At 43.8% G+C, this 57671-nt stretch carries 54 protein-coding genes and 1 other RNA gene (2 of these 55 only partly in view); 32 read left to right on the plus strand and 23 right to left on the minus strand.

The window, feature by feature from the left end:
* On the minus strand, nt 1-735 hold the start of the coding sequence (locus HC026_RS02235; RefSeq protein ID WP_168924356.1) for a metallophosphoesterase family protein. The gene continues 1374 nt to the left of window position 1, outside the view; the window shows 735 of its 2109 coding nt (coding positions 1-735); its start codon is at nt 733-735; its stop codon lies beyond the left edge, outside the window.
* Between the two features lie 109 nt (nt 736-844).
* Here HC026_RS02235 and HC026_RS02240 point away from each other — a divergent pair, with 109 nt between their 5' ends.
* Entirely contained in the window at nt 845-1735 is an 891-nt protein-coding gene (locus HC026_RS02240) for a helveticin J family class III bacteriocin (RefSeq protein ID WP_168924357.1), read from the plus strand.
* Nucleotides 1736-1795: 60 nt separating this feature from the next.
* On the opposite strand, the gene HC026_RS02245 is transcribed toward HC026_RS02240, so the two are convergent.
* Complete coding sequence (locus HC026_RS02245; protein ID WP_168924358.1) at nt 1796-2605, minus strand: Cof-type HAD-IIB family hydrolase; 810 nt, start codon at nt 2603-2605, stop codon at nt 1796-1798.
* Nucleotides 2606-2782: 177 nt separating this feature from the next.
* Here HC026_RS02245 and HC026_RS02250 point away from each other — a divergent pair, with 177 nt between their 5' ends.
* Nucleotides 2783-4135, plus strand: coding sequence for an RsmB/NOP family class I SAM-dependent RNA methyltransferase (locus HC026_RS02250; protein ID WP_168924359.1), 1353 nt, complete (start codon nt 2783-2785; stop codon nt 4133-4135).
* Nucleotides 4136-4265: 130 nt separating this feature from the next.
* On the opposite strand, the gene fni is transcribed toward HC026_RS02250, so the two are convergent.
* The 4 genes from fni to mvk are packed head-to-tail and all read right to left on the minus strand — an operon-like array spanning nt 4266 to nt 8381.
* Nucleotides 4266-5306, minus strand: a complete 1041-nt coding sequence (gene fni / locus HC026_RS02255; protein WP_168924360.1) for a type 2 isopentenyl-diphosphate Delta-isomerase — start codon at nt 5304-5306, stop codon at nt 4266-4268.
* 4 nt (nt 5307-5310) lie between these two features.
* Nucleotides 5311-6384: a phosphomevalonate kinase gene (locus tag HC026_RS02260; RefSeq protein WP_168924361.1), complete on the minus strand. Its 1074-nt coding sequence runs from the start codon at nt 6382-6384 to the stop codon at nt 5311-5313.
* Nucleotides 6385-6444: 60 nt separating this feature from the next.
* A complete protein-coding gene (mvaD, locus tag HC026_RS02265) occupies nt 6445-7431 on the minus strand; it encodes a diphosphomevalonate decarboxylase (protein ID WP_211089377.1) in 987 nt (328 codons plus the stop codon).
* 2 nt (nt 7432-7433) lie between these two features.
* Nucleotides 7434-8381 (minus strand): mevalonate kinase, encoded by a 948-nt coding sequence (mvk, locus tag HC026_RS02270; RefSeq protein WP_232843568.1) that lies wholly within the window; start codon nt 8379-8381, stop codon nt 7434-7436.
* A 307-nt stretch (nt 8382-8688) separates the two neighbouring features.
* On the opposite strand from mvk, the gene HC026_RS02275 reads away from it, so the two are divergent.
* The 5 genes from HC026_RS02275 to HC026_RS02295 all read left to right on the plus strand — a co-directional run bounded on the left by HC026_RS02275 (nt 8689) and on the right by HC026_RS02295 (nt 15425).
* The gene (locus HC026_RS02275; RefSeq protein ID WP_168924362.1) at nt 8689-11517 is read left to right on the plus strand and encodes a helicase C-terminal domain-containing protein; all 2829 of its coding nucleotides are present in this window, start codon (nt 8689-8691) and stop codon (nt 11515-11517) included.
* A gap of 53 nt (nt 11518-11570) precedes the next feature.
* Nucleotides 11571-12077: a cell wall elongation regulator TseB-like domain-containing protein gene (locus HC026_RS02280; protein WP_168924363.1), complete on the plus strand. Its 507-nt coding sequence runs from the start codon at nt 11571-11573 to the stop codon at nt 12075-12077.
* Nucleotides 12078-12098: 21 nt separating this feature from the next.
* On the plus strand, nt 12099-13286 hold the full coding sequence (locus HC026_RS02285; protein WP_168924364.1) for a pyridoxal phosphate-dependent aminotransferase: 1188 nt from the start codon (nt 12099-12101) through the stop codon (nt 13284-13286).
* A 21-nt stretch (nt 13287-13307) separates the two neighbouring features.
* Nucleotides 13308-14603 carry an asparagine--tRNA ligase gene (gene asnS / locus HC026_RS02290; RefSeq protein ID WP_168924365.1) on the plus strand — a complete coding sequence of 432 codons (1296 nt, stop codon included), beginning with the start codon at nt 13308-13310 and terminating at the stop codon, nt 14601-14603.
* 105 nt (nt 14604-14708) lie between these two features.
* Nucleotides 14709-15425, plus strand: coding sequence for a DnaD domain protein (locus tag HC026_RS02295; protein ID WP_168924366.1), 717 nt, complete (start codon nt 14709-14711; stop codon nt 15423-15425).
* Between the two features lie 76 nt (nt 15426-15501).
* Here HC026_RS02295 and HC026_RS02300 read toward each other — a convergent pair whose 3' ends face one another.
* On the minus strand, nt 15502-17799 hold the full coding sequence (locus tag HC026_RS02300) for a transglycosylase domain-containing protein (RefSeq protein ID WP_168924367.1): 2298 nt from the start codon (nt 17797-17799) through the stop codon (nt 15502-15504).
* A gap of 24 nt (nt 17800-17823) precedes the next feature.
* Nucleotides 17824-18429, minus strand: coding sequence for a Holliday junction resolvase RecU (gene recU / locus HC026_RS02305; RefSeq protein ID WP_240890965.1), 606 nt, complete (start codon nt 18427-18429; stop codon nt 17824-17826).
* 187 nt (nt 18430-18616) lie between these two features.
* Here recU and HC026_RS02310 point away from each other — a divergent pair, with 187 nt between their 5' ends.
* The 6 genes from HC026_RS02310 to HC026_RS02335 all read left to right on the plus strand — a co-directional run bounded on the left by HC026_RS02310 (nt 18617) and on the right by HC026_RS02335 (nt 23328).
* Entirely contained in the window at nt 18617-19186 is a 570-nt protein-coding gene (locus HC026_RS02310) for a DUF1273 domain-containing protein (protein WP_168924369.1), read from the plus strand.
* 53 nt (nt 19187-19239) lie between these two features.
* Nucleotides 19240-19587, plus strand: a complete 348-nt coding sequence (gpsB, locus tag HC026_RS02315) for a cell division regulator GpsB (RefSeq protein ID WP_168924370.1) — start codon at nt 19240-19242, stop codon at nt 19585-19587.
* A gap of 20 nt (nt 19588-19607) precedes the next feature.
* Nucleotides 19608-19986, plus strand: an RNA gene (gene rnpB, locus HC026_RS02320) — RNase P RNA component class B.
* 86 nt (nt 19987-20072) lie between these two features.
* Nucleotides 20073-21209, plus strand: a complete 1137-nt coding sequence (locus HC026_RS02325; RefSeq protein WP_168924371.1) for a THUMP domain-containing class I SAM-dependent RNA methyltransferase — start codon at nt 20073-20075, stop codon at nt 21207-21209.
* 273 nt (nt 21210-21482) lie between these two features.
* Nucleotides 21483-22796, plus strand: coding sequence for an ammonium transporter (locus HC026_RS02330; protein WP_168924372.1), 1314 nt, complete (start codon nt 21483-21485; stop codon nt 22794-22796).
* Between the two features lie 46 nt (nt 22797-22842).
* Entirely contained in the window at nt 22843-23328 is a 486-nt protein-coding gene (locus tag HC026_RS02335; protein ID WP_168924373.1) for an 8-oxo-dGTP diphosphatase, read from the plus strand.
* Here HC026_RS02335 and HC026_RS02340 read toward each other — a convergent pair.
* Entirely contained in the window at nt 23299-23967 is a 669-nt protein-coding gene (locus HC026_RS02340) for a CPBP family intramembrane glutamic endopeptidase (protein ID WP_168924374.1), read from the minus strand. The genes HC026_RS02335 and HC026_RS02340 overlap by 30 nt on opposite strands.
* Before the next feature lie 176 nt (nt 23968-24143).
* On the opposite strand from HC026_RS02340, the gene HC026_RS02345 reads away from it, so the two are divergent.
* Nucleotides 24144-24746, plus strand: a complete 603-nt coding sequence (locus HC026_RS02345; RefSeq protein ID WP_168924375.1) for a nitroreductase family protein — start codon at nt 24144-24146, stop codon at nt 24744-24746.
* 175 nt (nt 24747-24921) lie between these two features.
* On the plus strand, nt 24922-26034 hold the full coding sequence (locus tag HC026_RS02350; protein ID WP_168924376.1) for an NAD(P)/FAD-dependent oxidoreductase: 1113 nt from the start codon (nt 24922-24924) through the stop codon (nt 26032-26034).
* Here the strand turns inward: HC026_RS02350 and HC026_RS02355 are convergent.
* Nucleotides 26031-26429, minus strand: a complete 399-nt coding sequence (locus HC026_RS02355; RefSeq protein WP_168924377.1) for a ribonuclease HI family protein — start codon at nt 26427-26429, stop codon at nt 26031-26033. The two genes, HC026_RS02350 and HC026_RS02355, sit on opposite strands and share 4 nt — an antisense overlap.
* Nucleotides 26430-26463: 34 nt before the next feature.
* Between HC026_RS02355 and HC026_RS02360 the strand changes: the two genes are divergently transcribed.
* The 7 genes from HC026_RS02360 to HC026_RS02390 all read left to right on the plus strand — a co-directional run bounded on the left by HC026_RS02360 (nt 26464) and on the right by HC026_RS02390 (nt 34281).
* On the plus strand, nt 26464-26868 hold the full coding sequence (locus tag HC026_RS02360) for an EbsA family protein (protein ID WP_332871170.1): 405 nt from the start codon (nt 26464-26466) through the stop codon (nt 26866-26868).
* Nucleotides 26869-26884: 16 nt separating this feature from the next.
* The gene (locus tag HC026_RS02365) at nt 26885-28543 is read left to right on the plus strand and encodes a formate--tetrahydrofolate ligase (RefSeq protein WP_168924378.1); all 1659 of its coding nucleotides are present in this window, start codon (nt 26885-26887) and stop codon (nt 28541-28543) included.
* Between the two features lie 136 nt (nt 28544-28679).
* Nucleotides 28680-29138 carry a signal peptidase II gene (lspA, locus tag HC026_RS02370; protein ID WP_408640971.1) on the plus strand — a complete coding sequence of 153 codons (459 nt, stop codon included), beginning with the start codon at nt 28680-28682 and terminating at the stop codon, nt 29136-29138.
* Entirely contained in the window at nt 29131-30048 is a 918-nt protein-coding gene (locus tag HC026_RS02375; protein ID WP_168924380.1) for an RluA family pseudouridine synthase, read from the plus strand. Before lspA ends, HC026_RS02375 begins: the two co-directional genes overlap by 8 nt.
* An 88-nt stretch (nt 30049-30136) precedes the next feature.
* Nucleotides 30137-30673, plus strand: a complete 537-nt coding sequence (gene pyrR, locus HC026_RS02380) for a bifunctional pyr operon transcriptional regulator/uracil phosphoribosyltransferase PyrR (RefSeq protein ID WP_168924381.1) — start codon at nt 30137-30139, stop codon at nt 30671-30673.
* A 28-nt stretch (nt 30674-30701) separates the two neighbouring features.
* Complete coding sequence (locus HC026_RS02385) at nt 30702-31772, plus strand: carbamoyl phosphate synthase small subunit (RefSeq protein WP_168924382.1); 1071 nt, start codon at nt 30702-30704, stop codon at nt 31770-31772.
* Between the two features lie 4 nt (nt 31773-31776).
* A complete protein-coding gene (locus HC026_RS02390; RefSeq protein WP_168924383.1) occupies nt 31777-34281 on the plus strand; it encodes a carbamoyl phosphate synthase preATP-grasp domain-containing protein in 2505 nt (834 codons plus the stop codon).
* Between the two features lie 59 nt (nt 34282-34340).
* Here the strand turns inward: HC026_RS02390 and HC026_RS02395 are convergent, their stop codons facing one another.
* A complete protein-coding gene (locus HC026_RS02395) occupies nt 34341-36059 on the minus strand; it encodes an NFACT RNA binding domain-containing protein (RefSeq protein ID WP_168924384.1) in 1719 nt (572 codons plus the stop codon).
* Nucleotides 36060-36219: 160 nt separating this feature from the next.
* Between HC026_RS02395 and HC026_RS02400 the strand changes: the two genes are divergently transcribed.
* The 5 genes from HC026_RS02400 (at nt 36220) to HC026_RS02420 (ending at nt 41456) form a co-directional block, all read left to right on the plus strand.
* The gene (locus HC026_RS02400) at nt 36220-36660 is read left to right on the plus strand and encodes a MarR family winged helix-turn-helix transcriptional regulator (RefSeq protein ID WP_168924385.1); all 441 of its coding nucleotides are present in this window, start codon (nt 36220-36222) and stop codon (nt 36658-36660) included.
* Between the two features lie 140 nt (nt 36661-36800).
* Nucleotides 36801-37667 carry a DegV family protein gene (locus HC026_RS02405; protein ID WP_168924386.1) on the plus strand — a complete coding sequence of 289 codons (867 nt, stop codon included), beginning with the start codon at nt 36801-36803 and terminating at the stop codon, nt 37665-37667.
* Nucleotides 37668-37806: 139 nt separating this feature from the next.
* A complete protein-coding gene (locus tag HC026_RS02410) occupies nt 37807-39501 on the plus strand; it encodes an oleate hydratase (RefSeq protein ID WP_168924387.1) in 1695 nt (564 codons plus the stop codon).
* Between the two features lie 110 nt (nt 39502-39611).
* Nucleotides 39612-40337, plus strand: coding sequence for an SDR family NAD(P)-dependent oxidoreductase (locus HC026_RS02415; RefSeq protein WP_168924388.1), 726 nt, complete (start codon nt 39612-39614; stop codon nt 40335-40337).
* An 18-nt stretch (nt 40338-40355) separates the two neighbouring features.
* The gene (locus HC026_RS02420) at nt 40356-41456 is read left to right on the plus strand and encodes an NADH-dependent flavin oxidoreductase (protein ID WP_168924389.1); all 1101 of its coding nucleotides are present in this window, start codon (nt 40356-40358) and stop codon (nt 41454-41456) included.
* A gap of 90 nt (nt 41457-41546) precedes the next feature.
* Here the strand turns inward: HC026_RS02420 and HC026_RS02425 are convergent, their stop codons facing one another.
* Nucleotides 41547-42068 carry a helix-turn-helix domain-containing protein gene (locus HC026_RS02425; protein ID WP_168924390.1) on the minus strand — a complete coding sequence of 174 codons (522 nt, stop codon included), beginning with the start codon at nt 42066-42068 and terminating at the stop codon, nt 41547-41549.
* Nucleotides 42069-42300: 232 nt separating this feature from the next.
* Here HC026_RS02425 and HC026_RS02430 point away from each other — a divergent pair, with 232 nt between their 5' ends.
* Nucleotides 42301-42975 (plus strand): CpaB family protein, encoded by a 675-nt coding sequence (locus tag HC026_RS02430; RefSeq protein ID WP_168924391.1) that lies wholly within the window; start codon nt 42301-42303, stop codon nt 42973-42975.
* Between the two features lie 87 nt (nt 42976-43062).
* Here HC026_RS02430 and HC026_RS02435 read toward each other — a convergent pair whose 3' ends face one another.
* Nucleotides 43063-43287 (minus strand): hypothetical protein, encoded by a 225-nt coding sequence (locus tag HC026_RS02435; RefSeq protein WP_168924392.1) that lies wholly within the window; start codon nt 43285-43287, stop codon nt 43063-43065.
* Nucleotides 43288-43612: 325 nt separating this feature from the next.
* Here HC026_RS02435 and HC026_RS02440 point away from each other — a divergent pair, with 325 nt between their 5' ends.
* Both HC026_RS02440 and HC026_RS02445 read left to right on the plus strand, forming a co-directional pair.
* Complete coding sequence (locus HC026_RS02440) at nt 43613-44377, plus strand: hypothetical protein (protein WP_168924393.1); 765 nt, start codon at nt 43613-43615, stop codon at nt 44375-44377.
* Between the two features lie 261 nt (nt 44378-44638).
* Nucleotides 44639-45841: an ATP-binding protein gene (locus HC026_RS02445; protein WP_168924394.1), complete on the plus strand. Its 1203-nt coding sequence runs from the start codon at nt 44639-44641 to the stop codon at nt 45839-45841.
* A gap of 98 nt (nt 45842-45939) precedes the next feature.
* On the opposite strand, the gene HC026_RS02450 is transcribed toward HC026_RS02445, so the two are convergent.
* The 4 genes from HC026_RS02450 to HC026_RS12860 form a co-directional block, all read right to left on the minus strand.
* A complete protein-coding gene (locus HC026_RS02450; RefSeq protein WP_168924395.1) occupies nt 45940-46224 on the minus strand; it encodes a helix-turn-helix domain-containing protein in 285 nt (94 codons plus the stop codon).
* A gap of 294 nt (nt 46225-46518) precedes the next feature.
* Nucleotides 46519-47604, minus strand: a complete 1086-nt coding sequence (gene xerS / locus HC026_RS02455) for a tyrosine recombinase XerS (RefSeq protein ID WP_168924396.1) — start codon at nt 47602-47604, stop codon at nt 46519-46521.
* Nucleotides 47605-47668: 64 nt separating this feature from the next.
* On the minus strand, nt 47669-49639 hold the full coding sequence (locus HC026_RS02460; protein ID WP_168924397.1) for a glycosyltransferase family protein: 1971 nt from the start codon (nt 49637-49639) through the stop codon (nt 47669-47671).
* A gap of 24 nt (nt 49640-49663) precedes the next feature.
* Nucleotides 49664-50308, minus strand: a complete 645-nt coding sequence (locus HC026_RS12860) for a phosphatase PAP2 family protein (RefSeq protein ID WP_168924398.1) — start codon at nt 50306-50308, stop codon at nt 49664-49666.
* Nucleotides 50309-50646: 338 nt separating this feature from the next.
* Between HC026_RS12860 and HC026_RS02470 the strand changes: the two genes are divergently transcribed.
* Together HC026_RS02470 and cls are read left to right on the plus strand one after the other, a co-directional pair.
* Entirely contained in the window at nt 50647-51516 is an 870-nt protein-coding gene (locus HC026_RS02470; RefSeq protein WP_269814099.1) for a bifunctional 5,10-methylenetetrahydrofolate dehydrogenase/5,10-methenyltetrahydrofolate cyclohydrolase, read from the plus strand.
* Nucleotides 51517-51632: 116 nt separating this feature from the next.
* On the plus strand, nt 51633-53087 hold the full coding sequence (gene cls / locus HC026_RS02475) for a cardiolipin synthase (RefSeq protein WP_168924399.1): 1455 nt from the start codon (nt 51633-51635) through the stop codon (nt 53085-53087).
* 865 nt (nt 53088-53952) lie between these two features.
* Here the strand turns inward: cls and msrA are convergent.
* From msrA to parC, 6 genes are all read right to left on the minus strand, one after another.
* The gene (msrA, locus tag HC026_RS02480; protein WP_168924400.1) at nt 53953-54471 is read right to left on the minus strand and encodes a peptide-methionine (S)-S-oxide reductase MsrA; all 519 of its coding nucleotides are present in this window, start codon (nt 54469-54471) and stop codon (nt 53953-53955) included.
* Nucleotides 54472-54509: 38 nt separating this feature from the next.
* The gene (locus tag HC026_RS02485) at nt 54510-54875 is read right to left on the minus strand and encodes a hypothetical protein (RefSeq protein ID WP_168924401.1); all 366 of its coding nucleotides are present in this window, start codon (nt 54873-54875) and stop codon (nt 54510-54512) included.
* Between the two features lie 67 nt (nt 54876-54942).
* Nucleotides 54943-55380 carry a peptide-methionine (R)-S-oxide reductase MsrB gene (gene msrB, locus HC026_RS02490; RefSeq protein ID WP_168924402.1) on the minus strand — a complete coding sequence of 146 codons (438 nt, stop codon included), beginning with the start codon at nt 55378-55380 and terminating at the stop codon, nt 54943-54945.
* 199 nt (nt 55381-55579) lie between these two features.
* On the minus strand, nt 55580-56509 hold the full coding sequence (locus tag HC026_RS02495) for a manganese-dependent inorganic pyrophosphatase (protein WP_168924403.1): 930 nt from the start codon (nt 56507-56509) through the stop codon (nt 55580-55582).
* A gap of 50 nt (nt 56510-56559) precedes the next feature.
* Nucleotides 56560-57519 carry a LysR family transcriptional regulator gene (locus tag HC026_RS02500; RefSeq protein ID WP_168924404.1) on the minus strand — a complete coding sequence of 320 codons (960 nt, stop codon included), beginning with the start codon at nt 57517-57519 and terminating at the stop codon, nt 56560-56562.
* Nucleotides 57520-57633: 114 nt separating this feature from the next.
* Nucleotides 57634-57671 carry the end of a DNA topoisomerase IV subunit A gene (parC, locus tag HC026_RS02505; protein WP_168924405.1) on the minus strand. The gene runs 2407 nt beyond the window's last position, so only the last 38 of its 2445 coding nucleotides appear in the window; its start codon lies beyond the right edge, outside the window — the gene reads right to left on this strand; its stop codon occupies nt 57634-57636.

Genomic DNA, 57671 nt, shown 5'->3' on the forward strand with positions numbered 1-57671 from the left:
GCCACGATGACGATCAGCCAGCTTGCCAGTATAGCTAACCTCTGAATATCGATCGAGGTGACCAATGATGGGTGAGTTCAGATCGGGTAGCTGATAAATATCAACATCGCGACGGTTAAAGCGAAAACTACCGTGCATTTTGAATAAGGTGGGTTGTGCCGCAAGAGATGACTGATGCAGATCAAGCCTAGGACTGACGATGACGCCATATTGTTTGCCCGTTTTGGAGTTGTAATAAGGCAAAAATCCCCGTGAAGTTTCAAGAAACAAAAATGACTGTTTTCTCAGCTTATTGCTATATACAATTGCCTCACCTGTATCTAGCAATTGGGTGGTCTCCGTCGCTTCCAAACTAGGCATCGTGTAAAAATGGAGCGGTTCTGCCGCCACGAAATAGGGGGCTTGGGTTTCAAAATGTTTTGTAGGTCTAATTGATCCCTTTGCTGGCTCTTCAGTGGCATTCCAACTTGGATTTGAATCATGTCCACGCAACACCTGATTGCCAATGGCCACACAAAGATAACCGTCTTCAAGGACCAACCAATACCAGCCATCACTCTTTAACTTGGCTAGATATGGCACTGGTTGGTGAGCGTGATAGATTGTTAACCGCGGGCTTAGTCGGTTGGGTGTCTGGCGACTGACTAGGAATTGCTTCGGTGTAAAAGTCCCTGATTGACTGATCACCTGTCCGTCAATCAAGTTATCCAAAAATCGATTATGTAGCTGTTTCAATATTGTCACCACCATTTGAGTTTAAAGTCTTATGTTATAATCAACTTAATAACAAAACAGTTGTTGCCAGTACTTGGCAGACAATTGATACGAAAAAGGAGTTGTTTAAATGCAGTCAACTTTAGCCTATGAGTTTAAGGGTTTAACCCAGCAGGTGCCCGTTACTGCTTTTTGTCTTAGTGCTCAAACCTGTTATGCCGTGCAAACGATAAAACAGGATACCGTCATCACGAAGTGTCAATTAGAGGATTCCAACGCGGTTGCTACGACTGATCAAATTACGCTTCAAAAGTTTGTTAACGTGCATAGTTTATCATTGATTTCGCAAGCACCACAACTTAGTTTATTGGTGTGCGGGCAGCCGGTCGATGATAGCGGTCAAGCTGGTGCACCTGAATTATGGTTTATCACAATTAATTCAGATAAGCCAGACCAAACGTCGCAGATTTTTAAAGTCACACACTTAGAAAGCGCCAATATTACGGGTACGCCGTTACCAGAACCCGTTATTGGCGCAGTCTCGGCATTATCCAGCGATCACAGCGAATTAACAGTAATGGTGCTGGACAAAGCTCAGCACCTTCAATGCAGCGTTTATAACGTCAAGCAAATTACTAAGTTACTCTGGCAGTTGACCGAGAGTGGTGAGACCACCATTGAGGCTGGCAGTTTAAAATTTTTGGCAGCAGTTTACCAATCATTTAAACCCACGGAAAAGCAGCTGGATCCCCAAACGATCGGCAGCATTCAAAGCATCGCTTTTTCTAATGGCCGCGCTATTTATGCCACTAAGAGTTACGGTGAACAGCATGCAGTCAGCAAAGGATTCTGGCTATTAAAAAATGGTTTTCATGATCAACCGGTAACTGATTTACCGGCTGATACCGAATTAACTGGTATTGCCTTGTTAGGGAAATACGTCTATTTTGGCATGACACAAAAAAATAATGATCACATGCTCAATACGGTCCACCGAGTGGAAAAAGCACTGTGGAGCTAAATATTGTGACTAGAAAATGGCCTAGCAATGCCTTATTCAGCTTGCGAGGCCATCGATTCGTTAAGCTAGTTTGAGTGCTTTTGAAAGGTACTTTGCCATGCCGTCTTGATCGTTATTAAGTTCCGTCACGTCGTCAGCAATTGCTTTTAACTGGTTGGTGGCATTGTTCATCGCCACACCCTGACCAGCGTAATCGATCATTTCCATATCGTTATGTTCGTCTCCGAAAGCAATCACGTTTTGTCGATCAATATGATAATAGTTGGCTAGACGTTCAACGCCTACTGCCTTTTGCACGCCCTTAGCGCCGATTTCTAGAACGCTATTAGGACCGCCCCAGGGTGCAACGTCCACGAAGTTACCAAAGCGGTCTTCAATATAACTTTGAAGCTGTTTTTGTAATGGCCGATCGACTGCAATCGTCATACTGGTGGGGTTCTTTTTTAAGGTAACGGCATTCAGTTGCTGGTCGTGGCTGAGAACAGCAGGGAAGAAGCCCACTTGAGTTGTTTCATTTTGATGAGCTAAGAAAAGGTGTTTGCCTTCAGCAGCAATCATCTGAATGTTAAATTCTTGCTGGTGTTGCAACAAATCCAAGACAATTCCACGATCGAAGGTGTACTGATATTCATACTGCCAATGTTGATGTGGCATGTGACCCAAACTACCGTTAAAATTTATCATGGGTGAAGTTAATCCTAACTGATCATAGTAGGCTTGTGAGAGTCGATTGGGGCGGCCAGTCACAATACTGACCACATGGCCAGCTTGGATTGCCTTTTTGAGAGTGGCAATCGTCGTTTTAGATAGCTTTGCTTCATTATTGAGCGTCGTTCCGTCGAGATCAAGCGCAATTAACTTTTGATTCAAAATTACACATCCGTTCTTGTAGATTAATAGATTAAATCTAACACACTCTACGTAATCAGGGCAAGATGACTTCTGTTCTGTCAGCCATATGAACGACAAAATAGTTGCCGATTGACCGCTCCCCTCTGAAAAGGTATACTGTTTCAGAGAATTTTCGAGGAATGAAAGGGATAGATAATGGAATTACCTGCAGCATTTAAAACCAAGTATCAACAGTTATTGGGCACCGAAGCTGAGGCTTTCTTTGCTAGTTTTGACCAGCCAGAAAACAGTGGCTTCCGGGTTAATCCAATGCGGCCAACTCCCACGGATCTGGATTTAAGCGACCCAGTACCCTATACCCATTGGGGGTATTATGGAAAAGTATCCGGTCATAGTTTGGATCACCAAAGCGGCGCAGTTTACAGCCAAGAACCAAGCGCAATGTTCGTGGGTGAAGTGGCACATCCTCAAGCGGGTATGCGGGTACTTGATTTATCCGCTGCACCTGGTGGTAAAACAACTCACCTCAGCAGTTTTTTGCAGCAGACGGGTTTGCTGGTGAGCAACGAAATCATGCCTAAACGAGCCAAAGTATTGGCTGAGAACACGGAACGTTTCGGCTTAAGTAACACTTTGGTCCTTAACGAAGACCCGGCGACCATTGCCAAAGCATTTCCAGTATTTTTTGATCAGGTCTTAGTGGATGCACCCTGTTCAGGTGAAGGCATGTTCCGCAAAGATCCTGACGCAATCAGCTATTGGTCAACTGATTATCCAGCAACCTGTGCTAAGCGTCAGCGCGAAATTCTGACAGAAGCCGTAAAAGTACTCAAGCCAGGTGGTGAACTGGTTTATTCAACTTGTACTTTCGCACCTGAGGAAGATGAGCAAATCATTTCGTGGCTATTAGAAACCTATCCGCAGTTTGAAGTAGTCCCCATCAAAAAAACAGCTGGCATTATTGATGCTAAATCAGAATGGGGGAACGGCGATCCAAGTTTAAAGGGGGCCGCTCGGTTATTTCCACACCTCATGCGGGGTGAAGGACACTTTGTTGCCAAACTACGACTGAACGAAGCCATTGGTAACAGCAGTAAATACCATCGGCAACCGTCAAATGTGTCTCGTGATCAATCTCATCTCTTTGAGGAATTTGCGGCTGAATATTTAAATTTCAAAGCGGACTCACATCAGTTGCTGGCGTTCGGCGATCAGCTTTACCTGATGCCTGAAGGCACACCTTCGCTTAGAAACCTCAAGGTGGTACGACCGGGCCTTCATCTAGGGACGTTTAAGAAGAACCGTTTTGAGCCAAGCTACGCAATGGCGTTAGCCTTACGCCCTGGTCAATTTAAGTACGAATCAGCCATCTCTGAGGATGATTGGAAGCAGGTCGTTCACGGCGACACGTTTACGAAGGATGATTTGCCAATCAAAAAGGGGTGGGTACGACTATTTTGTAATGGTCAGCCCGTTGCGTTTAGTAAAGTCGTTAACCAAACGGTGAAAAACTTTTTTCCTAAGGGCTTACGGTTTAAGGCACTATAACCTGACACAACGCAGTATGTTCCAGAATATAACACTTAATGGCGCCATCCCAATGTTTTTATCGGGATGGCGCCATTTAGTGTTATATGGCCGGAATCTAAGTTGTAAATTAGGTTTCAGCTAAATTAAATTATTCTAATGAAATAAACCTTTGCCGAGCAAACGACTCTAGCTCCGGTGAGAAGACCATGGATTGTTTTCGCAGGTCCCTAACGGTTTTGCTACCCGTTAGTAACATGAGCCGTTTAAAATCTTGAAGCCAGTGAATCAGCCATTGTTCAGTGGCGTTGTAGTCGGTGGCAATCAGATGATGCAACACTTCGCCAGCCATGCCAGCAATATCGGCACCTAATGCTAAAGCTTTTATAGCATCCAGTGGTGTTTTAATGCCACCGCTAGCGATGATTAATGGTCGAGTTGACAGCTTACGCATTTCCAACAGTGATTCAGTAGTGGTTAGACCCCAGTCGTTCAGGTAGGTCATTTCTTTTTCGGGACGCCGGAAATTCTCAATTTGAGCAAAACTGGTGCCGCCACGGCCACTTAAGTCCACAGCAGTAACGCCAATCGCCATTAACTTTTGAACCGTTTTGGCTGTCATACCGAAGCCGACTTCTTTTACAATCACAGGGACGTTAAGTTTTGCAACGATGGCCGCTAACTGATCCAACCAATAAAATTCCCGGTCGCCTTCAGGCATGATCAGTTCCTGCGCCACATTGATATGAACTTGTAAAGCGTCTGCTGAGACCATTTCCACAACAGCCCGGGCATCATCAACACTGTGACCGGCACCAAGGTTAGCAATAACCATTCCGTCGTGGTTATAATTTCGTACAACCGTGAACGTACTGCTCAAAGCGGGTTCCTTCAAGGCAACACTTTGTGAACCAACAGCCATTGGTAAATGGGCGGTGGCCGCTAACTGCGCCAGTTGTGCATTCAATTTGCCAGTTCGCTCACTACCACCAGTCATGGCTTCAATCAAAATAGGGTAGTCAATCCGCCGTTGTTCAAACAGCGTTGTCGTATCAATATCCGATAATGCTAACTCAGGTAAACTCTGATGAAGTATCCGGACCTGATCAAAACTACTGAATTCAGCAGGCCGGTGGAATTTTTCAGCCAGTGAGACGTGTTCATCTTTGCGATGGGATTGCTGTGAAGTCATGTCGTCACTCCTCTACGTGGTGAACGTTGAAACTTAAGGGAATAATTTGGTTAGACGCCCATTTTGACACTAAATCTTTTAACTGCTTACGAGAATCAATAATGGCGATGCCGCAATCTCCGCCACCAGCGCCAGAGGTTTTGGCAATACCGCCAAATTCTTCAGCAATGTCACACAATTTTGTTAGCAGCGGCGTTTCGATGTGCGCGTGAGTAAATTGATCTAATTCGTTTAACAGTTTACGGTTGATTGCAATTTCTGCTTGAATGGCATGCAGATCTTGATTCCGAAACCCAGCAATCATCCGTTTCAGACAGGCTTTACTATTTGCTAGAAAATCCAGATAGGCTTGCTGACGCTTGGCCTTATTTAGGGCTACTCGGTCAACCAAATGAGAGGTGGAAGCTGGTGAACCCGTCCAACCAACTAATAATTTCAAATTCCTAGGCGGGGTTAGTAATTCAATGTCCAAACCAGGCCAATCCATTGATAACATCTCGGCAAAATTGTAGTTTTTTTCTGCTAACTTGAGCCAGTCGCGATCAAAGGAACGGTAGGCAATCCAGCCACCATAAACACTGGCGGCAATATCACCTAGTGAGCCGTTGCCTTGAACGTGGAAATGGGCAATTGCAGCTAATTTAAATAATTTATCGTGGTTAACTGGTAAATCATAGAACTTGCAAAGTGCTTTAATCGTGGCAACGGTGACGGCTGCTGATGAACCTAAGCCATACTTTCGGCCGTCCTTGCTATCAAGATCACTTTCAACGGTGAGGTGGTAAATGCCAAGTTCCTTGCCCACAGTTTTGGCGTAATCTTCAGTCACCTTGATGGCAGACAGAATATAGTGGAAAGGGTTATCCCGATTATCGAAAACCATTTCACCATCTTCACGGCGCCAATAGATCGAATTTTCTTGGTACTGACTGGAAACGATACTGCCAATTTGGTCGGCGGATTGAATTGTCACCGTTACAAATTGATCCAATGCAACGATGATCGCAGGGAAGCCGGTCTCAACGACAGCGTACTCACCTGCAATATAAAGTTTGCCTGGGGCTTTCACGGAAATCAAAACATCATGTCCTTTCATTAGCAGGTTAAAAAAACACCGCTAATAGTACTAATACAATTATTAATTTGAAATTGAAATGCCCGTTCCTGATCGGGTAACGAGTACTTGATCTTGACCAAATGATGACTGAAAATAGCAACGGATACGCTCTGCATCAGCACCTTGGCAGATAATTTTAACGTTCGGTCCAGCATCCATTGTAAAGTAACAGGATATCCCTTGCAAACGTAACTCTTTAACCATATTCATTGCTTGAATACTATCGGCATTGAAATAGGTGAAATTTGGGTCCGAACTCAAGGTCAGGGCGTGCATCCGCATGGCATTTTGTTCAGAAGTATGGCCAAGTAATTCAAAATCCTCATTTTGAATGGCCGTTTTAACCGTCTCAAAATCCGCTTGGCTAGCCTTGATCCACGCTGAATAAAAGGGACTGGTTTCAACGGCTAGCCGCATGCCAACGCGACTGGAAATTTTCTTTTGCTTTGCGTTCAACACCAATGCCACAACCGCGATATCCCAAGTGGGTTGTTCATCGATAGGATACGCATAAGAAGTGGCATCATCTTGACCTTGTTGCCAAGCTGCAAAACCACCAAAAATGGAACGGGTTGCGGAGCCGGATCCACGGCGAGCTAGCCTTGATAGGTCACGACGGTTTAAATTCAGTCCAGCCGCGCGACTTGCAGCACCTGCTAAGGCAGCAAAGCCAGAAGCAGAAGAAGCTAAACCTGCAGCGGTGGGCACAAAATTCTTGGTTATTACCCTGGCGTGAAAGTTGATTCCAGCTAGCTGCCGAACGTGATCCAAAAATGTTCGTACGCGCTTGCTAGCACTTTCTGATAAGCGTTCATTATCGAAAATAACTTCATCCGCCGATAATTCCGGTAGAAATTGAACGGTCGTTTGTGTATAAAATTCGTCTAGGGTAAGCGACAAACTGTCATTTTGTGGAATGATCAATTGATTATCTAACTTACCCCAGTATTTGACCAAGGCAATATTAGTATGTGCCTTGGCTGTAATTGGATGATCTGCAATGACCATGATTAATGTTCCTCACTTTTTAAGGGTTGAAGCCAGGTTTGCGCCACACCGGATTTGGCTAGAGCTAAACGGATTTGAGTTGCCGTGGCTTCATTCGCTGCCAAACAAATCATGCAGCCACCCATGCCACCGCCAGTTAACTTCGCTCCCAAAGCACCATTTTGCTTGGCAATGCCAATCATTTCATCTAAACGAACATGACTGACACCCAGTCGCTGCAAAAAGACTTGAGATTGATCAAAGACCTTGCCCAAGTCAGCCAGGCGATCATTAGCAAGTGCTGATTTGGCAGTGTAGGCCAATCGGCCAAGACCTTTAATGGCCTGATCCGCTAAAAACGGATCAGTTTCACGAAGCTGAGCAACTGCTCTGACAGCCTTGCCCGTTTGACCATGGATGCCGCTATCGGCTATTACCAAGTACCCATGAAGGTGGAAGGGAATGCTAACGGGCTGAGTGCCAGCCATAAACCAGATTGGATTTTCTGCGCTGGCGGTTGCCACATCAATACCACTGGGATTACCATGAATGATTTTTTCTGAAATATTAGCATCCACTAGCAGTTGTTCGTGTGACAACGGTTGGTCGAAGAAACGGTAAAGTGCCCGAATAATGGCCACTGCGGTAGCGGCTGAAGATCCCATACCGCGTTCAGCAGGAAGGTGACTGTTAATTGTCAGGTCAAACCCAGCGTCAGCAGCGTTAAAGCGCACTAACAGCTCGTCAACCAGCTGATTGATACCTTGTAATTGTTGGGGGCCGTCATGCCTGGCACCTGTGTAATATCGGCTGATCAATTGCTGAACGTTATCCGAACGCAGCGTCAGCGTCACACTTTCCCGCACGGCAGGCAATGGCAGCGCGATGGCGGGCTGATGATAAACCACACTGTGCTCACCGATTAATATAATTTTTGCGTGACTACTGCCACTAGCCGGTGTGTTCAACAAAATTGCTCCCCTCAATTAACATGAATATTATCATTCGAAAGATTACAAACACATGGTATCATACGACAAATAGGCCACTGTTACAAGATACAGCGGGTCAGCAACTCGACAAATCATATAAATTTAATCCTTTGTTAAGATTGAATGACGCAAATATCTGACCCCTGACTTGGAATTTATGTTTCTTTGCGTCAATTTATTATTCGGACAGCCAGTTAATTGTCTCTTCTATAAAGGTCTGCTTCCGCCTACGAACCAAGTGTAGTATGATATACGGAGAAAGATAATAGAGAATTTGGTGAAATTAATGGATGCAAATACAATTTATGCCGTCGTTGATATTGAAACGACTGGCACCAACGTTGCTGAAGGCAACCGCATGATTCAATTTGGATGCGTGCTGGTGCAAAATGGTAAAATCATTAACCATTTCAATACCGACGTCAATCCACAAACTTCAATTCCACAATCTATCCAGGCACTTACTGGCATCTCCGAAGCTCAGGTCAAACGGGCGCCACTGTTTGATGATGTAGCCGGAACTATCTACAGTTTGCTGTCGGATACGGTCTTTGTGGCACATAATGTTAACTTTGACTTTCCATTTGTCAATGCTGAACTAGAACGGGTGGGCTATCCCCATCTGGACATTCAAGCCATTGATACGGTGACTTTAAGTCAGATATTGCTGCCCACGGTACCCAGTTACCGGCTGCACGATCTGACCCAGTACCTTGATATTGAACACGATCATCCCCACACCGCTAACGATGACGCGTTGGTCACCGGTGAATTACTGATTGTCCTCTTTAAGCGAATGCTCGCACTGCCAATTGTGACGCTGCAGCAGATAGTAGCCGAGGATGCTGATTTACCGCAAAACACCGCTGAGGTATTTAAATGGGGTTTGGCAGAAGTTCGCAAAAATCCGGGCAGTCTGCCCGATTATTTGTACGTTTCTCATGGTCTGGCTCTACGCAAAACACCGGTATTAACGGCTAGCGACGATCGCGAGTATACATATCCGCGAACAAAGAAGAACAAATTAAAACGATTCCCCAAAAATTTCGAATGGCGCGCTGACCAGGCCAAAATGATGAACCTCGTTTACCGCCAGTACACCGACACGGAAACGGCCAATCAACCACTGATTGTCGAAGCGCCAACGGGGACGGGGAAAACCTTGGGCTACGCTTTGCCAATGGCTTACCTGGCACAAAAGTTTGATAAACAAGTGGTGATTGCAACTGACACGGTGCTGCTTCAAAACCAGCTGGTCAACCAAACCATGCCATTGCTAGAACGCATGTTACCCTTTGAAACGCACGCTGAAGTGGTCAAGGGTAATGCGCACTACCTGGATCTGTCACGTTTTAAGGTCTCTTTGAGTCAGGCAGATCATTCAAAACAGACCCAACTCATTAAACTCAGGCTCCTAGTTTGGTTGACGCAAACGATAACTGGCGATCTTGACGAGCTGCACTTTAAAAACGAACCGCCGTATTTAGACAGTGTCTACCATCATGGCATGACGGATCTATCCGATACTGACCCGTTCTATGATGACGATTTTCTGAGACGACTCTATAAGCGCTTAAACTATACTCGCTTCATCATCGTCAACCATGCGTTTTTGATTCAGCACGCGGATTTGTTAGGCTACAACTTCCATCAGCCATACTTGGTAGTGGATGAAGCCCAACACTTAGCAGATTATGCCTTAAAAACTCAGCGGCAAAAATTTGACTTCCAAGTATCATTATCAACCAATCGCCGGTTAATGGAATTGTTAGATTCGGAGAATGAGTATGGTTTAACCGCTGCAACGGAGGGATTGACTCTTAACAGCGAGCTGAATGCGTTTTATCGTTGGCTGATTGAATTTAGTCGGCAACTCCACGCGCTCGGTGATTATTTAACCAACCATTTCAAACCACAATTTGGTGGCAAATTCACGAAGCCATACAAGGAAATCGTGATTTCTGAGACTGACTGGGTGGGCTTTCTCAAACAGCGTGAAGGCTTATTCGAACAGCTCGATATTCTCGTAGCTAAGTTTCAAGACCAGCTGGCCAAAATCACCGATTCATTTTATCAGCAGTCTAATCGGTGGCTCAAAAGCGACGAAGAATTATTCATGCGATTTAGTCACGCTGTTAACGCGTTAACGGATGCTTGGAACACATTGTCAGCCATTCGTCAGGCGCCACAGCGGGAAGATGACGGCAAAGGCAGTTACCTTTACTGGTTGACGGTCAGCAATGATCTCAGTCATATCATGGTGGCCTCAAATCTGATGACCGTTGAAGGCTTTTTATCTCAGCAGATCTACTCGCATTTTCAAGCACCGACATTTACTGGGGCAACACTCTTTTCTTCCAATCGTTCTCAATACCTTTACGATCAGTTGGACTTGGATCGTAGTACCGTTAAAATGCGGCGGCTTAAATCCGATTTCAACTTTGAAACTCAGGCCAAAATGTACATTAGTAATGATGCGCCGGATATTAAAGATGAAGAAACGTACAACCAATACGTTTCACAAACCCTGATCAAGGCACTGGTCAAAACGAATCGACCAACATTGGTTCTCTTCAATTCGTTAGCAACCATCGAGTCAGTTTATGATAAGTTGACTCATGCAATCCACCCTAAAGAACGCTTGATTTTAGCGCAAGGAATTTCGGGTTCAAAACAAAAATTGATCAAGCGGTTCATGGACGAAGATAATGCTGTTTTACTTGGTGCTGCCAGTTTTTGGGAAGGCATTGATCTTCCCCAGGATAAACTGCAGCTGCTAGTGATTGCCCGGTTGCCTTTTGACTCACCAGAGCAATTAGAAACTAAGGTCCAATATGAACGCATGAAAGCCAAGGGCAAAAACCCGTTTTATAACCTCTCGTTACCGAAAGCAACCTTGCGACTTCGACAGGGAGTGGGCCGGTTAATCAGGACTCGGCAAGACTATGGGGCGGTCATTGTCCTGGATAGTCGGTTAGTCACGCGGCACTACGGTCAAACAATGCTGAAAACTTTACCCGCTTCCTTGCCGATCATGACTGGCACTGTACCAGAATTGCTCGGTGATATGACTAAATTTTTTAAAAAACACAAAAGTATCGGCCATGTTGACTGACATTTTGATATAATTATTGGCAGTGCAAACTGAAAGAAGGCGTTTTAAAACAAATGAGAAGGGAACATGCAAGCAGGCGAGGGCTCAGTAACCGCGTTTGGCTCACCATACTTGGCATTGTTGTGGTTTTGCTGCTTGTCATTTTTGGTGGCATTCACCATGCAACATCCCCGGTGACAAAAGCCAAAGCACAATCAGTTCAAATCGCAAAAAAGTATGCCGGTTTGAAAACGACCAATGGCTTTTACTGGACCAATCTTAACCAGACCTATTACACGGTTGCTGGTAAGAACAATCAAAACCAATCCGTGTACATCATTGTTCCTCAAAAGGGTGGCAACGTGAGAGTTTTGCAGCAAAGCAATGGCTTAACTCGCAACCAAGCGCTTAGCCGAATTTGGTCAAAACACAATCCCAAAAAGGTATTGTCTGCAGCGCTCAGCGTGTTTAACGGCAAACCCGCTTGGGTGATTAGCTACATGAATCAAAAGGGACAGCTATGTTACGAAACGTTAAACTTTAAATCAGGTCGTGTTCTACAGGCCATCGAAAATATCTAGTTATTCAGGGAGGTCAATCTTTTGAAGATTTCACAGCGTGCACAACAGCTTCAGCCATCTGCGACCATGAAAGTATCTGCTCAAGCCAAAAAGATGATTGCTTCGGGTATTGATGTTATCAATCTGGGCATTGGTGAACCAGATTTTGAAACGCCTAAGAACATTGAAGAGGCCGCAATCAATGCCATAAAAGCTGGTAAGGCTAGCTTTTACACACCGGCGGCAGGAATTCCACAACTCCGGACAGCCGTTGCTGACCGAACAGCCAGCGATTATCATTTGCAAGGATTGACCGCGCAAAATGTCGCGATTACGACTGGTGCTAAAATGGCATTGTTTAGTGCTTTTCAAACCATTCTTGATCCCGGTGATGAAGTTTTGCTGCCAGAACCCTATTGGGTCAGCTACTCTGAACAAATCAAGTTAGCGGGTGGCGTGCCCGTTGCTGTGCCCGTTGGTGACAGCTTTAAAGCAACTCCGGCCGATTTAGAAAGTAAGCTGACTGACAAAACAGTCGCTTTCGTGTTGAATAGTCCCGAAAACCCAACTGGTGTGATCTATGATCAGTCAGATTTGACCGCGCTTAACGACTGGACTAAAAAACACGACATCATGGTGATTACGGATGACATTTATGGTCAATTGGTTTATAACGGGGCTGGCTTTACCTCTATCGCTCAATTAAGCGACCATTTAGACCCTCGGATCATTATTATTTCTGGTGGGAGTAAAACCTACTCAATGACCGGCTGGCGGATGGGTTACGTCGTTGCGGATGATCAGTTAATTAGCAAAATTTCAGCGTTTCTGTCCCATGCTACCGGTAATCCAACCGCAGTAAGCCAGTATGCATTGCTGGAGGCCTTTACGGGTGATCAAAGTCAAACTGAAGTGATGCGTAAAGCGTTCGAAGACCGGTTGAACACTATTTATCCGCTTTTGAATGATATCCCTGGATTCAAACTGCAAATCAAGCCACAAGGGGCTTTCTATTTGTTCCCAGACGTGAGTGATGCGCTAAAGTTGAGTGGCATTGCCACCGCAGGAGAACTCGTTAGCCGACTATTGACTGAAGCCCACGTGGCATTAGTTGATGGGTCAGCATTTGGTGTGGCCAATCACGTCCGGATCAGTTACGCAACGGATCTTGAATCGCTCAAAACAGCTATGGCTAGAATCAAAGCTTTCATGGTACAATTTAAAAACTAATTATTCATTGGAGGTTACATCGTGCAACAGATTAACATCATTAACGCAAAAGACCACGTTGACGAAAAAGTCAAAATTGGTGTGTGGCTGACTAATAAACGTTCCAGCGGGAAAATTACTTTCTTACAATTACGAGATGGGACTGCCTTTTTCCAAGGAGTTGTCCTAAAAAATAACGTTTCCGAAGAAGTTTTTGAACTTGCAAAAGAGCTTCGGCAAGAAACGAGTATGTGGATTACTGGTGTGATTCATGAAGATAGCCGGTCTAAATTTGGCTACGAGATTGCGGTAGAAGACATCGAGGTCATCGGTGAAAGTGAAGATTACCCCATTACACCAAAGGATCACGGGGTTGATTTTTTGATGGACCATCGGCATTTATGGTTACGTTCATCCCGTCCTCATGCAACTATGGTCATTCGTAACGAAGTCATCCGTGCGACTTATGAGTTCTTCAATAAAGAAGGGTTCACTAAAATTGACGCACCTATCTTAACTGGTAGTGCGCCTGAAGGTACGACTGATCTGTTCCATACGGAATACTTCGACCGGGATGCCTATTTATCACAATCTGGTCAATTATACGAAGAAGCCGGCGCCATGGCGTTTGATAAGGTCTTTTCGTTTGGACCAACTTTCCGGGCTGAAAAATCCAAGACCCGCCGTCATTTAATCGAGTTTTGGATGATTGAACCTGAGATGGCATTCATGCATCAGGAACAAAGCTTGGAAATTCAGGAGCAGTACATTGCTTTCTTAGTTCAAAATGTGATTGATCACTGTAAGGATGCACTGGATGTTTTAGGACGTGACATTGATACGCTGAAACAGTATACTCAGCTGCCATATCCGCGAATTAGTTATGATGAAGCGGTAGAAATGCTGAAACAAAACGGTTTTGACGTTGACTGGGGCGTTGATTTTGGCTCTCCAGAAGAGACCTTCTTGGCGGATCAGTTCAAGCAACCAGTCTTTGTTTTGAATTATCCAAAAGCCATCAAAGCTTTCTACATGTTGGAACACCCAACGCGTAAGGACGTTGTAATCTGTGCTGATTTACTAGCACCTGAAGGTTATGGCGAAATTATTGGCGGTTCTGAACGGGCCACCGATTATGACTACCTTTACAATCAAATCGTGAAATCTGGTTTAGATCCTAAAGAATACAGTTGGTATTTAGATCTTCGAAAGTACGGCAGTGTGCCTCACTCAGGATTCGGTCTTGGCCTGGAAAGAGCCATTACGTGGATCACAGGTGAAGATCACGTTCGGGAAGCTATTCCATTCCCACGTCTGCTTAACCGGATTTATCCATAAACTCACTTGTTGAAACCAAAACTTCTCCAGAGCCTGATTGAATGACGGCAAGATGGGGAAGTTTCTTCATCTTGAAAGTAAATTAAAAGGATTGGAGGAGACGCTATGGATGCATTTTCAAATGCCTTGATTAAGTCAGGGCAGACGAACGTTGCCACGTTATTGCTGGAACACTATCGTGAGCTTGGCATGAGCAATACCGAATTCTTAATCTATTTGCAAATTAAAAGTTATAACGACCGCGGCATCAGCTTTCCACAGACTGAGACGATTGCGAAGTCTGTTGGTCTAACTGATAATCAAATCTTTCAGGAGTTACACACCATGATTGGGAAGCGATTGATGCAAATTGATACGGTACAACAGCCCGGCCAACTCGCGCGAGATTCCTATGATTTTACGCTCCTATACGAAAAACTGGCACAGTATGTCAAAAAACTACAGACTGAGACTGTCACTAGCCAGGTAAATAACGATCGCGAGACCATCTTTAATCAGATTGAAACTGAATTCGGTAGACCGTTATCGCCAATTGAACTGGAAATGATTTCTCAGTGGTTGGATAAAGACCACTACCAAGTGGGGGTCATTCGATTGGCACTAAAGGAGGCTGTCCTCAATCAGGTTTATAACTTAAAGTACATGGATCGGATCCTTCTTAGCTGGCAAAAAAAGCACCTGACGACTCCTGAACAGGTTCAGCAAGAACGAGAGCACCGTCAACAAAATCAGGCACCTACAAGCACTAATAAGAGCCTTAAAAAGCAAAACAACTTACCAGATATTCCCATCTTCAAAATTGGTGAAAAGCCAAAGCAGTAAGCCTAAGCAGAAGACCACAAAAAAATGCTCGATATCACAATAGATATCAAGCATTTTTATTTAGACTTGAAGCGATTTAGCTGTTCGCATTCTTTGATGCATTGGAATTAGTTTTGCCAGAATCAGCATTTGTATTAGGCGTGCTTTCCGTTGATGCTGAATTGGTATCCTTGGTGTCATTACCGTTGCCACTGCCACCATTACCACCAGTAGGACGTTGTTCAGTAGAAGTGGATGAACTCTCGCTAGAACTAGAAGTTCTCGATGAAGTATTGGTATTGGCCTGATTATTGCCAGTTGTGTCATTGGTATTGGTGTTGCTGCTAGTACCATCATTCGTAGCGGTAGAAGCATCACCTGGATAACCAGCAACATAGTACTCAGTCGTTCCGTTTCGACGGGTAGCAACAACGTCCGATGGGGCAGTCCAGTCAGTGTTGCTTGCATTCTGTTGGACATAACTCATTTCTGAACGGTAAATCTCTTGGGCAATCCTGGTTTGTGCCTCAGGGATGTAATGACCCGTCTGGAACTGTTTATCATATCCAGTCCAAACGGAAAGTGAATAATTCTTGGTATAGCCAGTAAACCAAGAATCCATGGCTGCATCAGCTGGTACCTGTGAAGCGTAATTATCAGGATAAGCCGTTGTTCCGGTTTTACCAGCTTGGTACAGGCCGGAAATATTGGCAGCAGTACCAGACCCGTTCGAACTAGTCATGACGCCCTTCAACATATCAGTAATCATAAACGCGGTAGCCGGCGACATCGCTCGGGTCCCTTTGACGCCATAAGAATGCGATTTACCATCAGCCGTCACAACTCGGTTAAGCATATGAGGCTTGTAGTAAGTCCCACCGTTAGCGAAGGCTGCATATGCGGCGGCTTCTTGTTCGGTAGAAATGTAGAGGCCAATCCCGTTTTGCAAGGTCAGCTTGTCGTTGAACGTCATTCCCAGCTTACCAAGGAAGTTCGTCGCACGGTTAATGCCAACAGCATCCAAAGTTCTCACTGCCGGGATGTTCCGGGATTCAACCAAGGCTTTACGCATGGTGATCGTTCCTTCATGCCGATTATCAAAATCATTCAGTTCTCGAGTTGAACCTGGGTAATAATACTGGGTATCTTGAACGGGTTGATAGGTAGGGTACTTCAAATATTGGATTGCTGGACCATAATCAGCGATTGGCTTAGCTGTCGAACCACTGGAACGATCAGTCTGAACGGCCCGGTTTAGACCGAAAGTGACGTTACCAGTCTTTCGACCACCCAGCATAGCAACTACTTTACCGTTTTTCGGATTAACCATGGTAGCACCCAATTGAAATTTACTGCTTGGATAGGCAACGTAATTGTTGCTGTTGGCAATACTGTACAAGTGTTTTTGAGCTGACATGTTCAAGTTGGTGTAGACTCTCAAGCCATCCGTATTGGTATTGTACCCATCACTCTTCAATTCGGCATAAACTTGTTTCAGATATGAATCAATGTATTTTTGGTTGGTTAAGTTAATTGTGCTAACGGGGTGGGTTTTCGCTAAGCCGCTTTGAACACTAGTGGCTTTTGCGGCCGCTGCTTGACCAGCCGTGATCTGCTTGTTGGACACCATGGCATCCAGCACCTGATTCCGACGATACTTGGCGTATTGTGGATGGTGAATAGGATCATAATTGGTTGGGCTCTGAGGCATCCCAGCAACCATTGCCATTTCCTGCAAATTTAACTTTGAAAGGGACTTGCCATAGTAATATTTGGCCGCTGTTTCCATCCCATAAACGCCGTTACCCATGTAAACTTTATTGATGTAGAACTCCAGAATCTGCTGTTTACTGTAGGTTTGATCAACCTTTACAGCTAACCAAGCTTCTTGCGCCTTCCGTTTTAAGGTTTGGTCAGACTTGGCTGTAGAAAAGACTGACAGTTTTACCAGTTGCTGTGTCAGTGTACTACCACCCTGAAGGCCAAGCGAAGATCCCGTGACATTATGCACGGCAGCACTAACGATACGGAGTGGATCAACACCATGGTTTTTATAGAACCGACGATCTTCAATGGAAACCACTGCTGATTTTAACTGTGCAGGGATGTTCTTGGATTTGACGTAATCACGGTTCTGCGCACCAGCTCTTGAAATCACATCGTTATTCGAATCGTACACTTTGGTAGACGTATCACTCTCCAAAGCTGATTGTGAAATATTCGGGGCACCTTGAGCGTAGTAAAAGAACACCACTGCGCCTAATAAGATAAATGCTAGAAACAGAACAATCAACCATTTGATGATTGTCCATAAAGTATGATGCCCCTTAGGACCGCGACCACGTTCAGAACGCAACTCTGAACGTGTCTGAGGATTGGATTGATTACTTGACATAAATAGACTCCTTTGGTTAAGGCGTTAAATGATTTGGTCAACCGCATCAAGGTAAGCGATGGTAGGGTTGAGTGAATACTTAATTGGAACGGCACGTGATTCAAAGACGGCAAGTGGAATCGATTTTCGGCCCTTTGCCTGTTCCTGTGCATCCCAGTATGTGATTAAATCAGTTGCCTTCAATAAATATAGCTGATCTAGGGTAACAAACTTGATCAAGCCAAAACAAATGCCACCCTGTTTTAAACAACTACGCATATGCTCAACTTGATGCTGATGGAAATTATCCAGTGGAAACCGGGTAGTTTCCTTGGTTTCCTTTGCATCAAAATCGATATACCGGCCACGATAAACTCCGTTATAATCAGTAGTAGAGGCTTGTCGGAAATAGGCTTCCCGAATAACTGCCGCACTACGCTTGGGATAATCTACCTTGACGATTTGAACAGGAGTCGGTTTTTTATGGATAACTGCAATATCATGACTAAGATAGTATTGATTGCTCTCGTTAATTTCCTGTTCTAATGTCATACCACGGCCACCATGCTTAATCAATGAGGGTTTAACGTGTCCTGAATGATTGTCCGACTGTGGTTGGAATTTTACCCCATTAGGATAATGGATTGTCACTGGCTGGATCATCTCTTTTCTATAGTAAAATGTTGAAAAAAAGTGCATACCCAGTTACGGTTATTATACCAAGTTGCTTCACGAATAAAAACTGGAATATGAAACTATTAACTTAAGTATTATGTAAGAAATTAGTTTTCGCACAACACTCATGCTTGAAATGATACCACAAAAAGGAGGGATACGAATGCAACGGGTTTGGATAACTGGCTATCGAGCCTATGAATTAGGCGTTTTCTCGGAAAAAGAACCTAAATTTTTAGTTTTGCAGTACGCCTTAAAGAAGCTCATTACTCAAGCAATCGATGACGGGACAACTTGGGTGATTACTGGCGGGCAAATGGGAATTGAACAGTGGGCTGCGCAAGTTGGCATTGATTTGAAAAAAGACTATCCGGAGTTGCAAGTGGCCATGATGACACCCTTTACGCACTTTGGCAGTCAGTGGAAGCCGGATAATCAAGCCAAATTAGCAACTTTACTCTCACAAGTCGATTTTCAGGCAAGTGTCAGTACTCATGACTATACTTCACCACAACAGTTAAGAAATTACCAAGAATTTATGCTGAGTCACACTGACGGCGCAATTTTAGTGTACGATGTAGACAATGAAGGCAAATCGAGGTACGATTATAATGCAATTGTGAAGTGGCAGGATAAACATGATTATCCGTTACAAATGATAGATTTCGACCAATTGCAGGAATTTTCGTATGAATTTGCAGAAAATTCAAATAAAGGTTTCAATTCTAACTAAAATTTGATAACATCTTAAATGTTGGTGTTGAATAAATGATGAGGTGTATTTAAATGGCAACCATTAATTATAATCCTAAAGACATCCTTCAAAAAGAATTTCGACAGAAGATGCGGGGCTATGATCCTGCTGACGTTGATAGCTTTTTAGATAATGTGATCAAGGACTATGAAACATTTACAAAAGATAATCAGCACCTCCAAGACGAGAACGAACGTCTGCGTGCAAAAGTTGATGAATTGACGAAACAATTATCCGTTGGTGGCACCGCTACGGCGCAACCAAGTCAGCCAGCAGCTAACGTGACTAACATGGATATTTTGAAGCGTCTCTCTAACTTGGAACGTCACGTCTTCGGTTCTCAAGTAGACAGTGGTGCTAACGCATCTCACCGTCTTTAACAATTTGATAGTAACTTGTAAATCTCGGGTAATCGCGGTCGGCTTATGTCGGCTGAGGAAAGTCCATGCTCGCACAAGCTGAGATGCTTGTAGTGTTCGTGCTCGGTGAAAAAATAAGCCGGGGGACTTCGCAAGAAGTTACGGCGGGAAAACGCGCTAAGGTTTCGGCTATGCGTTAATATCCCTGAAAAGTGCCACAGCGACGATGACGTATTCGGAAACGGGTACGGTGGAACGTTGGTAAACCCCTCGAGCGGGCAACCCAAACTATGGTAGGGGAGCTTCACATCTGGAAATGAACTAAATGTGGGGGAAGAGTTTTTACTCTTGAGATAGATGATTACCGCTTTATTAGACTGTCCCTGACATCTAATAAAGTACGGAACATGGCTTACAGAGATTTACAGTTCAGGATTGGTGAGAGGTGACTCTCACCTTTTTTTATGCATTTAACTGGCCACTCACCATACAGAAAGAGGCAAAACATGGCAGAACAAAAATTTCAATTATACGCAGCAACCGCTAGCGGCTTGGAAGCACTAGCAGGTCAAGAATTACGGGATCTTGGTTATGAGGTTCGTGTCGACAACGGTCGAATCTACTTCGAAGGTGATATGCACGATATTTTGCGGGCCAATATTTGGCTGCGAACTGCAGATCGAATCAAAATTATTTTAAACACGTTTAAGGCCACTACCTTTGACGATATCTTCGACACGGTTACCGCGATGCCTTGGGATCAATGGCTGCCCATGGATGCCAAATTTCCTGTGAATGGTCGTTCTAAAAATTCTAAACTGTTTAGTGTTCCTGATATCCAAGCCGTCACCAAAAAAGCAATTGTTAATCAAATGGCTGGCGCTTACCACCGAAGAACCCGTTTTCCTGAAACGGGAGCGCTTTTTACCCTTGAAATAGCTTTAAATAAGGATGAGGCAACCCTGACGTTGGATACAACTGGTGATAGCTTATTCAAGCGAGGCTACCGTCAAGAAAAGGGTGAAGCGCCGCTGAAGGAAAACTTTGCGGCTGCCTTAATTATGCTGACAAATTGGCACACCGATATGCCATTCGTTGACCCGATGTGCGGTTCTGGTACATTGCCAATCGAAGCAGCATTGATGGCTCGAAACATTGCGCCAGGTCTTAATCGTCATTTCTCATGTGAGAACTGGCACCCTGACAATCTTAAGATTTCAAACGAACTGAAAGAAGAAGCCAAAACCAAGCAAAACGATGATGTGGTTGATATCACTGGCTGCGATATTGATGGCTCTATGATTGATATTGCAAAGTTAAACGCGAATGGTGCCGATGTATTACACGATATTACGTTTAAGCAGGTAGCGGTTAAAGACTTCAAGACTGACAAAGAAGACGGTGTCATCATCGCCAACCCACCATATGGTAAGCGAATGGGTGACCAAAAGAGCGTTCGTAAGCTCTACGAACAAATGGGACAAGTATTCAAACCATTAACAACTTGGTCCAAGTACATTTTGACTGCCGATCTTGAATTTGAAACGTTCTATGGTCAAAAGGCCACTAAACGCCGTAAGCTTTACAACGGTGCATTGAGAACGGATTATTTCCAGTATTGGGCACAACGCTCACATAAATAAATAACTTCGCGCAAAAACAGGTGATACGACTAATCTAAGAATTAGTCATATCACCTTTTTTTACGCTTAAATCCATTTCCACCATTGTGATGTACCGAAACCTAACATGTTTGCGACAATCCTTAAAATATTTTAATCTCTTTCTCATATAGAACCCACGCCGTTTACAAGTAAACCTCTTGATTTTCTGAGGTAACATCTGATAAATAGCGCTGGAATAGTGTTTTAAACCATGTTAGAATTTATGACATAATAAAAGAGAGAAGTGATTTTATGAATCTTGCTAACGTTGCATTCATGATTCTATCCAGTATTCTAGTCTTGTTCATGACACCAGGTTTAGCCTTTTTCTATGGTGGCTTGGTATCAAAGCGCAACGTTGTCAATACGATGCTGTCAGTATTTATTATGACTGGTGTAGCCATTATTTTATGGATCTTAATTGGATACTCATTATCATTCGTTGGCGATCATGGTGGGTTATTTGGTAGTTGGGCGCATCCGTTTATGCGTGGTTTAAACTTAAACACGCTGACCAGCACCCATATTCCAACCAGTTTGTATTCACTATTTCAAATGATGTTTGCTATCATCACACCAGCATTATTCGTTGGGGCGGTCGTTGGCCGAATCCGGTTTAAATTTCTACTTTCCTTCCTAGTGGTTTGGTCAATTTTTATTTACTACCCAATGGTGCACATGGTGTGGAGTCCTTCTGGCATCCTCGCAAAACTTGGTACCCTAGATTTCGCGGGTGGGACGGTTGTTCACATTAACGCAGGGGTCACGGCTTTCGTACTATCAGCCTTCCTGGGTAAGCGAATTAAGTTTGGCGACATTCCGCACACCCATTACAACTTACCTTGGGTACTGCTTGGTGCCACGATTCTTTGGATCGGCTGGTACGGTTTTAACGCTGGGTCAGCCCTTGGTGTTAATAACGTGGCGGTTCAAGCGACGATAACGACCACGGTGGCAACCGCAACGGCAATGGTTGCTTGGATGTTTCTGGATATTTTTGTGAAGGGTAAGCCAACGTTGGTCGGTGTTTGTACAGGAACGCTGTGTGGCTTAGTTGGTATTACACCTGGCGCTGGTTTTGTTACGATTGCGGGTTCCTTCTGGATCGGTCTGATTGCCACTTGCGGCAGCTACTTCTTCGTGAACGTCTTGAAGGACCGAATCGGTGTTGATGATGCGTTGGACGCGTTCGGCTGTCATGGTGTCAGCGGTATTATTGGCAGTATTGCCACTGGTTTGTTTGCCACTAAATCAGTTAACAGCTTCGTCACAACTAACGGTGTCTTTTACGGTGGTGGTGCCCACCTGTTTCTCGTGCAATTAGCAGCTACGGCAATTACCATTGTGTTTGTGACGATCATGGGCATTATCCTCATCAAGGCACTTCAGCTTGTGATGCCAATGCGGGTTGACCGCGATGAAGAAGCACTTGGATTGGACATCGGTGAACATGGTGAAGAAGCTGATTATACCGTTGATTTGAGTGATGATGTTGCTAAAGCTCAAAGCGATATGAAAATTTACGCCAACGAGTTTAAGGGACAAACTGCCCGTTTACGGGAATGAGTTGCTTCCCTTATAATGGAACCATCAAAGTAAATGGGGTGGTTTCATGGGAGTCAATCGCACTGAAAGAGTCGAACTTGTCAATATGTGTATGATTTATGACAGAGCAACCAAGCAAGTGCTAGTGGAGGATAAAACGGACGTTGACTGGAAATTTGGTCACACCTTCCCTGGTGGTCACGTTGAACCTGGTGAGCCAGTAGCCGATGCCATGATTAGGGAAGTGTTCGAAGAAACCGGCCTGCACATTACCCAGCTTGAAGCTTGTGGCTGTGTTGAATGGTTCGATCAGCAAGCGGGATACCGTAAAATAGGGTTTTTGTACCGGACCAGCCACTTTTCTGGCCAGTTGAAACAGAGTAGCGAAGGCCGGATCTTTTGGCTACCGTTAGCTGATTTGAGCGAAAAAAATACGGCTGAAAGTTTCATGGAAATGTTAGCCATTTTCACGGAACCGACAACCGTATCGGCAGTTTCTTCAGTTATGAACGGCCAGTTGCATCTAACCGCCAATCAAAAGCACGATCAATAGATCCCAGACCGAGTGAACAATAATTCCTGGCCACAGGGAACGGCTTCTAAGAAAGAGCCAGCCGAATAGGTAGCCAAGAATCGCCACCGTGACCAATTGACCCAGAATCGTCAATACTGAAGGTACTGGGTAAGTCGTAAGGTATTTGGGTAAATGAACCAACGCAAACAAGATTGCTTGGATGATCAAGGCGGATTGCTCAGAGTCAACGATTTTCCGCAACCGATTTAACAAGTAGCCGCGGAAGACCGTTTCTTCACAAATTCCCACAACCAGAAAATCCTGTAGCAGCATAGTTGGATTAAAAGTTGCGACGATACCAATACTATGTCGCTGAATAAACGCTGAAACCAGCATGTAAATCACAATTGCCGCAAGGGTAATATACAGCGGTTTAAACTTTAAATTCACCTGGAAGGGCCGTTCAACTTCGAACTGGTTCTTTTTGGTACGATGGATCATGAATAGGCCAATCCCAAGCCAGATTAGTATCTTAACGCCATCCGTCAGTAACTCCTGAGTCCACCCTCGACTCAAATTAATAATTGGTACATTCACAAAGACTTGTATAACAAACCATAAAACTAAAAAGTAGCCGTACTGACTTAGCAGCTGACGGCCAGCTCGTTGATGAAGCATAACGTCACGTCCTTCATTGGCATTCAATGGTTATAAGTGTAGCATGCAGCCCTGCCGAGAACAAATTGAAACAAATATATTAACTAAAAGTGAAATTATACTTTACTAACAAAAAGTAAGCTGTTATACTAATTTTTGTAAATTAATTAATGAAACCTATCGGAGGATTTTATCACATGAAAGAACAACTTTTAAACTTAGCAAAACAACGCCGCTCAATCTACGCTCTAGGCCGTAATGTCAACGCCAGTGAAGATGAATTGGCTAGCTTGATCAAGGAAACGATCAAGTGGGCACCAACCTCATTCAACAACCAAACTACCCGTGCCGTAATTTTGTTCGGTGATAGCCACGAAAAGCTTTGGGACATTGTTGCTAAGCGACTAAAGTCTGAAGTACCAACTGAAGAAGCTTACCAAAAGACGCTCCAAAAAATCAACGCCTTTAAGTCAGCGTTTGGGACAGTGATGTTCTATACCGACATGGATATCGTTCACCGCTTTGAAAGTGACTTCGCGCTTTATGCAGATAACTTCAAAGACTGGGCAGAACAAGGTCAAGGCTATGCACAATTTGCAGTTTGGACTGCTTTAGCTGAAAATGGCTTGGGTGCCAACCTGCAACATTACAATCCTCTGATTGATGAAGAAGTAAAAGCAGCTTTCAACATTCCTGATAGCTGGCAATTGCGCGCCGAAATGGACTTCGGTTCAATCGAAGCACCAGCTGGCGAAAAGGAATTCATGGCTGATGACGACCGGTTCAAAGTACTTAAATAATTAAATTTATTGTTTGACAAGAAAACCCTTTACGTGTGTCAGCGTAAGGGGATTTTTTGCGTCAAAAATTACTTTTTCAATAAACTTTCAAGATAGTCTAGTCTAATCTTGAAAGCGATAGTATGCTAGAATTACGCTATGAAACAAAACTGTATTCAGGAGTGTGGTTAGCATAATGAATAAGAAAGTTGCAATTATTGGCGGCGGTATCGTTGGTGCCAGTGCTGCTTATTACCTCAGTAGTTTACCTGGCGGCGACCAGATCAATGTCACTTTATTTGACGATGGTGCTGGTCAGGCAACTAAGGCAGCAGCTGGAATCATTTCACCCTGGCTGTCAAAGAGAAGAAATCAGCGTTGGTATCAGTTAGCTAAAGATGGCGCCACCACGTTAATGACCTTGGCCAGGCGTGCAAACCTTTCGACTGATATTTATCAACAAACAGGAACGATCATCACCCGAACCAACGAAAAGGACCTTCACGATTTATACGTATTAGCTCAGGAGCGACATGAAGAAGCCCCCGATATGGGCGAGATTGAGTTACTCTCCGCTAACGATGTCAAGGAGCGACTGCCGCTGCTGACCAACCCGCAACCGGGAGTTTACGTTAGTGGTGGCGCCAGAATTGACGGTGAAGCCCTGGTTGAGTCATTACTAGAACAGGCTCAACAAGTCAACTTAACGGTGAAGCACCAACGCGTCTCTCTGGATAACCGCGGCAACATTGTGGCAGCAAACGGCTTACAACGCTTCGATGACATCATTATCGCTGCCGGTCCTTGGCTAACCGACTTGGTTGCACCCCTAGGGATCAAAGTCGCAGTGCGTCCACAAAAGGGGCAATTAATTGAATTGTCAGTGCCCGCTTATGAATCACAAGAAAACATGCCGGTACTTATGCCAGAGGGTGAACGAGACTTTATTCCGTTTGGGCACGGCAAACTCATTGTGGGAGCGACTCACGATGATGAAGCTGGCTTTAATTTGACAGCGACACCAGAGGCTACCGAAGATTTACTGAGTAGTGCCAAACAGTTTGCTGACTATTTAACTGAAGATAATATTACCCGAACTAAAGTCGGCACACGAGCTTACACACCCGATTTTGCACCGTTCTTTGGTCGGCTAAAGAACTACCCGAAGCTCTTGGTCGCTAGCGGTCTGGGTGCTTCTGGGTTAACAACGGGACCATTGATTGGTCGGCTACTAGCTGGAACGCTCATTTATGGCGGAACCCCTGACTGGTCAAACTACGAAAAACCACTAGCGACTTATTTAAGTTAATCATGTTCATGTAAGGCCTGCTGGGCGAGATGATGGGCGCCTTGGTTCTGTTTTTCCGGCACCCATTGTGTGATCACTAAGTTAAATTGAGCTTGTTTAGCTAGTAATTGGTCAACCAACTCTTGATAATGTTTCGCATAGCGCTTTTCAACGCTATCTGCAACAATTTTAGAATCGGTAAAATACTGGACAGTAAGCGATTGTGCCGTTCCGTTCACTAATTGTAGCAGCGCATCAAAGCCTGCCAATGCAGCGTGGAATTCGGCAAGGTGATTATCGCTATCTGGTAAACCCGCACGTAATTGCTGCTGGACACCATTGTGAACAATCAAGATGCCTGCAGCACTGTGGTTGGTCACATTATTGGTTGCTGCATCTGTGTATAATGTATACATGGAATCAAGCCTTTCGAAATGAGGTATTTCTATCATAAATCAAAAACGAAAATTTTTATATCAGCCGGCCCCGTTAAGCAGCATCATTTTGTGGAGCTGGACGCTGTGCATCCTTTTTCTGGCGCTGATCATCGGGCTAGAAGTCTCGGCAAAATTTCAATGGATCGCCTATAGTTTTGGGGCCCTGTTTGTCATTTTGACTTGGGCACAAATCCACTATCGTCATATCTATCTCGATAACGGCATTATTCGGGTCAGCCGAGTCATCAATCATAATTGGGTCAAAATCAGGTTAAAGGACGTTCAAGAGTTAAACGTGTCAAAATACCGACTAGGTTTCATTTACGGCGGAAAAATTTATCAGTTCATCATGCCTGTCAATTCAACCATTGAACTGAATAATATTATTGGCGAAACTAAGGAACAAGCACTGAAATAAAACGGAGGTTGTAAAATTGAACGATATTGAGATCTCACAAGCTGCAAAGGAAGAACCCATCACAAAAATTGCCGCCCAATTAGGCCTTTCAGCTGATGAAATTGAACCCTATGGCGCCGACAAAGCAAAAATCAAATTGCCAGTTCAAGGCGATACTAAAAATTCTAAGCTCATCCTGGTCACTTCAATTAACCCGACGCCAGCTGGGGAAGGAAAATCAACGGTAACAGTTGGTTTAGGTGATGCACTTAAGCGGCAGGGTAAAAAAGTGGCGATTGCGTTAAGAGAACCTTCCTTAGGCCCCGTAATGGGCATGAAGGGTGGTGCCACAGGTGGCGGTTACGCTCAAGTCATCCCCATGGAAGACATTAACCTCCATTTTACTGGTGACATGCACGCACTCACGGAAGCTCACGATACATTAGCAGCGCTCATCGATAATCATATTCAGCAAGGTAATGAACTTAATATTGACCCTCGCCAGGTGATCTGGAAACGGGTCTTAGACATTAACGACCGGGCGTTGCGCCAAACTGTTATTGGCCTCGGTGGCAGAACTTCAGGTGTGCCTCGTCAGGATGGCTTTGATATCACCGTGGCAAGTGAATTAATGGCGATTTTATGTCTCAGCAAGGATCTGGCTGATTTAAAGACGCGCATTAATCGCATCGTGATTGGCTACACCTACGATAAAGAACCAGTGACAGTAGCTGACTTAAAAGTCGCTGGTGCCATTACTTTATTGTTGAAGGATGCCATTAAACCTAATCTAGTACAAACTTTGGAACACACGCCGGCAATCATTCACGGTGGTCCCTTTGCCAACATCGCTCACGGCTGCAACTCAGTTCTGGCAACGCAAACCGCCCTTAAGCTAGCTGATTATGTGGTTACTGAAGCTGGTTTTGGTGCCGATCTTGGCGGCGAAAAGTTTATGGATATCAAGACGCCCGTACTAGGTAAAACTCCAGATGCAGTTGTGATCGTCGCCACCGTTCGTGCTTTGAAATACAACGGCGGTGTCAATAAGAATGAGCTTGAAACTGAAAACTTGGACGCACTAGCTGCTGGGTCCGTTAACTTGAAACGTCACGTGGACAGCATGCAACAGTACGGTGTGCCCGTAGTCGTGGCAGTCAACCGATTCACTTCGGATACGGATGCTGAGATTGCTCAGTTACTGGACTACATTAAGACTGAACTCCACGTCCCAGCTTATGACACGACGGTTTGGGCAAATGGCGGTGGTGGGGCATTAGACCTGGCAGATGCCGTGGTTAATGCTAGTGATCAAACCAGTCATTTTAAGTCGCTCTATCAGCCGGACGACGACGTAGTAGCTAAGATGACCACCATTGTTCAAAAAATCTATGGCGGCAAAGACGTTGTGCTGGAACCTAAAGCTAAACGGCAATTACGGCAATATGCCAAGTACGGCTGGGATAAGTTGCCAGTTTGCATGGCTAAAACGCAATACTCATTATCCGACAACGCCAAAGCCCTTGGTGCACCAACCAACTTTACCATCCATGTTCGGGAATTCGTTCCCAAATTAGGGGCTGGATTCCTCGTTGCAATGACCGGCAACGTCTTAACCATGCCGGGATTACCCAAACATCCAGCGGCTTTAAACATGGATATTGATGCAGATGGCACAATTACGGGTCTCTTTTAACAATTAACTTAAGCGGATCGATAACATTTTAGTTTGTCGGCCGCTTTTTTGATATAATGGAAGTTACTTAAATGAACAGCTGCCATTTTCGGCTAGGCAGACAAACTTAAACACAAAGGAAGTTGCGAACGTGTTAATTGGGCTCACTACAGCATTTATCATCTTACTATTCTTCATTGATCAATGGATCAAACACTTCGTTGTGGCAACGATTGCCTTAGGTGGGACCCACACAGTCATCCCAGGAGTGTTTTCCCTGACTTACATTCGCAATGACGGGGCAGCCTGGAGTATGTTAGCTGGGCAGCAGTGGTTCTTTCTGGTGATTTCAGTGGTTGCTCTCGCGGTGATGGTCTGGTTTTTAATCCGTTATCGTACCAGCTGGCCGTATGAAATTGGGCTGGCATTCATGATTGCGGGTACGCTGGGAAATTTTTACGACCGGGTCGTTAATGGTTTTGTCGTGGATATGTTCCAGCTAGATTTCATCAATTTTCCCATCTTCAATTTTGCGGATAGTTGTTTAACCGTTGGCGTCATCTGGATCATGGTGGTGCTATTTATGGAAGACAAAGCGGGTGGACCACATGCCTAGGTCGGAAGAATTAACCATTACGAATCAATCTGGCCGTTTGGACAAGGTTCTCAGCGATATGATGCCCGATGAAAGCCGGTCACAGCTTAAGCAAGCGATTGATGAAAACCGCGTATTGGTCAATCAGAAGGTGGAAAAGCCAAAGTATCAGGTGCAACCAGGCGATCATATTGAAGTCACCATTCCTGATCCCGTGGCCCTTGATTTAGAGCCCGAAAATATCCCGTTGGACATCGTTTACGAAGATGATGACGTGATTGTGGTCAACAAGCCAGCTGGGATGGTCGTTCATCCTTCACCGGGACACCCTGACCATACGTTGGTGAATGCATTACTCTATCATTCACCACTTTCGACCATCAACGGCACGTACCGACCGGGCATCGTGCACCGAATCGATAAAGACACCTCGGGTTTATTGATGGTTGCCAAAAACGATAACGCCCACCGCTCCTTGGCTAAACAACTCAAGGACAAGACTAATTTGCGGGAATACATTGCTCTGGTTCACGGGGTGATCAAGCAAGATACTGGTGTCATTGATGCGCCGATTGGTCGCTCACCAAGGGATCGCAAGCGGCAGGCCATCGTAGCAGACGGGCGCCATGCCGTGACGCATTTTAAGGTGATAGAACGGTATTTAAACTACACGTTGATCTCATGCTGGCTGGAAACGGGTCGCACCCATCAGATTCGGGTGCACATGAAGTCAATTGGTCATCCTTTAGCAGGCGACCCACTCTACGGACCGCGCAAAACGATTGCCGGTTCTGGCCAATTTCTTCATGCTAAAAAGTTAGGCTTTCGACATCCAGTAACTGGTAAGCAATTAGTTTTTGAAGCCCCTTTACCTTCGGATTTTCAACGCGTGATCAATCGGCTCAGGGAACAGACGCCCGGCTTACAATAATATGACTTGCAAGTGGCTACGTTCCAGCATATTGTAAGGTTATAGCAGTCTTTTGAGGCAATCAGAATTAAAAAACAGGAGGCCACTTATGGCAAAAGTAGTTGTAGATGCAATGGCAATGCAGCGTGCACTGACACGGATTACTTACGAAATAATTGAACACAACAAAGGCATTGACGGTTTAGTGATTCTTGGTATTAAAACCCGGGGTGTGTACTTGGCCCAACGAATCGCCAGCCGATTAAAACAGTTAGAGAATGCCGATGTTCCAGTAGGTGAATTGGACGTCACTCAATACCGTGATGATATTGAACATGACAGTCAGGATACGGACCCGCAAGTAACTGTTTCCAAAATTGATTTCCCAGTCACCGACAAGAAAGTGATCTTAATCGATGATGTCTTGTACACCGGACGGACCATTCGGGCTGCAATGAGTGCCATTATGGATCTTGGCCGACCAAAACAAATCAATTTGGCCGTCTTAGTTGACCGTGGGCACCGTGAATTGCCAATTCGTGCCGATTTTGTCGGTAAAAACATTCCAAGTTCACAACAGGAACGTATTAAGGTATCAGTCAGTGAAATCGACGGTCATGACAGTGTCGAAATCATTGAACGGTAGTACAGTAATCAGGATTGGAATGATATAAATGGCACAACGTTTTTTAATATTGGAAGATGGTTCAATCTACCCAGGCCAAGGCTTTGGTGCGGGTGCAACCACCACCGGCGAGATTGTCTTTAACACCAGTATGTTGGGCTATCAAGAAATCGTAACGAACCAAATTTACCACAATCAGATTATTGTCTTTTCTCAACCGATTGTTGGTAGCATTGGTATCGCTCATGACGCATACGAATCCATTTTGCCAACTGCCAAGGGAATGGTTGTGCGCGATGTCACTGACATTTCCAAAAACCGCCAGCGGTCACTATCACTGGACCAATTTTTAAAACAGCATAATATTCCTGGTATTAGTGGTATTGATACCAGACATTTAATTCGCCAAATTAATCAGACGGGAACGATTAAGGGGAGTATTGTTGACGTCGCTGACGATCACGCCTTTGATCAGTTACATGCCACTGTTCTGACCAATCAGCAAGTTGCGCAAGTCGCAACGCCACGACCATATCCGAATCCCAATCAGGGTTATAACGTGGTGGTCATTGATTTTGGTCTGAAACATGGTATTTTACGCCAGTTGTCTAAGCGCGACTGTAACGTCACTGTGCTGCCTTGGGATGCGAGTGCCCAAGACGTGATCAATCTGGATCCGGATGGTGTTTTACTGTCAACTGGTCCCGGTTCACCCCTGGATTTGCCGGAGAGTGTCCTGGACATGATTCGAACCATTCAGGAACGCATCCCATTATTTGCCATTGGCCTGGGTCATGAACTTTTTGCCTTAGCCAATGGATCCGAAATCACTAAGCTCAAATTATCTCATCAGGGTGCCAATCACCCGATTCGCAAAATTATTACGAACGAGATTATTTACGCGATGGAGAGTGAAGAGTACGTGGTTGATCCCGATACGATCAATCGTGATCGGTTAATAACGACTTATCTTGATTTGATTGATGGATCAATTCAGGGATTACGACACCGGGACTACCCAGCGTTTTCTGTCCAATTTTTCCCGGATGGCGCACCGGGTCCTAACGATTCGGTTGACATTTTTGATGAGTTTATTGAAATTATGGGGACACGGGAGTGATCAGATGGCTACTGAAATTCAAAAAATACTCATAATCGGTGGCGGGCCTACTGAAATTGGTCATGAAACTGAGCTGGATGCTGCTTGTGTTCAGATCATCCAGGCCTTAAAAAAGTATGGTATTCGCTCACTGTTGATTGATAATAATCCGTTTTCAGCTGCTCTAGAGGACGTTCAGCCCGCAAACATGTTCATTCAAGCAGTTACCGCTGACAACGTCCAGCGCATCATCGAAAAGGAACATCCAGATGCCATCCTCGCTACGGTTGGTGGTGTCACTGCCATTAGTGTGATTCAAGAATTACAGGAGAATGGTGTGCTGGCCGATAATGAGGTGCAGACCTTGGGGATTCCTGCTGATGCCATGATGGATATCAATAATCCGGATCGGCTGAATGATGTGATGCGAAACGTTGGTATGCCGGTGATTGCTTCTGAAACTGTCGGGACGCTGGATGAGGCCATCAACGTGGCCAATAAAATTGGCTACCCGGTAATCGTCAAACCAATTGCACCAAGAATCGATACAAACCGGATGCTGTGTGAAACTGAAGCTGATATGATCAGCGCGGTTTCGCGAGGATTATCTTGGTCTCGATTTAAACAGTGTGTCATCGAACAAAGTATTGTGGGTTACAAAGAAATCGAATTAGTCTCGATGCGTGACACGATGGGGACTCAGGTACTAGTTGCTGGGTTGGAAAATATCGATCCAATTGGGATTCACTCTGGGGACTCGATGGTCGTGACACCCACATTGACCTTAAGTAACGCAGAATACGAGGCACTCCGAGATACCGCTTTTGCCATTAATAATCAGTTCAGATTTACAGGAGTGGTTCACACCCATTTTGCTCTACGCGCAGACGGCGAAAGCTTTTACGTCACTAAAGTTACCCCTTACAATGATCGGGGAACCTCTTTGGCAGCCACTGCTACGGGCTATCCGATTGCCTACGTCGCGGCCAGTTTGTATTTGAATCAGAAACTGACCGACGTCCATCTTCCAGATATTTATCATTTTAAACAAACTGCGCTATTAGAACCCAGCTTAGATCACGTGGTGGTCCGAATTCCGCTGTGGCCATTTGAGGATGTTACCAATGCTGATCAGCATCTGGGCACGGTCATGAAATCAGTGGGGTCAACGATTGGTGTTGGCCGAAGTGCTGAGGAGGCAATTCTGAAGGCGCTACGATCCTCTCAGTTCAGTCCGCAAGATGAATTGCCATCTATGAGCAATTTGACTGACACGCAAATTATTTCCCAGTTAATTCATCCGTTATCCAACCGTATTTTGGTCCTTTTGGAAGCTTTGCGCCGCGGCTATCAAGTTGACGAGTTGAACGAATTAACTAAAATTGATCCGTTTTATTTTGTTAAATTTAAACACATTCTCGATATTGAAGAAGACATTCGCATGCATCCGATGACCATTGATGCATTACACGAAGGCCGCTATTATGGTTTCGGTGATGGCATGATCGCAAGAATGTGGCAAACAGATATTGATCAGGTTCGCCAACTCGGTCGCAATAATCAGATTTCACCGACGTATAAGGGCATTGAACCCTCAGCCGGTGAACTGCAGGACTTGCCAACCGCTTATTACAGTACCTTTGAGCTGGAAAATGAAAGTGAGCAGCTTTCGGATAAAACCATTCTGGTATTAGGTCGCGGGGGCAATCAGCTGGGGCCAAATGCTTCAGCGGATTATTTCACGACGGAAATGCTTAAACAGCTGAGAAAATCTGGCTATCAAACCGTGATCATGAATACTAATCCCAATGCTGGCTCATTAACCGCAACCTTGTCCGACAAACAGATTATTGATCCCGTGCAACTAGGTGACATCATGAACGTGATTGGGATTGAGCATCCCGTTAAAATCTTTGTGCCAGGTAACCGGCACTATCTGACCCGAGAATTACGACGCCGTGATTACTCAATTTCAATCTTGCCGCCTGATCAAGAAAAGCGCAGTGAATTGCTAAATGACCACGCCAATATCGGTCTCGATTTATTTGTTGCGGAAGATCACATTGTGCCGATTCTAGCCAGCGATTTGCGTTCGGATCAGGGAATTGCAACCACTTTGGATCAAATCACACTGATGCGGACGCCGGCAACGCTGACAGACCAGCAGTTGGACAAGATCCTTGCACATGCCAAGGAATACTTAGGTGCGCATAAACGGACCGGAATGGTTCAAATGTTATATACAACTAATGGTAAACAAGCGCCGCAATTTGCTGGTGTTCGACCAACTCGATTGACAACCATTGCCTATCTCAACAAGGTAACGGGCATTAACTGGGTGCGGATGCTAGTTCGGCAAGCGTTAGGGGAACTCGACGAAGACCTCATCGCGAAGTGGGCGGTGGACATCTATTCAGATCGTCGTTCACAGGTTCGGGGAACATTTCCATTCAAGCAGTTACAGTTACCAGACCAATTGGGACTGACAACTCAAGAAGTCGGTGCCAGAATTAGTTTCGAAACTTTCTAATAGATAAGTAAAAGCCATGATTCCAGTAATTACTGAAATCATGGCTTTTGTTAATGGTGTTATTCTTGCGCACTCAATCGTGCAACGAATTCTCTATCCGGGGTAACAAAAAGGGTTTTTTGACCTTCATAAATCACGTAACCCGGTTTAGTACCGTTTGGTTTACGTATTTTTTTCACCTGAACGTAGTCAACTGGAACTGAACTAGACTGGCGTGCCTTAGAATAGTAGGCCGCAATCGTCGCCGCTTCCACCAAGGTTTGCTCAGAAGGATCAGCATCGTGAATAATCACGTGAGACCCCGGCATGTTTTTAACGTGCAACCAAATATCGGTTTTGGCCGCGCTATGCAAGGTTAACTTTTCGTTTTGCAAGTTATTCTTACCGACCTCAATCTTGGTGCCATCACTGGCGGTAAAAATTTCCGGTTTGGAAACTTGTCGCCGTTTCTTCTTACCGCTACGCTGGTTATGTTCGTGGTCTCGTAAATAACCGCCTTGCTGCAACTCAGCCTTAATATCGGCTAGATCTTTAGGTGCGGCCAGTTCAATTTGTGAACTGATATTGTCAAGGTAATCAATTTCAGCGTTAGTTTTGGCCATCTGGTCATTCACATAGCTTACCGACGCCTTTAACTTATTGTACTTTTTGAAGTATTTTTGAGCGTTTTGTGACGGGCTGATTTGATTCGATAAGCTGATTGTTAAAGGCTTTTCGTCATCATAGAAATTCGGCAGGGTGATACTGGTCATTCCGCGCGTCACTTGAGCCAAGTAGGTCGTGAGAAGTTCACCTTTGACCCGGTACTCGTCGGCATCATCCGCAGACTTAAGTGTAGCCTGCAATTTCTTTAACTTCGTGCGGTTCTTTTTAAGCTCATTGCGAACCACGTGAATCAGCGTGCTGCCTTGTTGCTGTACACGGTCACGTTCTGCGCGATCCTGATAGTAAAAATCCAGCATGGCACTTAAACTGTCAAACGACTTACTGGTAACGTGCTCTTGGCCATAGGGGAAAGCGTTGAAACCGGTCTTACCCTTATCAGTAGTCACCAAGACTGGCTCAGGAGTATTGAACCGTTGGAAGAAGGTTTTAAAATTATCAGTCGGATCACCAGGTTGATGTAACGCCTTGGCGAGTCCCAACGCCGTATCTTGGCCTAATCCTTGATAAGTATGGCGTAGCTTTTGCGCTAACACGTCCTCGTTAGGATAATCGCGTACCAGCGCGCTTACGACCTGACTGGCATCCGGCTCAAACGGATTAATGAGATCCTGTGCCGGTGGATTAATATAATGCCCACCAGGTAACAGGGTTCGATAACGGTTTTGGTCAGAGCCAACGTGCTTGATCGTATCCAGGATGGTACTAGAAGCAAGGTCAATCAAAATGACGTTACTGTGTCTCGCCATAATTTCGATAATCAAGCGTAATGTGACTTGGTCACCCAGTTCGTTGCGACTGGTGAAATCTAGGTGAACTACCCGGTCATTTTCAGCTTGACTAACACCAGTTAAAATGGCACCACTCAGATATTTTCTCATCATCATGGTAAAGTTGGTGGGCGTCACTGGATTGACATACGGGATAGCCGTAATTTGAATTCGGGCAAAGGTCGGGTTGGCCGACAGTAATAACGGTAAGCTTTTGCGGTTTGCTCGAATGGTTAAAATGACTTCATTATTATACGGTTGGTTGATCTTTGAGACGCGACCGCCAACCAGTTGCTGGCTTAACTCGCCAACCATTGCGTGGGTGAATGCACCATCAAATGACATGGTCTCACTTCCTTCGTTCGTTTTTTCGCACGGCTACTAGTATAACGGTGTTCACAGGCTTAGTAAAGCAGATTGAAACTTATTTAAGGGTAAAATTAGAGGCATTTCAACCAAAAAGATGTATAATACAAGTAAATACTCATGAAAGGGGACGTGCGCCTTGGAGGGAATCTTAGATAATTTAAGTCTTGCTGCCAAATCATTGCAGACGCAAACCACTAAAATTACGAAACATTATCACGTCACGATTGCTGAATGGCGACTATTGCGCCAAATTGAAAATCAAGTCATCACGCAAGATGCCATGGCAGATGCGCTGCAGTTGGATACCTCGACGTTAAGCCGCCAATTAAAAAGCCTCACTACAAAGGAGCTCGTCTCAAAGACCGCGGTAGGTAAGGATCGCCGTCAGTTGGAATACGCTCTGACAACCACGGGCCAGGATACGTTGAAGCACATCAATACTGACTATGACGCGCTAATCGATGCCGTCTTCCATTATTGGCCGGAAGACGAGCAGCAGATGATGAAAATCATGCTGAATCGACTCAGTCGTAGCCTTGATCGCGCTGACAGTATCTTGGAGGAAAACAAACAGTAGTACTAACGTAGCGATTACCTAAAATTTAAGCAATCGTTACGTTTTTGTATGTGCTTGCTTTCATGCTGGCTATTAGTTACAATTAATCCCAGACTAAAACAGTAGGTTACTTAAATCGAAGAAAGAAACGGGTGTTTACAATGAAAATAGCTGTCGTCACTGATAGTACCAGCTATTTGTCCCAAGAAGACATTGAGCGCTATCACATTCACGTCGTTCCGATCCCAGTGATCATTGACGGCCGTTCCTACAATGAAGGTGTGGATATCAGCACCGAAGAATTTTGGGATAAATTGCGATCCTCAAAATCATTTCCAAGTACCTCTCAGCCACCGCTGGGGGAAATGATTCAATTGTATCAACAGTTAGGTGATGAAGGCTACGACACCATCATAAGTATTCACTTAGCCAGTACGATTTCCGGTTTCGTGAATTCGCTGGCACAGGCCAATGATGAGTTAACCAATACGCACGTGGTGGTCTACGATTCACAGATTACCGTGAAACTCATGGGCTACTTAGCTATTGAAGCGTCTAAAATGGCCGCGGCTGGTAAGGACGTGGATGAAATCATCTCACGTTTAAATGCCGTGCGAGCAACTATTGACGAAGTCTTTGTTGTTGACGATTTACAAAACTTAGTTCGTGGCGGCCGGTTATCCAATGCTTCCGGATTTGTGGGCAGCTTATTAAAAATCAAGCCACTCTTAACTTTTGATGACCAAAGTCACGAGATCGTCGCCTTTGAAAAAGTTCGCTCTCGTAAAAAGGCGTTACTGCGGGTAGAAGATATTTTTGCTGAAGCAATTGAAAGTGCTGATTACCCAATCCGAGCCATCATTATTGATGGTAATGACCCTGAAGGCGGGGATAACTGGCAAAAACAAATTAACAATAAGTTTCCAGAAATTCCCGTGGAACGCAGCTATTTCGGCCCCGTTATTGGGACTCATTTAGGCGAGAAATCACTGGCGTTAGCTTGGCTCATGGATACAGATAAGGCTTAATTTTCTGCAATTATAATTTCATATTTTGGGGGTGTCGCACATTGTTGCGTCATCCCTTTTCTTTTGCAGAAAGGTTTAGTATTTGATGGAAGCGCTTTATAATGGATTTGTAAGTATTAAAGCTCAAGGAGGGTTTCGCATGGTAAAAACAAAGGCAATCATGATCGGCGCCGGCTTAGCCAATATGGCAAGTGCCGTGTATCTCATTCAAGAAGCACACTGGTCTGGCAATCAGATCACGTTTTATTCAATTGATGACCATGGCTCAAACGATGGTGATGAGGCCAAGTATGCTAAAGACGATTACTGGAATAAGAATCATCCCACCGAAAATCATGAGGGCTACATTGCTCGTGGTGGGCGGATGCTGAATTATCGAACCTACGTTGATTTAATGGATCTGTTAGGCCGAATTCCTTCGGGGACGGAAACTGGGATGACCGCCGCCGCTGACACCCGGGAGTTCGACGCTCGGCACCGCACCTTTGATAGAGCTAGGCTGCTTCAGGGCGGCAAAGGGATTATCAATGGCGGCAAATTGGGGCTGAATAATCGGGACCGCGCGCTACTAACCAAGCTGATCCTCATGCCTGACGACCAAGAACAACGGTTGGATAACGTTACCATTGCGGACTACTTTAAGGATGATCCGCACATGTTTCAGACCAATTTCTGGTACATGTGGGAAACCACCTTTGCCTTTCGGATTCAAAGCTCGGCGCAAGAACTCCGTCGTTACATGCACCAAATGATTTATGAATTTACGCAGATTGAACATTTAGTTGGGGTTAACCGAACCCGCTATAATCAATACGAAAGTATCATGTTGCCACTGATCAATTATCTGAAAGACCAGGGCTGCAAGATTGTTTTGAATCGGCGAGTTACCGACTGGCGCTTCAAGGAAACGCCATTGCAAGACGAAATCACCGTTACTGGCCTAGTGATGACTAACACAGAGACCGGTGAAGAAGAAACCGTCGATGTTGATGAACAGACCGCCGTTATTTTCACCAATGGTTCAATCACGGATTCAGCAACCATGGGCGACTTCAACACTCCAGCTGCTGAGAATATGGATTACGGCGCAGCTTCAAGCCTCTGGAAAAAGGCTACGGAACACTTCTATAACCTTGGCAATCCTGATAAGTTTTTTGCGGATCGAAACGCCAGTGAGTGGAGTAGTTTCACGCTAACGACTAAAAATCATCTACTATTAAATGAAATCACGCGAATCACAACGCAAGTACCTGGCAATGCGCTGAATTCATTTCTTTCAACAACACCGATTACTGACCTCGGACAAAATGACGTCAACATGTCCATCGTGGTTCACCATCAACCGCATTTCACCACTCAAAAGCCGAACGAATCAGTCATTTGGGGCTACTTCCTGTATCCTCGACGTCACGGTGAATTCGTGGATAAACCCTACATTAAAATGACCGGTAAAGAAATGGCTGAGGAACTTATTGGTCAGTTGTCAAAAGTTGACCCCGGTCCCGGCAATATTATGGATAAAAAGGCTGACATCATGGAGAGTATCATCAATTGCATCCCAGTTTACATGCCGTATGCCTCAGCACTCTTTAATAACCGGGCCAAAACTGATCGGCCAAAGGTCATTCCAGATCACAGTACTAATTTGGCATTTACCGGTGAATTTGCGGAACAACCTTATCAAATGGTCTTCACCGAACAAAGTGCCGTTCGCTCAGGTGAAATCGCGGCTTATCATTTTGCGGGCATTCCAATGAGTAAACTCGTTCATAATCCACGTTATGATAAGGATTTGAAGACATTGGCTAAAGCCACTAAGAAACTGTTTTCTTAGTTATCATAAACCGTAAAAAGTATCTAATGGTCTGACTTCCAATGACAAGTGGTGATCAGGCCATTTTGTTGATGATACATTAAAATATTTTTCAATAAAGAGGTCTTTAAATGTCAGAAACAGTATTGATCACCGGTGCTAACAAGGGAATCGGCTTTGAAATTGCCCGGCAATTAGGACAAAAGGGCTGGACGATCCTGTTAGGTGCCCGGAACAAAGAACGGGGATTAGCGGCGGTTAAAAAATTACAGACGCAAGGTGTAGAAGTTGAATGGGTGCCAATTGATCTCAACGACTTAGCAACCATTCACACTGCAGCCGATAAAATTGCTACGGTTCACCCCGAAATAAAGGTACTTGTCAATAATGCCGGTATTGCCGGTGATATGGATGCCGAACCACTGGCTACCAAGACGGCGGATCTAAAAGCGACACTGGATGTTAATGTTATCGGTAACTTTGAACTGATCAAGACGTTTACCCCGATTTTGGAACGTCATCATGGCCGCATCGTTAACATGACAATTCCAGCGGCTGGTAACCGATTCTTTCATCCATTTGCCTACTGTACCAGTAAATCAGCTTTAAACCAGATGACGAAAATGTTTGGTGAAAGTTTCAAGTCACAGCACATTCCAGTGGAGATCTTCGGTGCGGTTCCAGGTGGCGTCACCACCGACTTGAATAACCACATGGATAACCGCTTTATGCGTTCCGTTGAGGATGGTGCCGGTTCCGTGGTTAAGTTGATCCTCGATAAGCATCACCATCAGGGTAAAATTGTCACGCGATTTGGCGGTTTAAAATTGGTTAAGAAAGTCATTACTGGGCATTAATTTGTGGAGGGGGAAAACATGACAACTTATCAAGACTCATTTACATTTCAATCCGGCGTCACCGTTAAGAATCGCTTAATGATGCCGCCCATGACGACGTTACAAAGTTTCTACGATGGCACGATTACCACCGACGAAATCAATTACTATGCAGAACGCTCTAAAGGCGTTGGCGCCGTGATCACTGGAGCAGCCAACGTCACCGATTTAGGTAAGGGATGGCCAGGTGAACTGAGTATTGCTCATGACGCGGATCTACCTGGACTAACTGAGCTAGCAAGTGGGATAAAAGCGCAGGGAGCCAAGGCGTTCGTTCAAATTTTCCATGGCGGACGGATGAGTGATCCGAAAGCGTTAAACGGGAAACAGCCCGTTTCTGCCAGCGCAATAGCAGCAGAACATAGTGATGGCTCACCAAAGACCGGCATCCCTCGTGAAATGACCACTGAAGAAATTCACGAAACCATTGCTGGCTTTGGTAACGCTACAAGGCGCGCTATTGAAGCTGGTTTTGATGGCGTTGAAATTCACGGTGCGAACCTGTATCTGATCCAGCAGTTCTACTCACCGCAATCCAATCGACGAACGGATAAATACGGTGGTGACCGGACAGGCCGATATACGTTCATTAAAGAAGTGCTCGACAGTGTCTTCACAGCAGTGAAACAATACGCTGACCGGCCATTTGTGGTGGGGTACCGGTTTTCTCCAGAGGAGTTCACCAATCCTGGCATTATATTGGAAGATACATTTTACCTAGTTGACCAGCTTGTGCAGACGCCATTAGATTATCTGCACGTTTCGTTGGATAACTTTGCCCGAGTTCCTCAAGCTAAGGCATACCAGGATCAGTCGATCCTTGCTTATTTGCACGAACGAATCGACGGCCGTAAACCACTAGTGGGCGTTGGTGGTGTGCGAACCCGGCAAGATGTGACAGACCTCCTGAAGCATGCTGAATTTGCAGCAGTGGGGCAGCAGCTCTTGATCGATCCAACTTGGGTTCAAAAGCTAGAAAATAAACAAGATGACGATATGATCACCGGTAAATTTGCTGATGCGATTCAATGTACGCCGTTTACGCATCCGTTGTATCAATTCTTGGTGCGAAGATATTAAGCATTAGGCAACAACCAAGCTGAACGATTTAATATTTGAAAACATCAAGCGCCCAAGCAGACGTGACTGCTTGGGCGCTTTTTTCATTATTCACTTCTTTAAGAAATCCTGTGCCCACCAGCCGAAGATAGGGCTAAAACCGAGGCTGATAAAAACGATAAACAGTTCAGAAAGGTAATTAATAGACAGATCATGGTCAAAGATATAGCTGATAGCAAGCTGCAAAACGAGCAACATGAGATTCATGTATACTGCAAACGTAATGGTGAACAGCCAAAAGATATAATTACCTTTTCCCCATTTGGGATGATTGCCAAAGTGAACAAATAGGTAAGCGCCTATAATGCCAAACCGATACCGTATCCGTCTTAAATAGTGTAAATCCTGCGAATCCGTCTGAAATTTTGTCATGAGTTCTTGATCCCCCTTTAATAGCGTATCCAGTGAAATTTGGTAGAGATCACTGATTTTAATGAGGGTTGGTATGTCAGGATAATTATTGCCATTTTCCCAGTTTGAAATGGCTTGCCGGGTGACGTTCAGTAATTCAGCCGCTTGCTGCTGAGTTAATCCCAATGATTTGCGTTGTGCCTTTAACTTATCCTTTAACATCCTAATCCTCATCTCTATTATTAATTCATTGATGCTATTATACTAGCAAGTAGTCGTTACAGCACGACAGGTTTTCTTGCATCCGCGTTAGATGGGGGATTCTGGTTGTTGCGGATGGTATTGAAATCTTCAAATTCATTTAAACCATATTCTGCGTGAACAGCATTTAGAATCAGTCATCTTGTAAAATAATGGAGGGGCTATATACTAACTTTGAAGGGGGTAAATCGAAATGAAATTAAAAAATTTAATCGTTACAGTGGCTGGACTAGTCTTAGGATTAGCGGGCTTTGTCGGCACCGCTAATGCGGCAACTAAAACGCCGATTATGAGTGGCCCTCAAGTAATCACAAAGACGGTGAAAGTCGGTAAAGTAACCATTCCTGCCAATACGCGAGTATTCGTCTCTCGTTTTACTAAAAAGGGGAACAAGCAATATGTATCGGTTGCTTTGGATAATTTAACCTATCAGCTTAGACACGTCACGAAGGCAACCAGTATTACTGTTCGCGTTAACCATAACTTTAAGTCATCCAAGTACACCGCAATGGATCAATTATCAAGAATGACTAAGGGCAAAACGTTTAGTAGTGACGCGAGTTATCATCAAGCTCCAACCATCATGTTTACGGCCAACCAGTACGTGGAATACTTTAGTTCAGGCAATGTTAACAAGAAGCCGCTTTCTTCAACGAAAATCACCAAGGTGAGAAAAAGCGGCAATACCACATACTTATACGCTAAGAAAAACATGCTGAAACTTCCTGACAAACGCGTTAGTAAGAAGGGCAATTATCAGTATCGTCTAACAATCCACTATAACGGTGCTAAAGAAGATGGGATTTTCCCTTACGCTAGCTACTCGGTGGGCTCGACTTATTTCTACACACCAACGGGCAAGGCCTAAGCACCATTCATAAGATAAATCAAATAGCGTTTGTTTCAGCGTTAACGTCCTAATCATAGCGATTGGGGCGTTTTTCTTCAGCTAAAACTAGCTTTTCTTTTGGTGTTTTAAAGCCAGAGATATGCCTTCTAAAATTGCGAAAAATATAACCGTGCCAAGCATTTCGTGAATGAGAGAAAGGGTGTATTTCCAAAGGTAAAGGTGTCCACTAGAAAATAAATCATAAGCACCTTTTCCAATCGTAGCCACGATTAGCAGCACTAATATGATTGAAGAATCGAACAGAACTTCATTTATATACTTTCGCCACATCAATGAATCCTCCAGTTATTAATGATTTAGTCTGGTTAAGACAGTTATCCTCTACAACCATGCCGGTTTTGAGTGCTTCCATAATTAACATATCATACAAAATTGTTTGGAGGAAGACGGATGCGTCACTAAGATTCATCTTTTAAACAAATGACCAGAGAGATGCATATCTATTTCGGTCTAAACTAAGAAGGCAGGTAATCTTAATAATGCATTAAACTTGTCTTGAGGTAATTATTACTGAAAATAGCGGTGTTAAAATATGAATGAATAATCAGGGGGATTAGCATTAGGCTTCGGCCAAATAAAGGAGTGTATTTCGATAATGAAATCTAATTTGAAAAAATCTTTATATATTGGTTTAGCTGCAGCATCAATGGTTGGTGCAGCTGATTTAACACCGCAAACAGCAAATGCGAGTGCCGCTTATCGGACGATTCAGACGAAAACCTACTATGGTAATGTCTATCACGCTGTAAGTAAAACTAAATCCGTTTACATGTGGAATAGCACTCACACTAAGAAGTTGCATAATTTAAAGAATTATCCCAAGACTACTTGGTATGTGCAGAAGAGTGTTAAGCTGACCAATGGTAAAACAACAGCGGTTTATTACTACGTTCAAAATCATAATAAAACCGTTAGTGGCTACGTTTGGCACGGTTATTTAACTAAAGGTTTTAACTCAGCTAACCCTAATACTAAGCCAACCGCTCAAAGTCTCGCTCAGGATGCAGCTTTCACTCATCAGATTGCAACCCTGTTTCCACAAGCCCGTGAGTCTACAGCTTTAAATACTTACGCCAAGAACGTCAATACCCATGATATTAATGCTTATCAGGCTACTGTTGGGATTCAGAAGGATCTCAATGTTAAAGACGTCTATATTCTAAATGTGAAAGGTGTAAGCCGACCAGCAACACTTTCAAAGATTAAGACTCAGTTTGGTAAAGACACTCAGGTTTGGAAGAATGATAAGCTTGTGACCTATAATGCCGCTGATCACTTAAATGATTTTAAGGGTGGTTATGTTGGATCATATATACTTTCTAGCACCGGCGTTTATCTGACAATTATCCTAGCAAAGTAAGATTGAATGATACTAAATTTGTGAGCCTTTAGATTACCAGCCCGGTGACATTATTCGCTATTGCCGGAAGAAAATGACAATTAACGTGCAAAAGTCGACAAAAGCCAGATTCCCTTTTCTAAGGAAACCTGGCTTTTGTCATTACATTGCAATATGAAGTATAGTTCATATTTTGAATTATTTTTGCGGAATATGAAGTATACTTCATATTTTATGGAAAATCTTAATAATGTGAAGTATACTTCATATTGAGGTGATACCATGATTGAACGACCGGAATATTTAGAACAGTTAATTAGGTTGAAAGATAACGATATGATTAAAGTGATCACCGGTGTCAGAAGGTCTGGCAAGTCTGTATTACTCATGTTGTATCGTGATTATTTGTTAGCCCAGGGAATTATAGACGAAAACATTATCTATTATAATTTTGAAAGTTTAGAAGTTCTCAATGTTAGGGACGCAGATCAGTTGAGAGATTTGCTATTGAGTAAATTAAAAAAAGGCGTCCATCAATATGTGATGTTAGATGAAATTCAAATGGTTGCGGAATGGCAACAAATCGTGAACGCTATTAGGGTGAGTTATGATTGTGATATTGTCATTACTGGCTCAAACGCCAAAATGCTATCTGGCGAATTGGCTACTTTACTTAGCGGTAGGTATGTTGAAATTAGAATCTATCCGTTTTCGTTTAAAGAATATCTTGCTGCAATTGGTGTTGATAAGGACTCTAATCAAATTTCCAAGGCTTTTGACAACTTTGAACGATTTGGGGGGTTCCCAGCAGTAGTATTGAGTGGTCAAACAATAAAAGATACCATGCTTCAAGGAATATCAGATTCCATTATTTTGAACGATGTGGCCACACGAGCGAATATTCGAGATGTGGAAACTCTGAAAGCGCTAGTCAGCTTTCTAACTGATAATATCGGCCAGCTTGTTAATCTGACGAAGATTGCAAACACCTTGAAGAGTGAAGGTATCAACACCAACGTTCATACGTTAGAAAATTATTTGACTGCACTTGAGAACGCGTTTCTGTTCTACCGAGTTCGACAATATAATATTAGGGGCAGAGCGTACTTAAAGACCTCTGGCAAGTACTTTATAGTGGATCCTGGCTTGAGACGCATTGGTATCAGTAGGCGTCCCGGAAATTTTGCGGGGCAATTAGAAAATATTGTGTATATCGAACTGTTACGGCGTGGTTATGCTGTAGATGTGGGAAAGATTGATCAGCAAGAAATCGATTTTGTTGCGAGAAAAAGTGAAGATCTCAGATATATTCAAGTTACCTACGAATTACCGCAGAATACTCATGAAACAGATAACTTGCTGAAAATTACTGATAACTACAAGAAAACGCTGATTACACAGCAATACTATCCTGATATTAAGCTGATTGATGGGGTTGAGGTTGTTAATGTAATGGACTGGTTGTTAGACGATGAGCGCTATTGAATCGCGTATGGACAAGCAGAAAGTATCTAGAATGGTGCAAAAAACCAGACTTCCCTTTCTAATAGGGAAATCTGGTTTTTTTGAATTTCACATTGTTCTTAAGAAACCGGACTAAATTGAATAGTTAATCGTTGATTAGTTGCCTGGGCAATCTCAGATAACAGCCTAGTCGAAGCATTCATTGAGCCATTTTCAATTCTAGCAATAGTCGATTGAGGTTTACCAACTAGACTAGCAAAATCACGTTGACTCATCCCCATATTTTCTCGTAGCTCACGTACTTTAACCGCAACCTCTAGGTTAATATTTTCCTGCTCAACGAGTTTTGCAAACTCAGGATTGTTTTTACTTCTTTCAGCTACATACTCATCAATTTTACTCATTGCTTATTCTCCTTATTAAAATACTGGCTGCGCCGATTTCGAGCAATCCGCTTTTCGCTTTCCGGGGTTCTATATCCATATGATAGCCTATTTGCTATCAAGAAAACAAAATTTCTGCCTCCCGTTTCTTTTCCACAAGGGAGGGATCAAACAAACATACTTCACTAAAATAATACCGGAATTTTGTTTAGCCCTAAAATATAAAAGTATTCAAAATAGGGATAATAAAAATTCAATTTGTCTTTATTTTTACCCCGAAAATTTTTTTTACTTATTCTCATTATTTTACTTATTTTACTTATACCGGTGCAACTGATTCAACGCCTCACGCTGTTGCGTATCAATAATATGCGTATAGAGTCCAGTAGCTGACGTTGAGCTTTGGCCCAATTGCGTGGCTACCAAATGTTCATTTTTTGTCTCCAGATACAATTTAGATGCTAGGGTATGCCGCAACTTATGCGGCGTGATCCGCACATGGTTGAAGGCAGTTGAATACTTAGCTACTAACAATTCAACCGTCGCTGGTGTAATTCGGCGGGGCTCAGCCGTACTCTTGGTTAGAAACAGTGCCGGTGTTGCGGCAGTGGCGTGGTAACGTGACTGGCGGATGCGCACGTAGCTCGCAATATAGGGCAGCACCCATCGAGCAATTGGCACCGAATCCCACTTACCGCCTTTACGTCGAACGGTCACATTGGCCGTTTTCAGACTGAGGTGGCCAACATCCATGTTCGTCAGCTCAGAAACCCGAATACCCGTTCCCAGCATCAGCGCGTTAATGGCCACGTCCCGCTCTCGGTCACGCTGATAATAGCGCAACCGCTTGGCATCCAGCTGCTGACCATACTCATCCTGAATGAAGTTCAAGTAAGCCTTATCCTGATCACCTAACATCAACTGATCTTTAATGTGGCTGGCACGGGTAGCGTAGGTTTCATTATCTTGTACCAGCGAAATTTTTTTCATCACGTTGCGGTAAAAATAGGGTTCGCCGTCACTATTTTCCGATTCAGCGGTTAGGAAGCGAAACAGTGCTGATAGGGCGTTTAACGACCGGTTAACTGTGCGGTGGGATAACGCGCCTTGCGGATGTTGAGCCGTCTGCTTACCCCGGTTCAACAAGTAGGATTTGTAGAGTTCAACATCTTGCTTTTTCAGATGTTCAAGCTCCTTTAAGCCAACTTGTTTAATCGACTTAGCAGGGGACACGCCAGCTTCAATCAGCCATTCAAAGAACCGTTTAAATTCGTTTAGATACTGATACAAGGTGGCCGGTGATAAGGGCACAGCAGATTTAGCTAAATAGTAGTCACCAACGTAATCTGGCAGCTGGGCGACTAGTTTTTCATTGTGGGCAACATAGGTGGCTTGATCCACGTTACAATCCTCCTTTAAAGTTAAAGAACATATGTTCTAATTGTACCATGAATGCCATCAAGAATCACTTAGCACGGGAAAAGGTATAAACGAACGACCAGTATGGATACTTGTGCTGATCGATTTCCAGCGGATAAGGGGCCAAGCGGTATGACATTGTCTTCGTAATCAAGACAGACTGTGACCGCTGCAAATCATTTCTGAGCTGAATCCGGTACATGCCTTCTGGCAAAGTCCTTTTCAGCATGAGAGCGTCTTCTGTCCGCTTTAATTCGTAGTGCTGATGAGTCTGTTCGTTAATTAAAGTACCACTGAATTCAGCGGCGGGGTTCAAAGAAACGTCGAAGTGCCGTGCGGTGTGATTCAGTTTAACTTGTTGACTCAACGTGTCATAGGGGCGAATCTTAGTTTTTTTAGCGTCAAATTGCAGGGATAACTGGCTTTGCTGTTCAGCAACGTAATGACCACGTGCACTATAAAGCGATGGCGCAACTACGAATACAGCTAGTGACGCTACGACAGCGCCAAGTGTAAACCAGCCCTCCTGCTTCGTCCGCTGCCGGATTCGTCGTTCGGATTCAAGTGCCAAGCTCGGAATGGAACAGAGAATCCCCAGCAACGGAACCATAACCTGGCCGTAACGGCTTTCGGTTTCCCATAAAAGGGTGTGAAAGGCAAGATAGCCTAAAGCAGTCAAAATAGTGAGCATAATCCGTGGATCATCCGTGGATTGAAAGCGTCTTTTCCACAATCTCAGGCAGCGGAAAAAGGTTTCAGCGTAGAGTAGGGTAAAACCGATTCGCATGACGATCATACCGATTGCCGACAGCTGTAGTTCAAATTTCTGATAGAGCTTCGGCGCGGCAATAAAACTGCCGGAATAAGCATTTGGCATAAAGGAGACGTTCAGCAGAATGCTGGCCTTTACAAACCAGCGCTTGAGGATGCCTAAGGGGCCTAATTGCTCCAGCCGCTCCGGTAAGGCCTTTTTTAAGTATTCTTGTTTAGCCTGCTTACCCTGAATCGAACTGAGCGTCTGAACATCGCTAAAACTATACCTGCCGGTAGTTCTGGGGTTATAGCTCATCCAGATCCAGTGTGCGGTTGGAAAGGCATACTCATTATTATTTTTGAAATGACCAGCTGACTTTAGCCCGGCAGCCGTTGGAACTGCTAAAACAAAACCTAGAACAATAAGAATCAGCGGCATTTTAATCAGATTTAACTGCTGACGATTTTTAATCAGCAGCCAGATCCCGACTAGCGAGACAGCTACCAGTAAAACAATTAAGTTAGGCTTAACCACTTCGCCGACAATCACTGACAGCACTAAACCAATACCCGTCACGATTTTCTTTGTCCGATTAAACGACGACCAGCCAATTAGAACGTTAAACACGATGGCTAAACTCAGCAAGGTGGGTAAATCGGAATAAAAAACCTGTAAGTAATACGTATACGCAAACGGACTAACCAAAAAGAACATTGCTGCTAATAAAGCGGCACCGTGCTGGTGACTTAAACGCCGAACCGAACGTAAAATAGCAAAAATAAAGATATCAAGCAAAATAAAGGATAATAAATGGATGCCCCAGTAAGTATCCATATGAAGGAAGTTCGTCAGTTTAAGCCAATAGCTCAGTAAAATAGTTAGTGAAACGTTGTTGGGGAACCGCCAAAAATATAGCGAATCGTTCCAGCTCAGGTTACCGTGGCTAAGCTGTTCAGCCTGGACAAGTACCCGGAATGGATCGTGGTAAACAGAAGTTGGTAGGAAACGAAGAACCAGCAACTGAACGATCATAATCGCAATAAAAACCAAGGTTAGAATCCTAGTCACCGTTTTTTCGGATAACGATTTGTCCCATTTAAGGTAAAGCGGTTTTAAATACCAGATCGTTAAACAGCCGATTAAAACTAAACAGGTCGCTTTGATGTCGAAGGGCCGTAGCAGGTTTGAAATAATCCCAATGATCATCGCAAAAGCTAATATTAAAGCTAAAATCGATGTAATACTTAATTTCTTAATTCGCATGGTGTAGTGTACTCCTAATAATCATTATTCTTGTTGATTTGGTATGACTCGGCCAAATGCTAGTCGAAGAATCCCCCACCAGCCCAGAGCTAAACACAGGCCGGCTAATACATCACTTGGATAGTGAACAAATAAATAAATGCGGTCAAACCCCATCAGACCTAACCAAATAAAACTCATGATACTCAAAATTAATCGCCATGACAGACGTTGGCACATTGGCAGCACAATCAAAATAATGATCAGTACCATTGTGGCAGTGGAAGTGGTATGCCCACTGGGAAAACTGAACCCACCCTGGGCAACTAACTTACCAAGTGGTCTTGGGCGTTGAAAGGCCATTTTAAGGATCCCGGTTAATATATTGATACCAACTTGGGCAGTCAGCACCCAGCCGGCCACAAAGTGTTGATGATGTTGCCAGAGCCACCAACTGGCAATTAAGCAAATGATTAAATTCGCGGTTGGTGTCCCCAGCAGTGCGAACCATTTGAAAAAAGCAGTCGTTTCTGGCTGTCGAAACATGGTTGCGAACTGTTGAATTCCGCGGTCAAAATGACTGAGCCAGTTGGCTTGAAATTGAAGGCTAACAGCAATTGCTGCGAACCCGAGCCAAGCCAGTAAGGTAACTACCCACCAAGAATGATTAGCCTGTTGATGTCGATGCACAACTATCAAATCCCATCTTAATATTAGGTATGGTCATAACTTCCCTTATTCATAATCTTACACAGTATTAAGTTTTTCAATGGTTATCCACTTTAAGTGATGCATTAATTTTAAGCTAAAAGGGTGGACAGTAACCATTTTTAATAGAAAAATTAACCACCTTTGCTAAAAATTAATAAACTTTTAGACGAATAACAGGTAATTTTCACGATTAATCAGGTATAATACGAATATTCAACAAATTTATTGAAATAGAGTTCTTATTTTAATAGATGGATAAGTAAACAAGCATAAGAGAGCTAGAATTTCCCGCAGAATCCGAAAGGGTGGAGAGAAGATTGATTATTGATGGTAAAGGTTTATCCAATCAATTAGATAATAGTATGAAAGCTGAAGTTGACGCAATGCATGAGGCGGGGATTGAACCCAAGCTCGTGGTGATTATTGTGGGCAACGATCCCGCTAGTCAAATCTACGTCCGAAATAAGCACCGTAAAGCGATTAAGCTTGGTATCACGTCAATTATCGAGCGTCGGCCGCAAGACTTTACACAGGCCGAATTATTGGCTCTAATTGACCAATATAACCGTGACGATAGTGTCCATGGTATTCTGGTTCAATTGCCATTACCCAAACAGATTGATGAAACAACGATTATCCGGGCAATTGCCATTGAAAAAGACGTTGATGGCTTCCGACCTGAAAATATCGGTAAGCTTTTTAATAATAGTCAAGGTTACTATCCAGTTTCATGTACGCCAAAGGGCATTATGACAATGCTATCGCACTATGAGATTGATCCTCGAGGCCAGCACGCCGTCATCGTGGGCGATTCGAACATCGTGGGACGACCAATGGGGGCCTTGCTGCTGAATGCTGGTGCAACCGTCACATACACCCATATTTTAACCAAGGATCTCGCGTCATTTACACGAACCGCGGACATTTTGATTGTTGCCACCGGGGTCGCTCATTTAATTAAAGCGGCTGCAATCAAGCCAGGTGCGACCGTTATCGATGTTGGAATGGATCGAGATGAAAACGGTAAGTTAGTGGGTGATGTGGATTACGATCACGCCAAGGATGTCGCTGGTGCCATTACCCCAGTTCCAGGTGGGGTGGGGCCAATGACGATCACGGCCCTGATGCAGCAAACACTCGAACTAACAAAACTCGCTACCCAGCGAACCCTTGAAACGGTTAAGTAATTCAACTCTAAACCTGTAAACTAGCGGCTAGTTTTCGTTGCCAAAGTTCAATTTTCCCTGTTTTCTTATCTACTTTTGCGGTAATGTAAAAGTATTATGAAACTGGGGGATAACGTATGAACTGGACGCTATTTTATTTCGTCATTTTTATCATTTTTACTTTGAACACTATCGCAGCGGTTTTTACCGTGTTTCGTGAACGCCGTGACATCGCTGCCACCTGGGCTTGGCTGCTAGTTTTAAACCTGTTACCGATCATCGGCTTTTTGATCTACGCCTTCTTTGGGCGCAAGCTAACACATAAACAGTTAGGTAAAGTTAAACGGCAACCCAACGCAGAATTGACCAATGCTTTATCTAAACAACAAGCCGCAATTCCGCCTTATTCTGCTGATGACACCCATCAGGAATCCTCTGTGAAAAACATGATTCACTTGTTTCAAAACGTGGATCATGCCTTTGTGACGTTGAATAATGCCACTGAGATTTTCATTGAAGGCAACGTTTTATTTAAAAATATTCAACAGGAAATCTTGAACGCTCAACACGTGGTCTACGTCGAATTTTACACTTTCTATAACGACCAGTTGGGGCGAGAAATGCTCAGCACTTTGATCGCCAAAGCGCAGGAGGGGGTCACCGTTCGAGTTCTATATGATTCATGGGGCTCAATGGGGACTAAACGGGAATTCTTTGAACCGTTACGTGAAGCCGGTGGGTTTGCTGAACCATTCTTGGGGATCCATTCCAATTGGCGCGATTTCAGACTCAACTTCCGGGATCACCGTAAAATCGTTGCAATCGATGGCTGGACAGGGTATATCGGTGGTTTCAACATCGGTGACCAATATGTAGGCCGTTCAAAGAAGTTCGGTCACTGGCGCGATACGCACATGAAAGTTGTCGGCGATGCGGCATTGGCCTTGCAAGAGCAATTCATTCGCGACTGGAACGCCACTGTGCCAGAAAACGAATTGGAACGCACAATGCAGCATTTTCCAAAAGAAGTTGATGAAGTTGGCAAGACGATGATGCAAATCGTCGTCAGTGGTCCAGACTCAGACGTAGAAAAAATCAAATTAGGCTATTTGCGAATGATCAACAGCGCTAGAAAACGGCTCTATATTCAGACGCCATATTTGATTCCAGATGACAGTGTGCTCAACGCTTTACGCAGTGTTATTTTGTCTGGTGTAGATGTTCGAATCATGGTACCTCACATGCCAGATCATCCCTTCGTCTATCGGGCGACTCAGTATTACGCCCGGCTATTAGCTGAAGATGGGGCTAAAATTTATTTCTACCAAAATGGTTTTCTACACGCCAAAGTAGTAATGATTGACGATGCCATCACGTCTATTGGTTCTGCTAACTTAGATTTCCGTAGCTTTAAGCTTAATTTTGAAGCCAATGCCTTTGTCTACGACTTTGACGTTGCCAAGAAGCAGCGGGCTATCTTTGAAGGGGATATCAAAGAAAGTGAGTTAGTGACAGCAGAAGACTTCCACAACATGTCGCTCTGGCTGCGGTTTAAACAGGCGGGGTCAAGGTTGTTGTCACCAATTTTATAATTGTATGTTAGTAGTGCGTAAGCCGGCCAAATTGAGGTCGGTTTTTTTAATTTCAGGATGAAAATGGCAACTAAAGCTAGTGGTGAAAGATAGATTGATAAACTCAGTAAAATATAGGTTTTATTAAGTTTACTTTTTAAATTGTCATGACCCTTCCCCTAGCGATATTTTCATTCGAGGGGAGTTAAAACCCGTTTTGTCAGTAATTCACCACCAAACAAACAACTAACAACGGCTTGAAAACGGTGTTTTGAGCCACATTTGCAAAAAGTTAAACATAAAATCAATAGCAGATTGAAGCGTTGGCAAGTATTAAATTCAAGGTACTAATATACCTAAAATTGCTGTTATAAAGCCATTTGTAGGAGTAATCACACTGGCAAATGACTTCGGTGAATCGTCAATTGCAAACTATGCTATGCAAGCTGAACCCATATGTGAGCGTTCAGTTGAATCTAAACTAGTTGGTAATCAAATAATGATCAATGCGTCGTTCAGATTTTAAATAGCTGCTAACAGTCCAAGAATAATATCAAATATGGTATTCGGGCAGAATGAGGTCAGAATTCAACAAATCAGACGTCCATACGACACACGTTCGTTAATCTTAATGAGTAATTCTCCGAGTGGTATTTTCTAGTTCACCAACGAGAATTGAATTTGCTGCTGAAATTACCAAAGTGAGTTGTATGTTTTCACGAGCTGAACAAATAAAACGGGGGAGATATTTTTTTGCTACATTTGAGTGTGTTTTGGTTTTCTTTCTCTACTTTACATAATATATATTATTCAAAGTAATGATAAAGCAAAAAAATGCAGCATCCAATTTTATAATCAAATGCTGCACATCTAACATGTTTTTTAACTAATCAGTCCATTGTTGTTTGATGAACTTTTCTCGACCTCCCATTTCCTCAATTTGATAACGGAACGGATTTTTCTTGTAAAAGTCTTGATGTTCTTCTTCAGCAGGATAAAATGGTTTGGCGTCTTCAATCTGAGTCACGATTGGTTCATCAAATCGGCCACTTTTAACCAACTGTTCTTTTGACGCTTCCGCAATGGCACGTTCTTCGTCATTATTAACGAAAATAACTGGCCGGTACGAATCACCACGATCTTGGAATTGGCCCATAGCATCAGTTGGATCTGTTTGTCGCCAGTATATTTCAACTAAGTCAGCGTATGAGATGACTTCTGGATCATAGGTAATCTCAACGGCTTCAGTATGGCCAGTTTGATGACTGGCTACTTGTTCATACGTTGGATTGGCTACGTGACCGCCAGTATAGCCTGAAACAACTTTTTCAATACCCGGTTGGGAATCAAACGGCTTCACCATACACCAGAAACAGCCACCAGCAAAGATTGCTTTTGCACTCATTAAAATTTCTCCTCTTAGTTAAAAACACCAGAATTTTGCTAGTGCTCATTAGAATTATTTTTTTCAAATCGATTGTTATACCAGATTGCCATAATACCCGTTATTGCGCCAATGATTGACACAATCAGTAATAATATCATCATGAATGCTGAAAAACTTCTCACAGCATTGACCATCATTGCCACCAACATAGCAACAGCAAGTACGTTCACAAATGTAAGAATAATTTTTTCTGAACCGTTGTGTTTCGCCAAATATAGTGAAATTGCATAGACACCGATGTAGCTTAAAATGCTCACCAGCGTTTGATATGACAGATTATGCTTACTCATTGCTGAAATCAGCGTGATCAAACACAGCGCTACTGCGGTGATCCATGACGTTATAGCCGTTTTTTCATACATAGAAACAACTCCCCAATCAAGGTATATATACTCTATTATCGTTGATTTTTAGGGATTTGCAAAGTAATTATTCAAATAACGATTGATACTGTCCATAGCCGGCTTGTTCGAGCTGATCGACAGGAATAAATTTCAACGCAGCACTGTTAATGCAATATCGTAATCCACCTTCATCAACGGGTCCATCGGTGAAAACATGTCCTAAGTGTGATGTCGATTCAGTTGAGCGTACCTCAGTCCGGAACATGCCGTGAGAAGTGTCTAAATGCCGCTTAACTGCCTTCTTTTCAATTGGTTTGGTAAATGATGGCCAGCCACAGCCAGCGTCATACTTATCCAGCGAACTAAACAGTGGTTCGCCACTAACAACGTCAACGTAAATGCCCGGTTGATCAAACTGATCATATTCACCACTAAATGGTGCTTCTGTTGCGGCATGTTGTGTCACTTCATAAGCGGTTTCAGACAGTTGCTCCCGAAGCTCTTGATCGTCTTGTTTTGCCATTTTTTCAGCTCCTTGACTATTCAAACAAATAGATTGTGTACAATTGATTAGTTCCATTATACCAACTAGCAGATGAATAACAACCAAATTGCCTGTAAATCAAACCAAAATAAGACCAACTCCAACAAATTTTCGTCGGAATTGGTCTTATTTGCGTTGCACTGTGGAATCTATCGCGTTTTACGAATCGGTCTCTTAATTATGCTTCAAAAGCATCTTGCAATGGTGGTACCACTTGCTTCTTACGTGATACGACACCTGGCAGATTTGCTCGGTCGTTCTTCAAAGTTGTGTTGAAGGCTTTTTCCACGATATCTTTAGGTTCACCAACAACGAATAATTCTGAATTACTGTCCAAAACATTGGTTGCTAACACCAGGAATAAATCATAACCCTGTGCAGCAGCTTCGTCGTTCATGGCCTTCTTAATACCATCTTCACGACTGATAACATCGTTTAAGTCAACGGTGTTGATCTGGTCGATACGAACATTCTTGCCAGCCATTGTAAATGACTTGGCGTCAGCTGACACTAATTCAGCATCAGTCTTAGCGGACAAGTTAGTACCAGCCTTTAGCATTTCAATCCCATAACTCTCATAATCGATGTCAGCAATTTCAGCTAAAGCTTTAACAGCTTCACGATCTTTATCAGTTGTGGTTGGTGACTTGAGTAACAGCGTATCAGAAATGATAGCTGACAGCATCAAACCAGCTAGTTGAGCTGGAATGTCGATCTTGTTTTCAGCAAACATGTTAGTGATGATGGTGCTAACACAGCCAACTGGTTCCGCACGGTAATACAATGGCGCTGCCGTGTTAAAACCATTGATCCGATGATGGTCAACCACGTGAGTAACCGTCACTTTATCAATGTCATCAGCTGATTGCTGTGGTTCGTTGTGGTCAACTAGCATCACTGAATCGACTTCGTTAGAAACCGTCTTGACGACTCGTGGTGCAGCAACACCGAAGTGGCTTAAAACAAAGTTAGTTTCCATGTTAGGTTCGCCAAGCGCTACAGCCTCAACGTCGTGACCTAATTTGGTTTGTAAATATGCGTATGCCATTGCAGCAACAATCGCATCAGTATCTGGACTCTTGTGCCCAAAAACGAGTTCTTTTGACATAAACTTATCGCTCCTCGTATCAATTGTGTTTTTACATACTAATCATACTATTAATTTTGTTGGATTTCTTGCAAACGTGCCAAATAATCTTTGGTTTTCAGATATTGGTCGAATTGAGCTAAGAAGTGGCCAATACGTGGGATTTTATCCTTACCACTTCTGAAGACAAAGGCTAATTCAAAGCGGATGTTAGGTTCGAAACGCGCCGTCCAAGTATCCGGCTGAGCACCCTGCCCCACCACGAATGAATTTGGCAGTGCCGTATAAGCTCCCGTTTGATTGGAGAACCGCAACAGCTGACTAGGTGTTGTGAATTGCGCCACGCTGTTTGGCAAATCAACCATGGCGTTTTTGAACGATTCACGCATCACGTGGTTCAAATAATATTCACCTGGATAAGTGACCCATGGACTGTTTGGCGTATCCGCAAACTTGATCCGCTTCTTTTTGCCGAGCTTCTCATCGTGGTGAATAAAGAGCAGATCATCACTAATTATTCGTTTGGATTCGTATGGTTTCCAGTTCTTAATCGACTCATCTGGCAAGTACATAATGGCCAGATCAATTTGGTTATTTTCCAACTTATCCCAAATTTCCTTACGAGTCAGCATGTGTAAAGTGATCTTGACTTCTGGATTTTCGCGGTAGGACTGAATAACGAAGTCCTCAAAGACGCTATCTTCAACCGATGCCAACATCCCAATATTAATGTCACCTTGAGTGGCACTAGTAGATTGCTGAATCTCATCAGTAGCATCGTTTAAAACGCCATAAATCTTGTGGGTTGCATCTAGCATGGTATATCCAGCATCAGTTAACCGTAATTTTTTCCCAACTGAGTAGAATAAACGTGCACCAACTGTCCGTTCCAATTTTTTGATTTGCTGAGTTAATGCAGGTTGGGTAATTCCCAAAATCTGTGCGGCCTGCGTGTAATTCATCGTTTCAGATAATTGTAAAAAATAAGTCAGTGTTTTAGATGAAAAAATACTTTCTTGCTTGCTTTTCATGTGGGCGCCTCCTAAATGGGTTGTCCTTAATGTTTTATTATCAAAACTATAATAACCATCTTCGGCCGAATACGCAATTATTGTAATCCGAAAATAACTAAATACTAATAAAAATTAAGACAATGTTAAAATAGTTGGCTTATTTCGTAACA

The organism is Secundilactobacillus angelensis, from assembly GCF_012641075.1.
GTDB classification, from domain to species: Bacteria; Bacillota; Bacilli; order Lactobacillales; family Lactobacillaceae; genus Secundilactobacillus; species Secundilactobacillus angelensis.

Coding starts and splice junctions, on each gene's coding strand:
- HC026_RS02240 (WP_168924357.1), top strand. CDS start 845: ATGCAGTCAACTTTAGCCTATGAGTTTAAGGGTTTAACCCAGCAGGTG.
- HC026_RS02250 (WP_168924359.1), top strand. CDS start 2,783: ATGGAATTACCTGCAGCATTTAAAACCAAGTATCAACAGTTATTGGGC.
- fni (WP_168924360.1), bottom strand. CDS start 5,306: ATGACTTCACAGCAATCCCATCGCAAAGATGAACACGTCTCACTGGCT.
- mvaD (WP_211089377.1), bottom strand. CDS start 7,431: ATGGTCATTGCAGATCATCCAATTACAGCCAAGGCACATACTAATATT.
- HC026_RS02275 (WP_168924362.1), top strand. CDS start 8,689: ATGGATGCAAATACAATTTATGCCGTCGTTGATATTGAAACGACTGGC.
- HC026_RS02280 (WP_168924363.1), top strand. CDS start 11,571: ATGAGAAGGGAACATGCAAGCAGGCGAGGGCTCAGTAACCGCGTTTGG.
- HC026_RS02295 (WP_168924366.1), top strand. CDS start 14,709: ATGGATGCATTTTCAAATGCCTTGATTAAGTCAGGGCAGACGAACGTT.
- HC026_RS02300 (WP_168924367.1), bottom strand. CDS start 17,799: ATGTCAAGTAATCAATCCAATCCTCAGACACGTTCAGAGTTGCGTTCT.
- HC026_RS02310 (WP_168924369.1), top strand. CDS start 18,617: ATGCAACGGGTTTGGATAACTGGCTATCGAGCCTATGAATTAGGCGTT.
- gpsB (WP_168924370.1), top strand. CDS start 19,240: ATGGCAACCATTAATTATAATCCTAAAGACATCCTTCAAAAAGAATTT.
- HC026_RS02325 (WP_168924371.1), top strand. CDS start 20,073: ATGGCAGAACAAAAATTTCAATTATACGCAGCAACCGCTAGCGGCTTG.
- HC026_RS02330 (WP_168924372.1), top strand. CDS start 21,483: ATGAATCTTGCTAACGTTGCATTCATGATTCTATCCAGTATTCTAGTC.
- HC026_RS02335 (WP_168924373.1), top strand. CDS start 22,843: ATGGGAGTCAATCGCACTGAAAGAGTCGAACTTGTCAATATGTGTATG.
- HC026_RS02340 (WP_168924374.1), bottom strand. CDS start 23,967: ATGCTTCATCAACGAGCTGGCCGTCAGCTGCTAAGTCAGTACGGCTAC.
- HC026_RS02345 (WP_168924375.1), top strand. CDS start 24,144: ATGAAAGAACAACTTTTAAACTTAGCAAAACAACGCCGCTCAATCTAC.
- HC026_RS02350 (WP_168924376.1), top strand. CDS start 24,922: ATGAATAAGAAAGTTGCAATTATTGGCGGCGGTATCGTTGGTGCCAGT.
- HC026_RS02355 (WP_168924377.1), bottom strand. CDS start 26,429: ATGTATACATTATACACAGATGCAGCAACCAATAATGTGACCAACCAC.
- HC026_RS02375 (WP_168924380.1), top strand. CDS start 29,131: ATGCCTAGGTCGGAAGAATTAACCATTACGAATCAATCTGGCCGTTTG.
- pyrR (WP_168924381.1), top strand. CDS start 30,137: ATGGCAAAAGTAGTTGTAGATGCAATGGCAATGCAGCGTGCACTGACA.
- HC026_RS02385 (WP_168924382.1), top strand. CDS start 30,702: ATGGCACAACGTTTTTTAATATTGGAAGATGGTTCAATCTACCCAGGC.
- HC026_RS02390 (WP_168924383.1), top strand. CDS start 31,777: ATGGCTACTGAAATTCAAAAAATACTCATAATCGGTGGCGGGCCTACT.
- HC026_RS02395 (WP_168924384.1), bottom strand. CDS start 36,059: ATGTCATTTGATGGTGCATTCACCCACGCAATGGTTGGCGAGTTAAGC.
- HC026_RS02405 (WP_168924386.1), top strand. CDS start 36,801: ATGAAAATAGCTGTCGTCACTGATAGTACCAGCTATTTGTCCCAAGAA.
- HC026_RS02410 (WP_168924387.1), top strand. CDS start 37,807: ATGGTAAAAACAAAGGCAATCATGATCGGCGCCGGCTTAGCCAATATG.
- HC026_RS02415 (WP_168924388.1), top strand. CDS start 39,612: ATGTCAGAAACAGTATTGATCACCGGTGCTAACAAGGGAATCGGCTTT.
- HC026_RS02420 (WP_168924389.1), top strand. CDS start 40,356: ATGACAACTTATCAAGACTCATTTACATTTCAATCCGGCGTCACCGTT.
- HC026_RS02425 (WP_168924390.1), bottom strand. CDS start 42,068: ATGTTAAAGGATAAGTTAAAGGCACAACGCAAATCATTGGGATTAACT.
- HC026_RS02430 (WP_168924391.1), top strand. CDS start 42,301: ATGAAATTAAAAAATTTAATCGTTACAGTGGCTGGACTAGTCTTAGGA.
- HC026_RS02435 (WP_168924392.1), bottom strand. CDS start 43,287: ATGTGGCGAAAGTATATAAATGAAGTTCTGTTCGATTCTTCAATCATA.
- HC026_RS02440 (WP_168924393.1), top strand. CDS start 43,613: ATGAAATCTAATTTGAAAAAATCTTTATATATTGGTTTAGCTGCAGCA.
- HC026_RS02445 (WP_168924394.1), top strand. CDS start 44,639: ATGATTGAACGACCGGAATATTTAGAACAGTTAATTAGGTTGAAAGAT.
- HC026_RS02450 (WP_168924395.1), bottom strand. CDS start 46,224: ATGAGTAAAATTGATGAGTATGTAGCTGAAAGAAGTAAAAACAATCCT.
- HC026_RS02460 (WP_168924397.1), bottom strand. CDS start 49,639: ATGCGAATTAAGAAATTAAGTATTACATCGATTTTAGCTTTAATATTA.
- cls (WP_168924399.1), top strand. CDS start 51,633: ATGAACTGGACGCTATTTTATTTCGTCATTTTTATCATTTTTACTTTG.
- msrA (WP_168924400.1), bottom strand. CDS start 54,471: ATGAGTGCAAAAGCAATCTTTGCTGGTGGCTGTTTCTGGTGTATGGTG.
- HC026_RS02485 (WP_168924401.1), bottom strand. CDS start 54,875: ATGTATGAAAAAACGGCTATAACGTCATGGATCACCGCAGTAGCGCTG.
- msrB (WP_168924402.1), bottom strand. CDS start 55,380: ATGGCAAAACAAGACGATCAAGAGCTTCGGGAGCAACTGTCTGAAACC.
- HC026_RS02495 (WP_168924403.1), bottom strand. CDS start 56,509: ATGTCAAAAGAACTCGTTTTTGGGCACAAGAGTCCAGATACTGATGCG.
- HC026_RS02500 (WP_168924404.1), bottom strand. CDS start 57,519: ATGAAAAGCAAGCAAGAAAGTATTTTTTCATCTAAAACACTGACTTAT.